59 protein-coding genes and 2 tRNA genes (2 of these 61 running past the window's edge) are annotated in these 55,182 nt (G+C 63.6%); 26 read left to right on the forward strand and 35 right to left on the reverse strand.

The window, feature by feature from the left end:
• Nucleotides 1-892: the 5' portion of an EamA family transporter RarD gene (gene rarD, locus I603_RS04790; protein ID WP_068862712.1), read on the reverse strand. It extends 11 nt beyond the left edge of the window; only the first 892 of its 903 coding nucleotides appear in the window; it begins with the start codon at nt 890-892; its stop codon lies beyond the left edge, outside the window.
• 318 nt (nt 893-1,210) lie between these two features.
• On the opposite strand from rarD, the gene I603_RS04795 reads away from it, so the two are divergent.
• Nucleotides 1,211-1,921, forward strand: coding sequence for a hypothetical protein (locus tag I603_RS04795; protein ID WP_068862714.1), 711 nt, complete (start codon nt 1,211-1,213; stop codon nt 1,919-1,921).
• Here I603_RS04795 and astD read toward each other — a convergent pair.
• Both astD and I603_RS04805 read right to left on the reverse strand, forming a co-directional pair.
• Nucleotides 1,918-3,330, reverse strand: coding sequence for a succinylglutamate-semialdehyde dehydrogenase (gene astD / locus I603_RS04800; RefSeq protein WP_068862716.1), 1,413 nt, complete (start codon nt 3,328-3,330; stop codon nt 1,918-1,920). The genes I603_RS04795 and astD overlap by 4 nt on opposite strands.
• 116 nt (nt 3,331-3,446) lie before the next feature.
• Nucleotides 3,447-4,859, reverse strand: coding sequence for a protein adenylyltransferase SelO (locus I603_RS04805; protein WP_068862718.1), 1,413 nt, complete (start codon nt 4,857-4,859; stop codon nt 3,447-3,449).
• Between the two features lie 90 nt (nt 4,860-4,949).
• On the opposite strand from I603_RS04805, the gene I603_RS04810 reads away from it, so the two are divergent.
• The 5 genes from I603_RS04810 to I603_RS04830 all read left to right on the forward strand — a co-directional run bounded on the left by I603_RS04810 (nt 4,950) and on the right by I603_RS04830 (nt 10,770).
• The gene (locus I603_RS04810) at nt 4,950-5,816 is read left to right on the forward strand and encodes an alpha/beta fold hydrolase (RefSeq protein ID WP_068862720.1); all 867 of its coding nucleotides are present in this window, start codon (nt 4,950-4,952) and stop codon (nt 5,814-5,816) included.
• A complete protein-coding gene (locus I603_RS04815) occupies nt 5,813-6,955 on the forward strand; it encodes a glycosyltransferase family 4 protein (protein WP_068862721.1) in 1,143 nt (380 codons plus the stop codon). Before I603_RS04810 ends, I603_RS04815 begins: the two co-directional genes overlap by 4 nt.
• 169 nt (nt 6,956-7,124) lie before the next feature.
• Nucleotides 7,125-7,904 carry a tetratricopeptide repeat protein gene (locus I603_RS04820; RefSeq protein ID WP_068862722.1) on the forward strand — a complete coding sequence of 260 codons (780 nt, stop codon included), beginning with the start codon at nt 7,125-7,127 and terminating at the stop codon, nt 7,902-7,904.
• Between the two features lie 25 nt (nt 7,905-7,929).
• Nucleotides 7,930-9,276, forward strand: a complete 1,347-nt coding sequence (locus I603_RS04825) for a PQQ-binding-like beta-propeller repeat protein (RefSeq protein ID WP_068863286.1) — start codon at nt 7,930-7,932, stop codon at nt 9,274-9,276.
• Between the two features lie 81 nt (nt 9,277-9,357).
• Nucleotides 9,358-10,770, forward strand: a complete 1,413-nt coding sequence (locus tag I603_RS04830; RefSeq protein WP_068862724.1) for a methyltransferase family protein — start codon at nt 9,358-9,360, stop codon at nt 10,768-10,770.
• 9 nt (nt 10,771-10,779) lie between these two features.
• Here the strand turns inward: I603_RS04830 and I603_RS04835 are convergent, their stop codons facing one another.
• Nucleotides 10,780-12,150, reverse strand: a complete 1,371-nt coding sequence (locus I603_RS04835) for a glutamate--cysteine ligase (protein WP_068862725.1) — start codon at nt 12,148-12,150, stop codon at nt 10,780-10,782.
• Between the two features lie 69 nt (nt 12,151-12,219).
• Complete coding sequence (locus tag I603_RS04840; protein WP_068862726.1) at nt 12,220-12,966, reverse strand: 16S rRNA (uracil(1498)-N(3))-methyltransferase; 747 nt, start codon at nt 12,964-12,966, stop codon at nt 12,220-12,222.
• Nucleotides 12,967-13,005: 39 nt separating this feature from the next.
• Between I603_RS04840 and ubiA the strand changes: the two genes are divergently transcribed.
• From ubiA to I603_RS04855, 3 genes are all read left to right on the forward strand, one after another.
• Nucleotides 13,006-13,914 carry a 4-hydroxybenzoate octaprenyltransferase gene (gene ubiA / locus I603_RS04845; protein WP_068862727.1) on the forward strand — a complete coding sequence of 303 codons (909 nt, stop codon included), beginning with the start codon at nt 13,006-13,008 and terminating at the stop codon, nt 13,912-13,914.
• Between the two features lie 6 nt (nt 13,915-13,920).
• A complete protein-coding gene (locus I603_RS04850; protein ID WP_068862728.1) occupies nt 13,921-14,538 on the forward strand; it encodes an SOS response-associated peptidase in 618 nt (205 codons plus the stop codon).
• 115 nt (nt 14,539-14,653) lie between these two features.
• Nucleotides 14,654-16,870 (forward strand): M3 family metallopeptidase, encoded by a 2,217-nt coding sequence (locus I603_RS04855; protein WP_084439853.1) that lies wholly within the window; start codon nt 14,654-14,656, stop codon nt 16,868-16,870.
• 25 nt (nt 16,871-16,895) lie between these two features.
• Here I603_RS04855 and I603_RS04860 read toward each other — a convergent pair whose 3' ends face one another.
• Both I603_RS04860 and I603_RS04865 read right to left on the reverse strand, forming a co-directional pair.
• Nucleotides 16,896-17,435: a SixA phosphatase family protein gene (locus I603_RS04860; RefSeq protein ID WP_068862729.1), complete on the reverse strand. Its 540-nt coding sequence runs from the start codon at nt 17,433-17,435 to the stop codon at nt 16,896-16,898.
• 10 nt (nt 17,436-17,445) lie between these two features.
• Nucleotides 17,446-20,184, reverse strand: a complete 2,739-nt coding sequence (locus I603_RS04865; RefSeq protein WP_068862730.1) for an ATP-dependent DNA helicase — start codon at nt 20,182-20,184, stop codon at nt 17,446-17,448.
• Nucleotides 20,185-20,449: 265 nt separating this feature from the next.
• On the opposite strand from I603_RS04865, the gene I603_RS04870 reads away from it, so the two are divergent.
• A complete protein-coding gene (locus tag I603_RS04870) occupies nt 20,450-22,066 on the forward strand; it encodes a lysine--tRNA ligase (protein ID WP_198157220.1) in 1,617 nt (538 codons plus the stop codon).
• 10 nt (nt 22,067-22,076) lie between these two features.
• Nucleotides 22,077-22,613: a DUF1003 domain-containing protein gene (locus tag I603_RS04875; protein WP_068862731.1), complete on the forward strand. Its 537-nt coding sequence runs from the start codon at nt 22,077-22,079 to the stop codon at nt 22,611-22,613.
• A 27-nt stretch (nt 22,614-22,640) separates the two neighbouring features.
• Here the strand turns inward: I603_RS04875 and I603_RS04880 are convergent, their stop codons facing one another.
• Together I603_RS04880 and I603_RS14235 are read right to left on the reverse strand one after the other, a co-directional pair.
• Entirely contained in the window at nt 22,641-23,309 is a 669-nt protein-coding gene (locus tag I603_RS04880; protein WP_068862733.1) for a prolyl hydroxylase family protein, read from the reverse strand.
• Between the two features lie 60 nt (nt 23,310-23,369).
• Nucleotides 23,370-24,431 (reverse strand): RcnB family protein, encoded by a 1,062-nt coding sequence (locus I603_RS14235; protein WP_232305251.1) that lies wholly within the window; start codon nt 24,429-24,431, stop codon nt 23,370-23,372.
• Nucleotides 24,432-24,616: 185 nt separating this feature from the next.
• Between I603_RS14235 and I603_RS04890 the strand changes: the two genes are divergently transcribed.
• Nucleotides 24,617-25,198, forward strand: coding sequence for a pyridoxamine 5'-phosphate oxidase family protein (locus tag I603_RS04890; RefSeq protein ID WP_068862735.1), 582 nt, complete (start codon nt 24,617-24,619; stop codon nt 25,196-25,198).
• Between the two features lie 19 nt (nt 25,199-25,217).
• Here I603_RS04890 and I603_RS04895 read toward each other — a convergent pair whose 3' ends face one another.
• Together I603_RS04895 and ettA are read right to left on the reverse strand one after the other, a co-directional pair.
• A complete protein-coding gene (locus I603_RS04895) occupies nt 25,218-25,868 on the reverse strand; it encodes a GGDEF domain-containing protein (RefSeq protein WP_084439855.1) in 651 nt (216 codons plus the stop codon).
• Nucleotides 25,869-25,983: 115 nt separating this feature from the next.
• Nucleotides 25,984-27,657 (reverse strand): energy-dependent translational throttle protein EttA, encoded by a 1,674-nt coding sequence (gene ettA / locus I603_RS04900; RefSeq protein ID WP_068862738.1) that lies wholly within the window; start codon nt 27,655-27,657, stop codon nt 25,984-25,986.
• A 121-nt stretch (nt 27,658-27,778) separates the two neighbouring features.
• Here ettA and I603_RS04905 point away from each other — a divergent pair, with 121 nt between their 5' ends.
• Nucleotides 27,779-29,191 carry a M20/M25/M40 family metallo-hydrolase gene (locus I603_RS04905; RefSeq protein WP_068862740.1) on the forward strand — a complete coding sequence of 471 codons (1,413 nt, stop codon included), beginning with the start codon at nt 27,779-27,781 and terminating at the stop codon, nt 29,189-29,191.
• Here the strand turns inward: I603_RS04905 and I603_RS04910 are convergent.
• Nucleotides 29,188-30,186 carry a protochlorophyllide reductase gene (locus I603_RS04910; protein ID WP_068863292.1) on the reverse strand — a complete coding sequence of 333 codons (999 nt, stop codon included), beginning with the start codon at nt 30,184-30,186 and terminating at the stop codon, nt 29,188-29,190. The two genes, I603_RS04905 and I603_RS04910, sit on opposite strands and share 4 nt — an antisense overlap.
• A gap of 311 nt (nt 30,187-30,497) precedes the next feature.
• Here I603_RS04910 and I603_RS04920 point away from each other — a divergent pair, with 311 nt between their 5' ends.
• From I603_RS04920 to I603_RS04935, 4 genes are all read left to right on the forward strand, one after another.
• The gene (locus I603_RS04920; protein ID WP_068862741.1) at nt 30,498-31,673 is read left to right on the forward strand and encodes a tyrosine-type recombinase/integrase; all 1,176 of its coding nucleotides are present in this window, start codon (nt 30,498-30,500) and stop codon (nt 31,671-31,673) included.
• A 354-nt stretch (nt 31,674-32,027) separates the two neighbouring features.
• The gene (locus I603_RS04925) at nt 32,028-32,579 is read left to right on the forward strand and encodes a hypothetical protein (RefSeq protein ID WP_157090854.1); all 552 of its coding nucleotides are present in this window, start codon (nt 32,028-32,030) and stop codon (nt 32,577-32,579) included.
• Between the two features lie 95 nt (nt 32,580-32,674).
• A complete protein-coding gene (locus I603_RS04930; protein ID WP_157090855.1) occupies nt 32,675-33,388 on the forward strand; it encodes a hypothetical protein in 714 nt (237 codons plus the stop codon).
• Between the two features lie 130 nt (nt 33,389-33,518).
• Entirely contained in the window at nt 33,519-34,292 is a 774-nt protein-coding gene (locus tag I603_RS04935; RefSeq protein ID WP_157090856.1) for a CPBP family intramembrane glutamic endopeptidase, read from the forward strand.
• A 27-nt stretch (nt 34,293-34,319) separates the two neighbouring features.
• On the opposite strand, the gene I603_RS04940 is transcribed toward I603_RS04935, so the two are convergent.
• Nucleotides 34,320-34,607 (reverse strand): hypothetical protein, encoded by a 288-nt coding sequence (locus tag I603_RS04940; RefSeq protein ID WP_068862748.1) that lies wholly within the window; start codon nt 34,605-34,607, stop codon nt 34,320-34,322.
• 299 nt (nt 34,608-34,906) lie between these two features.
• Between I603_RS04940 and I603_RS14450 the strand changes: the two genes are divergently transcribed.
• The 4 genes from I603_RS14450 (at nt 34,907) to I603_RS14455 (ending at nt 37,731) form a co-directional block, all read left to right on the forward strand.
• Complete coding sequence (locus I603_RS14450) at nt 34,907-35,317, forward strand: lysozyme inhibitor LprI family protein (protein WP_157090857.1); 411 nt, start codon at nt 34,907-34,909, stop codon at nt 35,315-35,317.
• A 265-nt stretch (nt 35,318-35,582) separates the two neighbouring features.
• A complete protein-coding gene (locus I603_RS04950; protein ID WP_068862751.1) occupies nt 35,583-36,362 on the forward strand; it encodes a hypothetical protein in 780 nt (259 codons plus the stop codon).
• A 5-nt stretch (nt 36,363-36,367) separates the two neighbouring features.
• Entirely contained in the window at nt 36,368-36,709 is a 342-nt protein-coding gene (locus I603_RS04955; RefSeq protein WP_068862753.1) for a hypothetical protein, read from the forward strand.
• Nucleotides 36,710-36,897: 188 nt separating this feature from the next.
• Complete coding sequence (locus I603_RS14455) at nt 36,898-37,731, forward strand: GIY-YIG nuclease family protein (RefSeq protein ID WP_157090858.1); 834 nt, start codon at nt 36,898-36,900, stop codon at nt 37,729-37,731.
• Nucleotides 37,732-37,854: 123 nt separating this feature from the next.
• On the opposite strand, the gene I603_RS04965 is transcribed toward I603_RS14455, so the two are convergent.
• On the reverse strand, nt 37,855-38,232 hold the full coding sequence (locus I603_RS04965) for a hypothetical protein (protein ID WP_157090859.1): 378 nt from the start codon (nt 38,230-38,232) through the stop codon (nt 37,855-37,857).
• A 200-nt stretch (nt 38,233-38,432) separates the two neighbouring features.
• On the opposite strand from I603_RS04965, the gene I603_RS14680 reads away from it, so the two are divergent.
• Together I603_RS14680 and I603_RS04975 are read left to right on the forward strand one after the other, a co-directional pair.
• Entirely contained in the window at nt 38,433-38,720 is a 288-nt protein-coding gene (locus tag I603_RS14680) for a phage tail tape measure protein (RefSeq protein WP_068862758.1), read from the forward strand.
• The gene (locus tag I603_RS04975) at nt 38,720-38,926 is read left to right on the forward strand and encodes a hypothetical protein (RefSeq protein WP_068862760.1); all 207 of its coding nucleotides are present in this window, start codon (nt 38,720-38,722) and stop codon (nt 38,924-38,926) included. The genes I603_RS14680 and I603_RS04975 overlap by 1 nt, the downstream gene beginning before the upstream one ends.
• Nucleotides 38,927-39,263: 337 nt before the next feature.
• Here the strand turns inward: I603_RS04975 and I603_RS04980 are convergent.
• From I603_RS04980 to I603_RS04995, 4 genes are all read right to left on the reverse strand, one after another.
• Nucleotides 39,264-39,340: transfer RNA gene (locus I603_RS04980), tRNA-Pro, on the reverse strand.
• Nucleotides 39,341-39,379: 39 nt separating this feature from the next.
• Nucleotides 39,380-39,452: transfer RNA gene (locus I603_RS04985), tRNA-Ile, on the reverse strand.
• A gap of 87 nt (nt 39,453-39,539) precedes the next feature.
• Entirely contained in the window at nt 39,540-40,541 is a 1,002-nt protein-coding gene (locus tag I603_RS04990; protein WP_068862761.1) for a polysaccharide deacetylase family protein, read from the reverse strand.
• Nucleotides 40,542-40,565: 24 nt separating this feature from the next.
• The gene (locus tag I603_RS04995) at nt 40,566-42,362 is read right to left on the reverse strand and encodes a histidine kinase dimerization/phospho-acceptor domain-containing protein (protein ID WP_068862763.1); all 1,797 of its coding nucleotides are present in this window, start codon (nt 42,360-42,362) and stop codon (nt 40,566-40,568) included.
• 291 nt (nt 42,363-42,653) lie between these two features.
• On the opposite strand from I603_RS04995, the gene I603_RS05000 reads away from it, so the two are divergent.
• Nucleotides 42,654-43,115 carry an Lrp/AsnC family transcriptional regulator gene (locus I603_RS05000; protein ID WP_068862764.1) on the forward strand — a complete coding sequence of 154 codons (462 nt, stop codon included), beginning with the start codon at nt 42,654-42,656 and terminating at the stop codon, nt 43,113-43,115.
• 17 nt (nt 43,116-43,132) lie between these two features.
• The gene (locus tag I603_RS05005; protein WP_068862765.1) at nt 43,133-43,516 is read left to right on the forward strand and encodes a hypothetical protein; all 384 of its coding nucleotides are present in this window, start codon (nt 43,133-43,135) and stop codon (nt 43,514-43,516) included.
• Between the two features lie 54 nt (nt 43,517-43,570).
• On the opposite strand, the gene I603_RS05010 is transcribed toward I603_RS05005, so the two are convergent.
• The 17 genes from I603_RS05010 to I603_RS05090 form a co-directional block, all read right to left on the reverse strand.
• Entirely contained in the window at nt 43,571-44,881 is a 1,311-nt protein-coding gene (locus tag I603_RS05010) for an NAD(P)/FAD-dependent oxidoreductase (protein WP_068862767.1), read from the reverse strand.
• A gap of 220 nt (nt 44,882-45,101) precedes the next feature.
• Nucleotides 45,102-46,451 carry an acetyl-CoA carboxylase biotin carboxylase subunit gene (gene accC, locus I603_RS05015; RefSeq protein ID WP_068862768.1) on the reverse strand — a complete coding sequence of 450 codons (1,350 nt, stop codon included), beginning with the start codon at nt 46,449-46,451 and terminating at the stop codon, nt 45,102-45,104.
• Nucleotides 46,452-46,455: 4 nt separating this feature from the next.
• Nucleotides 46,456-46,971: an acetyl-CoA carboxylase biotin carboxyl carrier protein gene (gene accB / locus I603_RS05020; RefSeq protein WP_068862770.1), complete on the reverse strand. Its 516-nt coding sequence runs from the start codon at nt 46,969-46,971 to the stop codon at nt 46,456-46,458.
• Nucleotides 46,972-47,077: 106 nt separating this feature from the next.
• Nucleotides 47,078-47,518 carry a type II 3-dehydroquinate dehydratase gene (locus I603_RS05025; RefSeq protein WP_068862772.1) on the reverse strand — a complete coding sequence of 147 codons (441 nt, stop codon included), beginning with the start codon at nt 47,516-47,518 and terminating at the stop codon, nt 47,078-47,080.
• 39 nt (nt 47,519-47,557) lie between these two features.
• Nucleotides 47,558-47,971, reverse strand: coding sequence for a holin family protein (locus I603_RS05030; protein WP_068862774.1), 414 nt, complete (start codon nt 47,969-47,971; stop codon nt 47,558-47,560).
• Nucleotides 47,972-48,040: 69 nt separating this feature from the next.
• Nucleotides 48,041-48,913, reverse strand: coding sequence for an HpcH/HpaI aldolase/citrate lyase family protein (locus I603_RS05035; protein ID WP_084439857.1), 873 nt, complete (start codon nt 48,911-48,913; stop codon nt 48,041-48,043).
• A 91-nt stretch (nt 48,914-49,004) separates the two neighbouring features.
• The gene (locus I603_RS05040) at nt 49,005-51,128 is read right to left on the reverse strand and encodes a TonB-dependent receptor plug domain-containing protein (protein ID WP_068862777.1); all 2,124 of its coding nucleotides are present in this window, start codon (nt 51,126-51,128) and stop codon (nt 49,005-49,007) included.
• 114 nt (nt 51,129-51,242) lie between these two features.
• Complete coding sequence (locus I603_RS05045) at nt 51,243-51,653, reverse strand: SufE family protein (protein WP_068862779.1); 411 nt, start codon at nt 51,651-51,653, stop codon at nt 51,243-51,245.
• A 58-nt stretch (nt 51,654-51,711) separates the two neighbouring features.
• Entirely contained in the window at nt 51,712-51,891 is a 180-nt protein-coding gene (locus tag I603_RS05050) for a hypothetical protein (protein WP_068862780.1), read from the reverse strand.
• Entirely contained in the window at nt 51,888-52,142 is a 255-nt protein-coding gene (locus I603_RS05055) for a hypothetical protein (protein ID WP_068862782.1), read from the reverse strand. The genes I603_RS05050 and I603_RS05055 overlap by 4 nt, the downstream gene beginning before the upstream one ends.
• Nucleotides 52,139-52,459 (reverse strand): hypothetical protein, encoded by a 321-nt coding sequence (locus I603_RS05060; RefSeq protein ID WP_068862785.1) that lies wholly within the window; start codon nt 52,457-52,459, stop codon nt 52,139-52,141. Before I603_RS05060 ends, I603_RS05055 begins: the two co-directional genes overlap by 4 nt.
• Nucleotides 52,459-52,797 carry a hypothetical protein gene (locus I603_RS05065; RefSeq protein WP_068862787.1) on the reverse strand — a complete coding sequence of 113 codons (339 nt, stop codon included), beginning with the start codon at nt 52,795-52,797 and terminating at the stop codon, nt 52,459-52,461. Before I603_RS05065 ends, I603_RS05060 begins: the two co-directional genes overlap by 1 nt.
• Entirely contained in the window at nt 52,794-53,105 is a 312-nt protein-coding gene (locus I603_RS05070) for a hypothetical protein (RefSeq protein ID WP_068862789.1), read from the reverse strand. The genes I603_RS05065 and I603_RS05070 overlap by 4 nt, the downstream gene beginning before the upstream one ends.
• A 32-nt stretch (nt 53,106-53,137) precedes the next feature.
• Nucleotides 53,138-53,515: an envelope stress response membrane protein PspC gene (pspC, locus tag I603_RS05075; RefSeq protein WP_068862792.1), complete on the reverse strand. Its 378-nt coding sequence runs from the start codon at nt 53,513-53,515 to the stop codon at nt 53,138-53,140.
• Nucleotides 53,512-53,814, reverse strand: coding sequence for an envelope stress response membrane protein PspB (pspB, locus tag I603_RS05080; RefSeq protein WP_068862794.1), 303 nt, complete (start codon nt 53,812-53,814; stop codon nt 53,512-53,514). The genes pspC and pspB overlap by 4 nt, the downstream gene beginning before the upstream one ends.
• Before the next feature lie 3 nt (nt 53,815-53,817).
• On the reverse strand, nt 53,818-54,783 hold the full coding sequence (gene pspA, locus I603_RS05085) for a phage shock protein PspA (protein ID WP_407643893.1): 966 nt from the start codon (nt 54,781-54,783) through the stop codon (nt 53,818-53,820).
• Between the two features lies 1 nt (nt 54,784).
• Nucleotides 54,785-54,970, reverse strand: a complete 186-nt coding sequence (locus I603_RS05090) for a hypothetical protein (protein ID WP_068862798.1) — start codon at nt 54,968-54,970, stop codon at nt 54,785-54,787.
• Nucleotides 54,971-55,129: 159 nt separating this feature from the next.
• On the opposite strand from I603_RS05090, the gene pspF reads away from it, so the two are divergent.
• Nucleotides 55,130-55,182, forward strand: partial view of a phage shock protein operon transcriptional activator gene (gene pspF / locus I603_RS05095; RefSeq protein WP_068862799.1) — the beginning only. The gene runs 997 nt beyond the window's last position; the window shows 53 of its 1,050 coding nt (coding positions 1-53); it begins with the start codon at nt 55,130-55,132; the stop codon falls past the right edge of the window.

A 55,182-nucleotide genomic window follows, 5' to 3' on the forward strand; every position in this document is an offset into this window, starting at 1 on the left:
GACGCGCGGCGCGGCGCTTGGAAAGAAGGTCGGTCACGAAGATCGCGACTGCGATCCAGATCAGCATGAAGCTTACAAGTTTCACCGGTTCAAGCGGTTGGCGGAATACCGTAAGACCGAGAATGAAGACGATAGTGGGCGCAAGATACTGGATGAAACCCAGCGACGAATAGTCCATCCGCCGCGCTGCGATGGCAAACAGCAGCAGCGGCACAGCCGTCACCACGCCCGAGAAGATGATGATCAGGCTGAGCCAGGCATCCTGTCCGAACGAGGATCCCTGAGGTCCGCTGGCATACCAGGCGGCGATGACGCTGGCAGGCAGCAGCAGGATTGCGCTCTCGATTGTCAGGCCGGGTAATGATCCGACTGAAACCTGTTTGCGGACAAGGCCGTAAAGTCCGAAGCTAAAGCCCAGTGTGAGGCTGATCCACAGGCTCGTGATCGCGCCTGCCGCCAGCAATGCGACCGCCGCGCCGGCCACGCCCACCGCCAGCCATTGACGCCGCGAGAGGCGCTCGCCCAGCAACAGCGTGCCGAGCAGGACATTGATCAGCGGGTTGAGGTAATAACCGATGCTGGCCGCGTAAACCTGCCCCTCCATGATCGCCCAGACATAGACCAGCCAGTTGACCGCAATCAGTATCGCACTGGCAAGCAACGCGACGAGCGCACGCGGGCTGCGCAGTGCGACCAGCAGTTCGGGAAGCTGGCGCCTGACCAGAACGATCAGGAGGCACAGCGGCAGCGTCCAGATGATGCGCCAGCCCACGAATTCGAACGGCGGAACGGTTTTCACCAGCAGCAGATAGAGCGGCAGGAAGCCCCAGATGACATAGGCTCCGATCGCCGGGACAAGGCCCGAAGGGGCGGGTGGTGCGGAGCTGGTCATGGAGTGCTGCCGTTAGGCCGGGGCGCCGGAGCGCGCAAGCCGGCAAGCCACGGGCTGCGCGATGAACGGGAGCTTTCATCCTTGCAGCCGATTCGTTCAGCTTGAGCATCCTATAGATGAACAACTTCGAGCGGGCGCACGCAACCCTCTCCCTCTGAGCGTGGTCCCGATCAACTTGCGGCCGTTCCCACCAAGCGGTCGCCTGCGCGGGCTGTCCGGTCCGCGGAAAGCGCCTCTCCCGGCCTTCGGGCCGGAGAGGCGCTTTCTACCAGAGGGTGGCAGAGCCAATCTTAACCATCTTGTGGCAGGACGTGCACGATGCGTCGCACCCTCGTCATTGTCCTGTCCCTGTGGCTTGCGGCCTGTTCCGGCGTACGCGAGGAGGATGGCACAAGCGATCCTCTCGCCACCGATCCGCTGGTCGCGCGTGCGCTTCACGATCCGCTCATGAGCGATCCCGATCTTTCGGCCCGCAACGAGGCCAATGCGCTGCTCGGCTTTGTGGCCGATTCGGGCCTGCCGCTGATCCCCGCCACACCCGAGGCCGCACAGGCGGCGCGCGAGGAAGGGCGGCTCGAATTGCTCGAGCAAGGCGAAATTCCGCCCCTTCCGGCGCCGGTCGCGGCCAGCGGCTCGATCCCCGGCGCCGAAGCGAACGCGGCTGATTTGCTCGCCGCGCTCGATGCGCCCGAAGCCTGTCTTCCGGACCTGAGCGATGATTTTGCCTGGGCCGCCGATCTGCCCGAAGTCGCGGCCATCATGCCGCACGGCATGGTGATGCGCGCTGCCGGAGCGCGCAGAGGTGGCTGCAATCTGCGGCTCATAAGTTACCGCACGCCGGCCGCCGCGCAGGATGTGTTGCAATATCACTTCACCCGGGCGGTCCGCGCCGGGCTCAGGCCCGAATACCATAGCGGGCCGGACAGTGCGATTGTCGCCCGGGGCAGGCAGGGCGCAGTTCTTGTCGTGGTGGCCCGTCCGTCAGCGACCGGCCATAACGCGGTCGATCTGCTTGTTCGCTTGCCTTAGGGTCTGAGACCAACCCCGATCGTCGCGCGCGGCTGGTCGACTTCGGTGCTGGCCACCGGGTAGGCGCAGTAGTCGGCGGCGTAATAGGCTGCCGGTCGGTGATTGCCCGACAGCCCGATCCCGCCGAACGGCGCTTTCGACGATGCCCCGTTGGTGGGGCTGTTCCAGTTGACGATACCAGCGCGGATATTGGCCCAGAACCGGCCGTATTCATCAGGCGTCCCGCCGATGAGCGAGGCAGACAGGCCGAAGCGGGTATTGTTGGCCTCGGTAATGCCGGCATCGAGATCGGGGACGCGGATGACCTGCAGGAGCGGGCCGAAAAGCTCGAGGTCCGGACGGTCGATCACGTCGGTGACGTCGATGATGCCGGGCGAGAGGAACGGCAGGTCGGGCACGTTGCGGCGCATGTGCAGCAGTGGCCGCCCGCCTGCGGTCATCAGCGTCACGAAGCTTTCCATCAGCCGGTCGGCGGTCTCGTTGTCGATCACCGGACCCATGAAGGGCTGGGGCTCGCCGACCGGATTGCCGACCATCAGCTTGCGTGTCAGCGGGACAAGCTCGGCCATCAGATCATCATAGACGCTGTCCTTGACGATCAGGCGGCGCGCGGCGGTGCAGCGCTGGCCGGCGCTGGTGAAAGCGCTCTGGACGATTAGCGTCGCGGCATCGGCAAGCTTGGGGGTGTCGATCACCACGATCGGATTGTTGCCGCCCATTTCCAGCGCGACGATCTTTCCAGGATTGCCGGCCAGCTTGCGGTTGATCGCAATGCCTGCATCGGCAGAGCCGGTGAACAGCACGCCATCGATACCCGGATGGGCGACCAGCGCCTTGCCTTCCTTCGGTCCGCCGATGACCAGCTGGATGACATCTTCCGGCACGCCCGCACGGTGGAAGCAGCCAACCAGCGCCTCGCCCACCGCCGGGGTCTTTTCCGAAGGCTTGAAGATCACCGCATTGCCCGCGATCAGCGCCGGGACGATGTGACCGTTCGGCAGGTGGGCGGGAAAATTGTAGGGGCCCAGCACCGCCATCACCCCGTGCGGCTTGTGTCGCACCGCAGCGCTGCCGTTGATCCCGCTGTCGAATTTCTTCTTGCCGGTGCGCTCGGCATAGGCCTGCACCGAAATATCGACCTTGTTCACGACCGCATCGACTTCGGTGCGGGCCTCCCACAAGGGCTTGCCCGCCTCGCGCGCGATAAGATCGGCAAGCCCTTCGCCTTCGCGCCGGACTTCGTTTGCGAAGGCGCGCAGGCTCTCGATCCGGTTGGTCAGGGGAAGTGCGGCCCAGGCCCCCCAGGCGCGCCGCGCGGTGCTGACCGCAGCATCGACATCGCCATGATTTCCCCGCCATATTTCCTCGCCGCTGGCGGGTTCGTAGGAAACGAGGATATTCTCGGTCACAGTGCCTCTCTTGCCCCCCTGCAAAGCATGTTCCGGTTCAATGAGCGGGCGTTAATGCGCCTGAAGGTGAAAAGATAGGGTGAACGCCGTCCCGGGTAATTGCTAGGCAACAACCCCTAGGCATGACCGGCAGGGACAGGCGCCGGCCCGTGAGCCTCTCCCATGCGCCGGAGCGCGGTGACCTTGGCATGGAGCGGTGCCCAGTCATCGCGCTCGTCGATCGCGGCCCAGATTGCCTCGACCTCCTCGATCAGCATCGACTGGGGCGCCGCGTCCGACCAGTATGCGTGGGCGACGGGCAGGGCGGTATAGTCCGCCAGTGCCTCACCCAGCGCGCCGTCAGCCTGTCCGCGCCCGCCGCGGTTGGCGAAGAAGAAGGCATCCGGCCCTGCGCCGCTTTCGCGCATGGCGTTCTCGCACAGGCTGACGAGCCGCGTGTCCTCCTCGGTCCCTCGCGTCTCAACACCAAGCCGCCAGCACCATCGCCGCGCAACGGCCTCCATGTAAAGCGGTCCGAAGCGTTCGAGCGCTGCGATCAAGGGCGGGCTGTCGGCAAGCAGCCGCAGTGCAACGGCGAACTGGCCGCAGTTCCAGTGCAGCGCCTCGGGCTGGCGACCGAAGGCGTAAAGCCCTGCGTGGTCGAAATAGGCGGCGGTAAAGCCGGGATCCCATTGCGGCAGCCAGCGCCATGGCCCGTAATCGAAACTCTCGCCGGTGATGTTCATGTTGTCGGTATTGAGCACCCCATGGACGAAGCCGGCGACCATGTAGCTGGCGGCAAGATCGGCCATCCGTTCGACCACCTGATGCATCAGGCGGATGGCCGGTTCCTCCCGCGCTGGCGCATCATCGGGCGGGGGCGGGCCGGGAAATTGCGTCAGGCAATAATCGACGAGGTCCGCCATCTCGTCTGCCTGCTCCAGCGCCAGCAGCCGCTGGAAGGTGCCGATGCGGATGTGCGAATGCGAGAGGCGCACCAGCACCGCCGAGCGGGTCGGCGAAGGCTCGTCATTGCGCCACAACCGCTCGCCCGTCTCGACCACGCTGAAGGTCTTCGAGGTGTTGACCCCCAATGCCTCCAGCATTTCGGTGGCGAGGATTTCGCGCACTGCGCCTTTCAGCGTCAGCCGCCCGTCGCCCGCGCGGCTGTAGGGGGTTTGGCCCGATCCCTTGGTCCCGAGGTCCATGAGCCGGCCGCGATCATCGCGCATCTGCGCGAACAGGAACCCGCGTCCGTCGCCGATTTCCGGATTGTACACGCGGAACTGGTGACCATGATACTTGAGCGCCAGCGGTTCGGGCAGATTGTCCGGCAGCGGTGCGAATCGCCCGAAATGTGCTGCCCATGCCGCATCGTCGAGACTTGCCAGCCCGACGCTTGCCGCAGCGCGATCATTGCGGAACCTTATCCGTGTCTCGGGAAAGGGCGCAGGTGCCACGCCATGTCCCAGCCACGGGGCCAGTGCGAGGATGGCAGGATCGCCGCGATAGCTTTGGGAAGATGTCGGGTGTTGCACAGCATCGCTCATGCCGCGATAGTGGGGACAAGCGCGCCGCCGCGCAAGCCGCTGTCGCGGCCGTGTGCCGTGCCGCACCGGATTGAGGGAATATCGCCGTTCATGGCCGCACATTACGAAGATCGCTCCTGGACCAGCAGCGACGGATTGAATCTGCACTATCGCAACTATCCCGGCCCGGAGGGCGGCACCGCGCTGCCGGTGCTGTGCCTGCACGGCCTCACCCGCAACGCCCGCGACTTTGCCGGGCTGGCCGAGGAACTGAGCCAGGGGCGGCGGGTGATCGTGCCCGAGATGCGCGGTAGGGGCCTGTCCGACTATGCGCCGGTCTCCGATACCTATTCGCCTGCGACCTATGTCGAGGATGTCGAAAAGCTGCTGGCTGAACAGGGCATCACCCGCTTCATTGCGATCGGCACCTCGATGGGCGGGCTGATGACCATGCTGCTCGCGCAAGCCCGGCCGGGGCGGATCGCGGCGGTCGTGATGAACGACATCGGCCCCGTGATCGATGCCGAGGGACTATCGCGTATCTCCGGCTATGTCGGGCAGGGACGCAGTTATCCGACGTGGGTCCATGCCGCGCGCGGGCTGGAGGCCGTGCATGCGCCCGCCTTTCCCGATTACGATCTCGACCAGTGGCTCGAGATGGCCAAGCGCACCATGGTGGTAAGCCAGAACGGGCGGATCACGTTCGATTACGACATGGCAATTGCAGAGCCCTTCGCAAAGCCCGGCAATGCCGCGCCGCCCAACCTGTGGCTCGCCTTCGAGGCGCTGGCGGGCGTGCCGATGCTGCTGGTGCGCGGAGAGCTGTCCGACCTGCTCAGCCCCGAGACGGTCAAGCAGATGGGGGTGCGCAATCCGGCGATGCGGTCGATCACCGTGCCGCGCGTGGGCCATGCGCCGACCCTCGACGAGCCCGAGGTGCGCGCTGCCATCAGCGCGCTGCTGGACGGGATCGAATGAGCCAGCCCGCCCGCGCGCCGTTGCGGGTGCTGCATTGCCACTCCACCTTCTCCGCCGGCGGCAAGGAAGTGCGCAGCGTCGGGCTGATGAATGCATTCGGAGCGGCACTGGAACATAGCATCGTATCGGCCGAGCCCGAGGCGATGGGCGCCCGCGCGCTGATCGATCGCGGGGTGAAAGTGCGATTTCCCGAGAATTTCCCCTCGCTCAAGGGGTTGCCTACTCCGGGCCGGCTGGTGAAGCTGGCCGGGGCGCTCAAGGGTTATGACCTGATCTGCACCTACAACTGGGGCGCGATCGACGTGGCGATGGCACACACGGTTTTTGGTCGCAGCTTCGGCCTGCCGCCACTGGTACACCACGAAGACGGCTTTAACGAGGACGAGGCCGCCGGCCTGTTGACCCGCCGCAACCTCTACCGGCAGGCGGCGCTGAGGGGTGCGGCGCGGGTCATCGTGCCTTCGGCAGGGCTGGAGAACATCGCGCGCGGCGCCTGGGCGCAGCCGGCCGACAAGGTTCTGCGCATCGCCAACGGGATCGATACCGCCGCCTTCGCCGCGCCGCCCGATCCGGGCGCGCTGCGGCTGATCAAGCGCGAGGGCGAGCGCTGGATCGGCACGCTCGCAGGGCTGCGGCCGGTCAAGCAGCTGCCGATGCTGGTCGAGGCCATGGCCGGCCTGCCGGAGGAATGGCATCTTGTCATTTGCGGGGACGGTCCCGAGCGCGAGGCGATAGCCGCTGCCGCCGAGGCGCTGGATGTGAGCCACCGCGTGCATCTGCCCGGCGCGATCAGCAACCCGGCGCAGGTGACGGGCCTGTTCGATATCTTCGCGCTGTCCTCGGCCTCCGAGCAGTTTCCGCTCTCGGTGGTCGAGGCGATGGCGGCCGGCCTGCCGGTTGCCGCGCCCGATGTGGGCGATGTGCGGGAAATGGTCGCCGAACCCAACCGGGCCTATATCGCGGTGCCGGGGGATCCGCAGGCGCTCGGCGTGATGCTGGCCGATCTTGCCGGTGATGCGGCCCTGCGCCAACGGCTGGGAGAGGCCAATCGCGCGCGTGCGCGGGCGCTTTACGATGCAGCCGACATGATCGCGCGTTACCGTGCTGCTTATGGGCAGGCCATGGGATGCGACTTCTGAGCGCGGCTGCTTCATCAGGGGTTCAAACGCGCTGGCGCACAAGTCTTCGCAGATCGGAAGGCTCGGACCTGCCCGGCATTGCGGAAGCGGGCACACCCGCCTAAAGAGCGCGGCGCGCATGCTTGCCGCTGCGCAATGCAGAATCTGGTTACAAGGATAACAGGGCCGAATGGCGCGCACTCCTACCCCTTCTTCCACGACCCCGGCGGTGCCTGCCGAGGACGATATCCTGATCCGCGAGATCGACGAGGCGGTGCGTCAGGACGATGCGCTCGAATTCCTGCGCAATCACGGGGTCAAGCTGCTGTCGGCGATCCTCGTGCTGATTGCGGGGCTGGGCGGCTATCTGCTGTGGGACAATTTCCGCGAACAGCAGCTGGAGGAACAGTCGGAAACGCTGATTGCCGCGCTTGATTACACCGATCAGAACGATTTCAAGACCGCGGCCGAAAAGGTCGCGCCGCTGCTGGACGAGGCTTCGCCCGGCGCGCGGACCGCTGCGCGGCTGTTGCAGGCCGGAGCAGCGATCGAAGCAGGCGACACCGACAAGGCGGCGGGGCTCTACCAGCAGGTTGCCGACGATCCGGAGGCTCCCCCGGCGATGCGCGACCTTGCCCGCATCCGCGACGTGGCGGTGCGCTTCGACAACATGAAGCCGGCCGATGTCATCGCCCGCCTGGGCAGTCTCGCCAAGCCCGGCACGCCCTATTTCGGCAGCGCCGGCGAACTGGTGGCGATGGCCCATCTTGAGGCAGGCAACAAGGCCGAGGCCGGACGCCTGTTCGGAGAGATTGCCAAGGACGAGGATCAGCCCGAAACCCTGCGCTCGCGCGCGCGTCAGATGGCGGGGCTGCTGGGCGTCGATGCGATTGTCGATGTTGACAAGCTGCTGGAAGCCCAGGGGGTGGGCACGTCCGGCAACAATGGCGATGCTGCCGTCGCTGATTGAGGAAGCTGGTTTGAAACGGACGGGTATGACGAATTTCGGAAAGACACGCGCGGCCTTGCTGGCCGGCATGATGGCAATGGCCCTGACCGGCTGCAAGGGCGGCCTGTTCGGCGGCGGCGACGACAAGACGACGCCGACGGTCGGCAACCGCACGCCGATCCTCTCGCGCATCGAAAGCGGGGCGGAAGTCGATCCCGCGCTTGCCGCCATCACCGTTGTGCTCCCGCCCCAGCGCAATAATACCGAGTGGTCGCAGGTCGGCGGCTCGGCCAGCAAGTCCTACGGCCATCTCGCATTGGCCGAGAATCCGGCCAAGGTCTGGACCGCGAGGATCGCCGGATCGACCAACCGCGTGCGGCTGGCGGCAGCGCCCGTCATCGGCGACAACAAGCTGTTCGCCGAAGGCACGGACGGCACAATCCACGCCTTCGACAAGAAGACCGGGGCCGAGCTGTGGCGCCGCGCCGAAAGCGAGATGGACAAGGACATGCGCGCTTCGGCCTTCGGCGGCGGGGTGAGCTATGACAACGGCATCATCTACGCCACGAACGGAGCCGGCTATGTGAAGGCCAAGCGTGCCGACACCGGCGAATTGCTCTGGCGCGTCAAGCCGGCTGGCCCGCTGCGCGGCTCGCCGACCATCGCTTTCGGCGAATTGTTCGTGATGACCCAGGACAACCAGATCATCGCGCTCAAGACCGAAGACGGGTCGCTGATGTGGGACGAATCGGGTTCCACCACACAGTCCGGCGTGTTCGGGGTTGCGGCTCCGGCTGCAGGACAGGGGACGATCGTCGCCGGATATTCGAGCGGCGAGCTGTCCGCCTATCGTTACGAGAACGGCCGCGTGCTGTGGTCGGACGCGCTCGCGCGCACCAATATCTCGACCACAGTCGGCACGATTACCGATATCGACGCCGATCCGATCATCGATTCCGGCCGCGTCTATGCGCTCGGGCAGGGTGGCCGCATGGCCGCTTATGAACTGGTGACCGGGCAGCGCATCTGGGAACTCAACCTTGCGGGTATCTCTACCCCGGCGATTGCGGGCGAGTGGATTTTCACGCTCACCGATGACGCGCGGCTGCTGGCAATCGCCCGGTCGAGCGGCCGGGTGCGCTGGATTTCCCAGCTTCAGCGCTACCGTGACGAGAAGGACAGGGAAGGTCCGATCTTCTGGACCGGTCCGGTGCTGGCGGGCGGAAATCTGTGGGTGGCAAGTTCGCGCGGGGAAGTGTGGAAGGTGAGCGCGGGCGAAGGCTCCGCGCAGCTCTTTGCCGAGCTGGACCAACCGGTGAGCCTGCCGCCCGTGGTTGCGGATGGTTACCTCTACATTCTCGATGACGGCGGCACGGTTCACGCCTGGCGGTAAAGCGCCGGGGCCGCGCCTCGCGCTGAGGGCGGCGGCGGTTCGCAAGGGCTGTTAACCCTTTTGCGCTATCACGGGCGCGTGATGAGCGCGCCACCTTCATCAAGGGCCACCACCCGGTCCGCCCCGCCCCCCAGCGACGTGTCGGCGGGCGTCGGTCTGGCCGGTCTGGCCGGATTGCTCGGCTGGATCGCCTTCTGCCGCGCCTTTCCCGATATTGCCGATGCTTTGGGCTTCCGGGGCTCCTTGGCAGCGGCACGCGGTGTCCTGTCCGGCCCTTATGCCGCGCTTGCCGCAATGGTTTTCACCGCCCTGCCGATGGCGCTGTGGTCGGTGCTGGTCGACAAGGTTCACCTGCGCCCTTCAACCGGGATCGACTGGAGCCGCAAACGCCCGCTGGCCGAAAGCCTGCCGGTCTCGGTGGTCAAGCTGTCGGGCCTGTGGGCGACCTGGGCTCTGCTCGCGGCTTTCTATGGGCTGGCGCGCTGGTACTGGGAGGGCTCCTATCTGTTCGCCATGGAGGTGCTCGCATTTGCGGCGGCTCCGCTGGTTGCTGCGTCGATCCCCTACGTCATCTGGCTCGACCGGCACATGGTGGAGCCGCGTGACGGGACATGGCATTTCGGTGCGTGCGTGCTTGGATTCGGGCTGGTCGGGCGCGAGACGTGGGACGGGTCGCAGATCGCCAAGCACTGGCGAGCCTGGGCGATCAAGGGCTTTTTCGGGGCTTTCATGATCTCGATCCTGCCACCCGGCTTTGCCCTGGTGGTGGAGGCTGATCCGGCCCGTTTGATCGAGAATCCTGTCAACCTGGCGATGAGCCTGGTGACCTTGATGTTCGTGATCGATGTGCAGATTGGCACCGTCGGCTATCTGCTCACCCTGCGACCGCTCGACGCGCATATCCGTTCGGGCAACCCCCTGCTTGCCGGGTGGCTGGCGGCATTGCTGTGCTATCCGCCCTTTGCCTGGGCCGTCCTGGGCGGCAATGGCCAGATCCTGAACTACGAGGTGGGCGGAGCAAAGTGGGACTACTGGCTTGCTGGCCATCAAGCCGCATTGTGGCTATGGGGCAGCTGGCTCGTCGTCCTGACGGCGCTCTATTGCTGGGCCACGGTGATTTTCGGCATCCGCTTTTCCAACCTTACCTATCGCGGGGTCATTACCAACGGTCCTTACCGCTTCACCCGCCACCCGGCCTATCTGTCAAAGAACCTCTACTGGTGGTTCCTGCACATCCCCTTCCTCGTCACCACGGGATCACCGCTGGAGGCGGTGCGCAACACGCTGTTCCTGCTGGCGGTCAATGCCATCTATTACTGGCGCGCGCGCACCGAAGAGGCGCATCTGCTGGCCGAGGATCCGAAGTATCGCGAATATCACGCATGGATGGAGAGCCACGGCCTTGTCACCGCTCCGCTGGCGCGGCTGAAGCGCGTGGTGACGGGGCGCGCGGCAGGCGCCGTGCCGGAGGCTCAGACCTTTCCGGCCGAATAGCGCGGCGGCTCAGAACGACTGTTCGTAGACCCGGCTGATGTCGCCGTTCCACTCGCCATGATAGGCATCCAGCAGCCGCTGGGCCGGAACCTTCCCGCTCGCCACGATCTCGTCGAGCGTATCGAGGAAGCCGGTTTCATTGTCCCCCGACGAATTCAGCCGCGCCCGCGCCGCCAGCCCCTTGTGCGCAATCGCCAGCGCCTCGCGGGCGATGTCGCGCAGATTGTGGCCGCCCGGGACGGGCGCATCAAGTGCCAGCCGGGGCGCGGCCGAGCGCAGGGCCTCGCGTTCCTCCATCGTCCAGCCCTTGACCAGATCCCATGCGGCATCGAGCGCCGACTGGTCATACAGCAGCCCGACCCAGAAGGCGGGCAGGGCGCAGATGCGGCTCCACGGGCCGCCGTCCGCACCGCGCATTTCGAGGAAGCTCTTGAGGCGCACTTCGGGAAAGGCGGTGGAAAGGTGATCCCACCAGTCGCTGGCGCGCGGACGCTCGCCTGGAAGGACTGACAGCTTGCCATCGAGGAAATCGCGGAAACTGAGGCCTGCCGCGTCGATATACTTCCCGTCGCGGAAGACGAAATACATCGGCACGTCGAGCATGTATTCGGCCCAGCGCCCGTAGCCGAAGCCGTCCTCGAACACGAAGGGCAGCATGCCCGTGCGCGCGGGATCGGTGTCCGACCAGATGTGCGAGCGATAGGAGAGGTAGCCGTTGGGCTTGCCTTCGGTGAAGGGCGAATTGGCGAACAGCGCGGTCGCCAGCGGTTGCAGCGCGAGGCTGGTGCGGAACTTCTGCACCATGTCCGCTTCCGACGAATAGTCGAGATTGACCTGGATTGTGCAGGTGCGCAGCATCATGTCGAGGCCGAGATTACCGACGCGCGGCATGTGCCGCAGCATGATGTCGTAGCGGCCCTTGGGCATGACCGGCAGCTCTTCGCGGGTCTTGTCGGGCCACATGCCGAGGCCGAGATAGCCCACGCCGCATTTCTCGCCGACCGCCTTCACCTGTTCCAGATGCCGCCCGGTTTCGGCGCAGGTCTGGTGCAGGTTTTCCAGCGGCGCGCCCGACAGTTCGAGCTGGCCGGCCGGTTCGAGGCTGATCGCTCCGTCCGCGCCCTTCAGCGCGATGACGTTCCCGCCTTCCTCGACCGGGCTCCAGCCGAATTGTTCAAGACCTTTCAGAAGGTCGCGGATGCCGCAGGGCTCGTCATAGGACGGCGCGCGGTGATCATCGCGCTTGTAGACCAGCTTTTCGTGCTCGGTGCCGATGCGCCAGTCGGCGGCGGGCTTTTCGCCCCTGATCATCGGCGCGACCAGCTGATCGAAACTTTCGATGATCGGATCGTCGGCAGTGGAAGCTTCGCGTGTGCTCATCGCAAGGGGGCCCTTCTCTGGCCGGTTGCCTTAGAAAACCCACTTGCCGGTGGGAAGCGGGAAAACGCGCTACCAGTCGCCCGCGCCTGCCATCCACACCGCGAGCGCGGCGATGGCGGCGGTTTCTCCCCGCAGGATGCGCGGGCCGAGGCTGACCGGGCGCGCCAGCGGGTGGGCGCGAATGGCCGCGCGCTCGGCATCGTCGAAGCCGCCTTCGGGGCCGGTGAGGATCGCGGCGGGTGAGCCCATGCCGGCTGTGAAGGCGGCTGCGGCAGGTTCGCCGCCGTTTTCATCGGCAAAGAACAGGATGCGGTCTTCGGGCCAGCCGGCGAGCAGCGCGTCGAGCTTCACCGGCTCGGCCAGCGCTGGCAGGGCGGTGCGCGCGCATTGCTCGGCGGCCTCGATCGTGATCGCGCGGGCGCGCTCGGCGTTGAGCTTGTCCGCAACACAGCGGCGGGTGAGCATCGGCTGGATGCGCGCAGCGCCCAGCTCGGTCGCCTTTTCGAGCACGAGGTCGAACCGGTCTTTCTTGAGCAGCGCAGGGCAGAGCCACAGATCGGGCACCGCCTCGCGGGGGCGGAGCCGTTCCGCAACCTCCAGCACCACATCGCGCTTGCCCGCCTGTGTGACCCGCGCGGCCCATTCTCCGGTCACGTCATCGCACAGGATCACGACATCGCCCTCGCGCACCCGCATGACCTTGCCGAGGTAATGCGCCTGCGGGCCGTCGAGCGCGACCGAGCGCCCTTCGCCGAGCGCTTCGGCGACGAACAGGCGCGGCGCGCTCTTCGGAGGCCAGGCAGGGGTAGCGGGCATGGCTTTGCACTAGGCGCGCGGGACGCTAGAGCGCAAGCGATGAACGATCAGGTCGTCCCCGACAGCGAACACCGTGGTCTGGTGGCCCGTCTGCCGCAGCTTCCGCGCGATCTGGCGCTGCTCGCCCGCTTTGACCGGCCGATCGGCTGGTGGCTGCTGTTCTGGCCCTGTGTCTTTGGCGTCTGGCTGGCCGGGGCGGGGCCGCAATTCGCGCTGCTCGGCTGGCTGCTGATCGGGAGCATCGCGATGCGCGGGGCGGGCTGCGTCTATAACGACATTGTCGATGCCGATCTCGACGCCAACGTAGCGCGCACGGCCCTGCGTCCGGTGGCGAGCGGACGGGTGTCGAAAAAGCTCGCCTGGGGCTGGCTTGTCGCGTTGTGTCTCGTGGGGCTGGTGGTGCTGCTGCAACTCAGGCTTGAGGCCCAGCTGGTCGCGCTTGCCAGCCTCGCGCTGGTTGCCGCCTATCCCTTCATGAAGCGCATCACCTGGTGGCCGCAGGCATGGCTCGGCATGGTGTTCAACTGGGGGTTGCTGGTCGGCTGGAGTGAAATCCGGCTCGACAACTGGGATGGGCTGGCGGCGGTCTATGCGGGGTGCATCTGCTGGGTCATCGGCTACGACACGATCTATGCCCTGCAGGACCGCGAGGATGATGCAATGGTCGGCATCCGGAGCTCGGCGCTGGCGATGGGCGCACGGGTCAGGGCGGGAATCGCGGGCTTCTATGCGGGTGCCGTCGGCCTGTGGGCGCTGGGCTTCTGGCTCTATCGTCCCGATCCGCTCGCGCTTCTCGCGCTCCTGCCGGTGGGGGGGCATCTGGTCTGGCAGGTGGCGACGCTTGCTGCAGATGATCCCGCAAACCCGCTCGAACGCTTCCGTTCGAACCGCTGGGCCGGGGCGCTGATGGCGGCGGCGTGCTTCGTCGTGGGCAATGCAGGAGCGTAAGGGACGATGTGCAACCTCTATCGCATGACGAAAAATGCGAGCGAGGTCGCCGATTGGTTCGAGGCGCTGGACGCGGCGGGCGGGGCCAATTTCGGGCAAGAGGTCTATCCCGGCTATCCCGGCCTCGTGGTTGCCGCTGGCGAAGTGCGGACGATGGTCTGGGGCTTTCCGCTGGTGCTGAAAGGCAAGCAGGGCCAGAAACTGAAGCCCAAGCCGGTGAATAATGCCCGCACCGACAAGCTGGGCACCTTCTTCTGGCGTCATGCCTTCGAAGAGCGCCGCTGCCTGATCCCGCTGACCGGATGGGCCGAGGCCGAGGGGCCGAAGGGACGGATGACCCGCACGTGGTTGTCCTTAGCGGGGCTGAGCCTGCCCGATAGCCCGCTGTTCGCGGCAGCGGGCGTGTGGCGGCACAGCGAGGAATGGGGTGCGTGCTATTCCATGGTGATGACCGACAGCGCCGGATCGCAGGCCGCGAGCGTGCATGGCCGGATGCCGGTGCTGCTCGCGCCGCAGGATTACCGGCGCTGGACGGGCGGCACCCCCGACGAGGCGCTGGCGCTGTGCCGTCCATGGCAGGGCGGGATTGCGATTGACCGCACCGCCGAAAGCTGGCGGCGCTGAGCAAGCGGTCTTGCAATCCCCGCTCATTGCCTGTTCAAGAACGCCCATCCATGAGACCGGCGAAACGTTGCAGCTATGCAGCGATGCGCAAATGACCCGAGAGAGACCTTTCCTTATGACCACCCGCAATTTCGTTACTGCCCTGTCGACCGTTTCGGCCGCCGCGCTGGTGATCGGCCTTGGCGCTGTGTCGCAGGCGGCGCTGGCCCAGACCGCGCCCGCCGCGACCCCGGCAATCCCCGAAGGCACGGGCTATTTCGCTTCCGACAGCACGCTGCCTTTCCTCGCGCCGGATTTCACCAGGATCACCGAGGATGATTACATCCCCGCCTTCGAGCAGGGCATGGCAATCCAGAAGGCCGAAGTCGCCGCGATTATCGCCAATCCGCAAGCGCCGACCTTCGAGAACACCATCGTCGCGCTGGAAAAGTCGGGCCGGATGCTGGGCCGCGTTTCGCGGGTCTTCTTCGCGCTGACCGGTGCCAACACCACTGACCAGCTTGATGCGATCGACACCGAAATCAGCCCCCGGCTTTCGGCCCATTCGGATTCGATCACGCTCAACCCCGAACTCTTTGCCCGGGTGAAGGCAGTCTATGACGCGCGCGAGGGGCTTGGCCTTTCGCTGGAGGAAGGACGCTTGCTGGAGGAGACCTACAAGAACATGGTCCACGCCGGCGCGCTCCTGACCGAGACCGAGCGCGAGGAGGTCAAGGCGATCAATGGCGAGCTCTCCACGCTCACGACCGAATTCAGCCAGAAGGTGCGCGCCGCAACCAACGGCCAGCCGCTGATTGTCGACACCGCCGAGCAGCTGGCGGGTCTTTCGGAGGCCGATATCAAGGCGGCTGCCGATCTTGCGACCGAAAAGGGCTTCCCCGGCAAATATGCCATCGCGCTGCAGAACACGACCCAGCAGCCGCTGCTGCCTGCCCTTGAAAACCGTGCGACCCGCGAGGCGTTGTTCCGTCTGAGCTACAACCGTGCCGACGGGGCCGAAGAAGAGCATGATACCCGCGTGCTGCTGGCGAAGATCGCGACCTTGCGCGCGCGCAAGGCTGCCCTGTTCGGCGAGGCCGACTGGGCGAGCTACACCATGTATGACCGCATGGCGAAGAAGCCTGCCACCGCGCTCGGCTTCATGGAGCAGATGGTGCCCGCGCTCGCCGCGACCCAGCGCCGCGAGGCCGCGCTGCTGACGCAGGCGATTGCCGCGGACGGCGGGGATTACACGGTCAAGCCGTGGGACTGGTACCGCTATGCGGGCCGCATCAAGGCCGAACGCTACGACCTCGATGAAGACGCGGTGATGCAGTATTTCCAGCTCGACAAGGTGCTGGAAGACGGCGTGTTCTATGCCGCGAACAAGCTCTATGGCCTCACCTTCGAGCGCCGCACCGATATTCCCGTCTATCACCCCGATGTCTGGGTCTACACCGTGTTCGATGCCGACGGGTCGGAGCTGGGCCTGTTCTACTTCGATCCCTTCCAGCGCCCCTCGAAGCGCGGCGGTGCGTGGATGAGCAACTTCGTCGAACAGAGCTATCTGTGGGGCACCAAGCCGGTGATCTACAACGTGCTCAACATCCCCAAGGCTGCACCGGGCGAAGTGCAGCTCGTCAGCTTCGACGATGTCAGCACCACCTTCCACGAATTCGGCCATGCGCTGCACGGGTTGTTCGCCGACCAGAAGTTCGAAAGCCTGTCGGGCACGGCAACGGCGCGCGACTTCGTCGAATATCCCAGCCAGGTCAACGAGATGTGGGCGACCTGGCCGGAAGTGCTGCAAAACTATGCCAAGCACTACAAGACCGGCGAGACGATCCCGATGGAAATGGTCGAGAAGATCGAGGCCGCCTCCAAGTTCAACCAGGGCTATGATTTCGGCGAGGTGGTGGCCGCGGCCCTGCTCGACATGAAGTGGGCCGCGCTCACCCCCGAGCAGGCTGCCGCGATCGACACGCCGCAAGAAGTCGACGCCTTCGAAAGGAAGGCGCTCGAGGAACTCGGGCTGGAGATCGACCTTGTGCCGCCGCGCTACCGTTCGACCTATTTCAACCACATCTTCAGCGATCCGGCGGGCTATTCGGCAGGCTATTACAGCTACCTGTGGACCGAAATGCTCGACCGCGACAGCCGCAAGTGGTTCCGCGAGAACGGCGGGCTGACCCGGGCCAATGGCGATCACTACCGCCAGACGGTGCTGAGCCGCGGCGGGACGATGGACTATTTCGACATGTTCGAAAAATTCGCCGGTCGCCAGCCCGATGTGCAGCCGATGCTGGAAGCGCGCGGTCTGGCCGGAGGCGAAGGCGAGAACGGGGGCGAGTAAGGCCCGCAAGCGCGGGGCCGGGGGACTAGTTCTCCGGCCCCAGCGCCGGGTCCAGATCGCGCGGCCGCGCGAAATGCACCAGCCCTGCGCAGTAACGCTTCAATTGCGACCAGTGCTCGATATCGCATTCGAGCACGGCATAGGCTGCGGTCGGAAACTTCACCACCGCCTCGCGGAACAGGTCGTTCTCCCTGCCCGGTGCGACCAGTTCCAGCAGCACGTCCTGCAATCCCGGATTGTGGCCTGAAATCAGGATCATATCGGCTTCTTCATCGCCGGTTCCGGCGTGGGCCTCGATCGTCTCCATGATGGTGTCGGCGCTGGCGAGATAGAGCTTGTCGTCATATTCGGGGACCATTTCGGGCAGTGCGCCTTCCAGCGTCATCTTTACCCGCACCGCAGGGCTCGCGATCAGCTTGTCCCACTTGATGCCATGGTCACGGATATGCTGGCCGATCAACTCGGCACCCTTGCGTCCGCGCGCGTTCAATCCGCGGTCGAAATCGCGCTGGCTCATGTCGTCCCAGTCGGACTTGGCATGGCGCAGGAGACCGAGGATCTTCATGCCAGAATCGTCATGGCTGCAGGGCTCCTTGCGCCGGATGGGACCGGGTGCCTCCAACACCAGCCGCGATGCGTTGTAAAGCCTCATCGAGCGTCACCCGCGCAACCGGCGTTCCGTCGGGGAAGGCGGACAGCAGACGGCTGGGGAAGGCAGGCGATAGGACGACGAAATGGCCTGCATCCTGCTTGCTGCGGATCAGCCGCCCGAAAGCCTGCGCCAGCCGCGCGCGGATGATGCGGTCATCATAGGCGCTGCCTCCGCCTGCGGCGCGGCGGGCCTTGTGCAGGATGTCGGGCCGCGGCCAGGGCACCTGTTCCATCACCACGCAGCGCAGGGAGTGGCCGGGAACGTCCACCCCGTCCCGCAGCGCATCGGTCCCGATCAGGCTTGCGCGCGGATCGTCGCGGAAGATGTCGACCAGCGTGCCGGTGTCGATCGGATCGACGTGCTGAGCATAGACCGGCAGGCCCGCCCGCGCGAGCCGGTCGGCAATCCGGCCATAGACCGCGCGCAAGCGCCGGATCGCGGTGAACAGGCCAAGCACGCCGCCGCCGCTTGCCTCGATAATCCGGGCATAGGCACCGGCGAGCGCCGGCAGATCGCCTTTCGCGATATCGGTGACGATCAGCACTTCGGCCCGTGATGCGTAATCGAAGGGACTCTCCGCCGCCGAAAGCAGCGGCGCGCTTTCGACATGGGCGGCGCCGGAACGGGCGATGGCGGAGGCCCACCTGTCATCATCCTGAACTCGGTCGGTGAGAGTCGCGCTTGTCAGCAGCACGCCGTGGGCAGGTTCCAGCACCACGCGGGCAAAGGGCTTCATCGGATCGAGCCAGCGGCGGTGGATCGCAACATCGAACTCGCGTGCCTCGGAACGGTCGACCGCCAGCCAGTCGACGAATTCGGGATCGGCCGGGCCGCCCAGCCGGTCGAGCAGAGCCTCCCATGCCGCAATCAGGTCGATTCTCCATGCCAGGGCGAAGCGCGCGCCTTCGATCCGCGCGCGGCCTTGGGCGTCGAGCCAGTCGGGCGGTTCGGCCAGAATCGCCTCCAGCCGCCCGCCCAGCCGGATCAGCGGCACGCGGATTTGCCCAAGCGCCTCGGCAGCATTGCTGGCGGCCTCGATCACTTCGCCTGGCAAGCCTGCGGCCTCGGTCTCGATACCATAGCCCGCATCCACCCCGCCGCTCTCGTCGCGGGCATAGGTCGCGGTGCGCACGGCGGCGAGCAGGGCTTCGAGAGGGCCGAACGGGCTGTTTTCCGCGAGGCGTTGCAGCCAGCCGTCCGAGGGGAGCAATTGCCCTGCCTTGCAGGCATCGGCGATAGCTTCGGCACCGGCTTCATCGTAACTGGCCACGTCCGCCAGCCGTGCGGCAAGGCCGCGACGGCGACCGCGCGCCTCGCGCTCGGGGCCGATGATCCAGCGCCTGAGTTCGATGGTCTCCTGTCCGCTCAGCGTTGCGGCAAAGGTGGAGTCGGCGGCGTCAAAGACGTGGTGGCCTTCGTCGAAGATCAACCGGGTCGGGCGCTGGTTTGGATCGCGGGCGCGCGCGGCGTTGACCATCACCAGCGCGTGGTTGGCGATCACCAGATCGGCCTGCGCGCTGTCCCGCGCGGCACGCTCGATGAAGCATTTGCGGTAATGCGGGCACCCGGCATAGATGCACTCGCCGCGCTGGTCGGTCAGCGCCGCGATCCCGCGCTTTCTGAACAGCGTGCCGAGCCAGCCCGGCAGATCGCCGCCGATCATGTCGCCGTCGCGGGTATAGGCTCCCCAGCGCGCCACCAGTTGTGCCAGCACTGCCGGACGGCCCGCGAATCCGCCTTGTAGCGCGTCTTCGAGATTGAGCAGGCACAGGTAATTCTCGCGACCCTTGCGCACCACCACCGGCGGGGTGCCATCGGCGCGCCTTACCGGCCAGGCGCGTCGGCTTTCGGCGCGCAACTGGCGTTGCAGGTTCTTGGTGAAAGTGGACACCCACACCGTGCCGCCGGCCTGCTCCGCCCAGAGCGAGGCGGGGGCGAGATAGCCCAGCGTCTTGCCGATCCCGGTTCCTGCCTGCGCCAGCGCCAGATGCGGGCGGCCGGGTGCGGAACGCGGGGCGAAGATGCGCGCGACATCGGCAGCATAGGCACGCTGGCCCTCGCGGCTTTCGGCGCCTTCCCCGGTGAGGCGCGCAAGCTGGGCCTGCACGGCCTCGGGCGTGAGTTCGATCTGGCGCGGGGCAGGGCGCTCGCCCGCTTCTTCCCATTCGGGCAGGCGCGCGAACAGCCAGCGTTCGGCGCGTTCCGGCTTGGCGATGTGCGGCTTGAGCACTTGGGCCCAGGGCCAGCGCAGACGCTCGAGCGATTGCAAGCTGGCCCACGCGCCCTCGCGCTCGGGCCAGTCGGGGCTCTGCACCGCCGCGATCAGCGCACCTGCCGCCAGCTGGAGCAGTTCCGGCACCGCCTCGTCGCCCTGCGGCAGCGGCAGGTCCAGCGCCTCGGCCAGCCCGCGGGGGGTCGGCACGCAGAAGCGCGCGGGGTGGACGAAGGCGAAGGCTTCCAGAATATCGAGCCCCGAAAGGTCGGGATAGCCCAGCCGGCTTGCCACCAGCGGAGCGTTGATCAGCAGCACCGGCGTATCGGCTGCGGCCATGATCGCATCGCCCTTGGACACGGCCTGCGTCGCGCCCGAAGCGGCGCGCAACCAATGCCCGCCATGGCTGGCATGAAGTGCGGGGAGCGGAAGAGGGGCAGGGGGAGTCACGGGCCGCAGGATGCTGCGTGGCCTGCGCAATGTAAACGGCAGGCGGCAATCGGGCGGGGAATAGCCTGCCGCGCCATGATCGCCGCCAGCCCGGTCTTGCCCACCCTTCGCGCGCTTCCAGACCCACCTTTGCCCTGTCTTGACCCCTGTCAGACTGCCCCTTGCAGCGCGGTTTCACGTGAAACAGTCGGGCATGAGCGGCGATGCGCGCGCCGGCGCCATTGTGCTTGCAAGCCTGCTGCGCATGCCTAAAAGCCGCCTCGCCATGACCATCAGCCAAGACGCCCTCATCGCCGCCGCACAATCCTCAAAGGCCTGGCCGTTCCAGGAGGCGCAGCGCCTCGCCAAGCGGCTGCCGCAAGGAAAGCCGGGCGGGGTGCTGTTCGAGACCGGCTATGGCCCCTCGGGCTTGCCGCATATCGGGACTTTTCAAGAGGTTTTGCGAACCTCGCTGGTGCGCCGCGCCTACGAGACGCTGACCGGCGGTGCGCCGACGCGGCTGGTGGCCTTCTCGGACGATCTCGACGGCCTGCGCAAGGTGCCGGACAATGTTCCCAACCAGGCGATGCTGGCCGGGCACCTTGGCAAGCCGCTCTCGCGCATCCCTGATCCGTTTGAAAAGTTTGAAAGTTTCGCCGCGCACAACAATGCGATGCTGCGTGACTTTCTCGACCGCTTTGGCTTCGAGTATGAATTCGTCAGCTCATCCGATTGCTACAATTCGGGCCGCTTCGACGAAGCGCTGAAGGGTGTTCTGGCGAACTTTGGTGCGATCATGGACATCATGCTCCCGACGCTCGGAGAGGAACGGCGCAAGACCTATTCCCCGGTCATGCCGATCAGCCCCACCACTGGTGCGGTGTTGCAGGTGCCGGTCGAGGTGGTGGATGCTGCTCGGGGAATCATCCGCTTCACCGACGAGGACGGCTCGGTGGTCGAACAATCGGCATTGGGCGGCATGGCCAAGTGCCAGTGGAAGGTCGACTGGGCGATGCGCTGGGTGGCGTTGGGGGTCGATTACGAGATGTACGGCAAGGATCTGACCGACAGCGGCATCCAGTCGGGCAAGATCGCCCGCGTGCTCGGCGGTCACAAGCCGGAAGGCCTGATCTACGAGCTGTTCCTTGATGCGCGAGGTGAGAAGATCTCAAAGTCCAAGGGCAACGGCCTGTCGATCGAGCAATGGCTCGAATATGGCAGCGAGGAGAGCCTGGGCTATTACATCTTCGCCAATCCCAAGAGCGCCAAGCAGCTTCACGTCGGCGTGATCCCCAAGGCGATTGACGATTACTGGCAGTTCCGCGCCGCCTTGCCGGGTCAGGATATCGACAAGCAGCTGGGCAACCCGGTGTGGCACCTGCTGCGCGCCAATCAGCACCATGAAGGCGCCGAGGCTCCGGGGGCGGGCGATACGCTGCCGGTGCCGTTCAGCCTGCTGCTCAATCTGGTCGGCGTGCTGGGCGCAGGCGCGACCCATGAAGCGGTGTGGTCATACCTTGGCAATTATGTCGCCGATGCCGATCCGGCGGCGCACCCGGCACTTGATGTGCTGGTGATGAAGGCGCTCGCCTATAACCGGCACTTCGTCGCCCCCACGCTCGCCAAGCGCGCACCGGTGGATGGCGAAGTAGCGGCGCTGTGGGCGCTGGATGCGGCGCTCGCCGGGGTGCCAGCGGATATGAGCGCGGAGGACTTGCAGACTATCGTCTATGAAATCGGCAAGCAGGCAGAGTTCGGCTTCGAGAATCTGCGCGACTGGTTCAAAGCGCTCTACGAGACGCTGCTCGGCTCCGAGCAAGGCCCGCGCATGGGCAGCTTCATCGCGCTCTATGGCATAGCCCCCACCCGCCAGCTGATTGCCGAGGCGCTGGCCAAGGCGTAAAACAGAAGGGATGACCCGGCAGACCGATCCTCACAAGCTGGCGCGCGACCTGCTCGGTCGCGACTTCGATGATCTTGAGGCTGACGAACAGCGCGTGCTGAGACGGGTTGCAGCGGGCACCTTCACCGGACGCGATGCCGAGGAACTGGCGCAGTCGCATGAAACGCCCGGCGATCGTCTGGCTGACAAGGTCGCGGCGGTGGGCGGGAGCTGGGGGTTCATCCTTGCCTTTGGCGTGGTCCTGGTGGTGTGGGTGGCGCTGAATACCGGAGCACTGGACCTGTTGGGGCTGGGCCCGTTCGATGCCTATCCCTTTGTTTTTCTCAATCTGATGCTCTCGATGCTTGCCGCGGTCCAGGCACCGGTGATCCTGATGAGCCAGAACCGTCAGGCAATGAAGGACCGCATCACCGCCCGGCATGATTACGAGGTTAATCTGCGCACCCAGCTGGAGATTCTGAGGCTGGCACACCGGATTGACCGGCTGTCGAAGGATGTGCGGGCTCTGACGACAGACGAAGATCCGCCGGGCGCGTCCGAGAAGTGACGGCGCCGCGAGCCCTGCGGCGCTTTCCTAACGCCACTGGCGGGTGCGATACCACTTGGTGATGACGTATTTCGCGCCCTTCAACACCGGCATACCGGCGTGCATGGTGCCTTCATTGGGGCGGCCATCGGGCAGGGCGTTGTTCCAGATCAGCAGCACGCCGGGCTTGGGCTCGATCTCGATCCCGATCCTGGTGAAGTGCGTACCGCCGCCGGCTTCGACCTCGTTGAGGTAGGCCATGGCGGTCCAGCTGCGCTGCCCGCCGCGTGCTTTTTCAAGCTGCCAGTATTTCTCGGAGGTGTAGAACCAGTCATTATGCGGCTGGAATTGTTGGCCAGGGAGGTAACGCTGTCCCTGCACCGCCTCTCCGATGGCGGAATCGAGCCCGAGCAGATCGTCGATCCGTCGCGAAATGCCTTTCACGAAGCTCTCGTGCGGATCAAGGTCGCCCGAATAGGACGTACGAAAGCCGCTGGCGTAATCGAGTTCGTGCAGCGAGGAGGGGCGGGCCACCTCATCGATCATGGCACACAATTTCGTGCACTCGACAGGGCTCAGAAAGTTGCCGATCGCGAAGAGCTCGCAGTGGCTGTTCTCGATCGGATAAACTCCGGGATCAGCCGCCAGCCGCTTGCGCACCTTCTCACCGATAAGCGCAAGGGCCTGCTGGTCGGGGACAGTCTCGGCGGCGGTCATGACCCGCTGTTAGCAATCCCGGCGCGCGGCGCAATCCCGCTCCGCGCGCCGGACGCCGGCTCACCAGAAGAAATCGTGGATCACGTCCACCACCTCGCCGGTGTAGATATCGACCAGCAACACATCGTCGTAATAGCGGACCCACTGGTACGGACCGTAGACCGGCGGCAGGTGATAGGCCCAGGGATCGTTGATGAAGAAGCGCGGCTGGAAGAACAGGCTGTCGAGAAAGAAGCCTGTCTGCAAGCGGCTGTAGCGGTGCGAACGGAAGGGCGCGAAATAGGGGCCGGGGCGGAACAGGAACTGGTTGCCGCGGCGGAAATCGAACCAGTTATAGGTCCGGTTGCCGCGCCACCCGCGGTCCCACCGCCGGAAGTCGCGCCGGTCCCAGCCGGGGCGGCCGTTCCAGCCCCAGCGCCAGTCGTCTCGCCGCCAGTTCCGCCGGTCGCGACGGAAGTCGCGGCGATCGTCGCGCCAGTTGCCGCGCCGACCATCGCGCCAGTCCGACCGACGCGCGTCGCGTGCGATGTCATTGACCTGGCCGGCAAAGCCGTCTCGACGGCCATCGCGCCAGTTGTCGATCCGACCGGCGCGGCGGTCGCCTCGCTGTTCGACACGGATTGCCCGGCGCTCGCCGCGGTTCTCGATGGCGCCGGCACGTCTCTCGCTCCGCTGGTCTACCCTTCGGGCCGCACGGTCGCGACCCTGCCATCCGAGACGCTCGGCACGCCGATCACCGCGTGCTTCGACTGCTCCGGCCCTGCGTTCGCCGCGGCGATCGATTCGCTCGGCGCGGCGTTCCGGCCGATCCTGGCGGACCGTTGCGGCTCTCCGTGCATCGGGTGTTCCCGCGCGCTCGGCGCGGCGCCTGACCTCAGCTCCGAAGCCTCGACGATCGGGACTGCTCTGAGCGCGCTCGCGGCGGGACTCACGGCGCTCGCTGCGGCGTTCCACGCGCTGCATCCGCTGCGGTCCGCCGCGGTTCTCGGCGCGCAATTGCGGGCGCTCGGCGAGGGTCTCGGTGCGGCTCTGGGCCTGGACCGGCGCGACAGGAGCGCAGAGGGCAATAACGAGGGCGAGAGCCGAAAGCGCACCGCCCCTGGCAATCAGGGTCTTGGTCATGGATGCCTCCAGTGTCGCCCGCCCACCACAAGCGGCTAGTTGATGAACCACCTCTAGACCCGTCAGACTGTCGCGGGGATGAACCGCTCCGTTGATGTTCAGAAAAATATCTTCCTTGATGAACGAAGCGAGTCTGGCCCGGCTGCGGCTTGACGCGCCAGTGATTGCCCCGGAAAGGCGTAGGCATGTTCGAACAGCTTGATGAAATCCGCCAGGATTGCGCCAATCGCCTGATCCGCGCCGCACGCGACCGCAAGTCGCCGATGCACACTCCTGTCATTGTCACCGCCGATGTCGATGCACGGGTCATGGTGCTGCGCGCTTTCGACATGGCCCTGTGGCGGCTGCGGCTTCACACCGATACCCGCGCGCCCAAGGCCCGGGCGATTGCTGCCGACCCGCGGGTTGCGGCGGTGTTCTACGACAAAGGGGCCAAGATCCAGCTCCGCGTGCGCGGAACGGCCCGGATCGAATCTGAGGGAGTGGAAGCGGATGCGGCCTGGGCGGCGAGCACCAATTTCGCGCGCCGCTGCTATCTCGGCGATGGTCCGGGGGCGCTATCGCAGAAGGCAACCTCTGGCTTGCCGCCCGAATTCGAGGGTGTGGAGCCGGATGATGCGCAACTGCTGCCCGCGCGCGAGAACTTTGCCGTTCTGCTTATCGACATCGTCGAGCTGGACTGGCTCTATCTTGCCCATACCGGCCACCTGCGGGCGCAGTTTTCGCGCGCGGGCGAGGATTGGGAGGGACGCTGGGTCGCTCCTTGAGGCGCCGCTCAGACCCCGGTCAAGCAGCGTCTGCGGGGCGCTCCGGCGCCGGCAGGAACACCACGTCCTCGATCTCGGTGGCGCTGACCACATGATTGCTGCCAGCCCGCTGCGCCGCATCCAGTGCCGCCCGCGCGCGGGCTACGAGATTGTCGCGGCTGTCATCGATCCGCCCGGAAGCGACCCCGAAGCTGGCGGTGAACGGATTGTCCAAGCCGAATTGCGGCAGGCGCACCTGAGCCAGCGCACGGCGCAAGCGTTCGGCAACACCCAGCGCCGCGCGTTCATCCGCGCCGGGCATGATGATGGTGAATCCGTCGCCCTTGATCCGCGCGAAGCTGTCATCGCGGCGGATGCCTGCCTTCATCACTCCGGCGATCTGGCCAAGCACCTGCTCGCGGGTCTCGGTGTCCCAGCTGGTGCGCAGCATCGCGGTTTGGTCGATGCGCCCGCGCAGGACGGCCTGAGCCGCGATCTCGCCGCGTAACCGCTGGTTCGCCTGGTCCACGGCGGGCCGGAGAGTTGCGGGAGAAAACAGGCCGGAGAGCGGATCGGCCACCGGCGCTCGCTTGCGCCGCGCCCATGCCTGTCCGGCCAGAAAGCCCAGCGACAGCGCAGCCAGCCAAGCCGCCACCGCCGCCGCCAGCGGCACTGAGTTTCCGGTGATCACGCCCCTCTAGCCCCTTTGCGACCCTTGTTATCGCCAGGGAGAGTGACGTAGCTCTGGTTAAGAGTTGGTAAAGCACGCGGCGGGCGCCGATAAAAACGCCCGCCGTTTTCGCGATTTAGCGCGTCAGCTTCTTGTAGGCGAGGCGCGTCGGGCGATCCGCCGCATCGCCCAGACGGCGGCGCTTGTCTTCTTCATAGGCCTCGAAGTTGCCCTCGAACCATTCGACATGGCTGTTGCCTTCGAAGGCGAGGATGTGGGTGGCAAGACGATCGAGGAAGAAGCGGTCGTGGCTGATGACCACCGCGCAGCCTGCGAAGTTCTCGATCGCGTCTTCGAGCGCGGCCAGCGTCTCGACATCGAGGTCGTTGGTCGGCTCGTCCAGCAGCAGCACGTTGCCGCCCTGCTTCAGCATCTTGGCCATGTGCACGCGGTTGCGCTCACCGCCCGACAGCTTGCCGACGTTCTTCTGCTGGTCTGCACCCTTGAAGTTGAACGCGCCCACGTAAGCGCGGGTCGACATGTCCTGCCCGTTGACCTTCATGTAATCGAGCCCGTCGGAAATCTCCTCCCAGACGTTCTTGGACGGATCGAGATGGTCGCGGCTCTGGTCGACATAGCCCAGCCGCACGGTCGATCCGATCTCGATCGTGCCGCTGTCGGGCTGTTCCTTCCCGGTGAGGATCTTGAACAAGGTCGACTTGCCCGCGCCGTTCGGCCCGATCACGCCGACGATGCCGCCCGGCGGCAGGGTGAACGACAGGTTCTCGAACAGCAGTTTGTCGCCATAGGCCTTGGAGATGTTCTTGGCTTCGATCACCTTGCCCCCGAGGCGCTCGGGCACCTGGATGACGATCTGCGCCTTGCCGACCTGGCGGTTTTCCTGACTGTTCTGAAGTTCCTCGAACTTGCGGATACGCGCCTTCGACTTGGTCTGCCTTGCAGCAGGCGTCTGCCGGATCCACTCGAGTTCGCGTTGCAGCGCCTTCTGCTTGCCGCTTTCCTCGCGGCTTTCCTGCTCCATGCGCTTGGCCTTCTTCTCGAGATAGGTCGAGTAGTTGCCTTCGTAGGGGTAGTAGGAGCCGCGATCGAGTTCGAGGATCCATTCGACCACGTTATCTAGGAAGTAGCGGTCGTGGGTGATCATCAGCACCGCGCCGGCATATTCCTTCAAGTGGTTTTCGAGCCACTGGACGCTTTCGGCGTCAAGGTGGTTGGTCGGCTCGTCGAGCAGCAGGATCGAAGGCTTCTGGATCAGCAGGCGGGTCAGCGCGACGCGGCGCTTCTCGCCGCCCGAAAGATCGGTCACCGGCCAGTCTCCCGGCGGACAGCGCAGGGCCTCCATCGCCACCTCGAGCTGGTTGTCGAGCGTCCAGCCGTCGACGGCGTCGATCTTGTCCTGCAATTCGCCCATTTCCGCACCGAGCGCATCGAAATCGGCATCGGGTTCGCACATCAGCGCCGACACTTCATTGAAGCGCGCGACCAGATCGGCGGTTTCCTTCGCACCCTCGCGCACGTTCTCGAGCACGGTCTTGGTCGGATCGAGCTCCGGCTCCTGCTCGAGATAGCCAACGGTGATGTTCTCTCCCGGCCATGCCTCGCCGGTGAAGTCCTTGTCGATCCCGGCCATGATCTTGATCAGGGTCGATTTGCCCGCACCATTCGGGCCGACGATGCCGATCTTCGCGCCCTGATAGAACTGAATGTTGATGTTGTTCAGCACCGGCTTCTGGGCGCCGGGGAAGGTTTTGGTCATGCCCTTCATGACATAGGCGTATTGCGCGGCCATCGGTTCAGTCCTTCGGGATCGAATTATCGGGTGGGGAGGTTTCGCAGGCGCAAATAGGGAAGGGGAGAGCCAAGGGCAAGCGGCTAGACTTCGCTCGTGGCGAGCGATAGCACCGCAACCCATGCACAAAACACTTACCGCGCTGATCGCGCTTTCGCTCGCTTCCATGTCGACCACGGCCACAGCGGACACACCCGCGCTCGAGGCCCAGGCGGTAAGGGCGCTGGAAAACGACACTCATGCCTGGCATTTCGTCGAGGGGCTGACCACCGAAGTCGGCCCGCGTCAGGCCGGGACCGAGGCCGAGGCGCGCGCTCGGGCGTGGTCGATGGCGTGGCTGAAGGACAAGGGTTTCGCCAATGTCGCCGACGAGCCCTTCACTATGGACACATGGGTGCCCGGTGACATCGCCCGCGCCCGCGTCACCGCGCCGTTTGCGCAAGATCTGGTGGTGCTGCCGCTCGGCAATTCCGCCGCAACGCCTGCGGGCGGATTCGAGGCCGAGGTGGTGTTCTTCCGCACGGTCGATGATCTGCGCGCCGCGCCGGAAGGCAGCCTCAAGGGCAAGATTGCCTATATCAGTCACCAGATGCGCCCTGCGCAGGACGGATCACATTATGGCTTTGCCGGGCCGGTGCGCTGGGTCGGACCGGGGATCGCGGCCAGCAAAGGCGCAATCGGTGCGGTCATCAAGTCGGTCGGCACCGACCACCATCGCAATCCGCACACCGGCGGCACCAGCTTCCCCGCAGGTGTCACTCCGATCCCGGCTGGTGCGCTGAGCCTGCCCGATGCCGAGAACCTCGAACGCATGTTCGAACGCGCGGGCGGCAAGCCGGTGATGCTCAAGCTGGAGATGAACCCGCGCCAGATCGGCGCGACGCGCAGCGGCAATGTGGTCGGCGAGATCGTCGGTCGCAATCCCTCGCTGCCGCCAGTCCTGCTTGCTTGCCATATCGACAGCTGGTGGAATGCGCCCGGCGCGTTTGATGACGGCGCGGGCTGTGCGATCATTTCTGCTGCCGCGCTGCATGTGAAGCAGGCTGGCCAGCCTTTGCGTACCATCCGCGTACTGCTAGCAGGTGCAGAGGAAACCGGGCTCTGGGGCAGCAGGGCCTATAGCGACGCCCATATCGACGAGGCGATTGCAGTCGGCATCGAGAGCGACTTCGGCGCGGACCGGATCTGGCGCTTCGAAAGCAATTTCCGCGAGAGCAATCCCGCCCTGCACAAACGCATCGCGGCGGCCGTGGCGCGCTTTGGCGTCTCGAACGGTAATGATGCTGCTACGGGCGGTGCCGATCTCAATATTGTGCGCGACCAGAAGGGCGCGTTGATCGACCTTCAACAGGATGGTCTGCGCTACTTCGACCTCCACCACACCCCTGACGACACGCTCGACAAGATCGACCCGGTGCAGTTGCGCCAGAACGTCGCGGTGTGGACGATGGTGGTCGGCATTCTCGCGAACGAGGCCAGTTCGATCCTCACCGGCGGCCCGATCCCGAGCGCACCGGCCATCATGCAGGACTAGGCCGGTTCCCCGATCCGCGCGTCCTCAAGCCCGACCAGCTTGGCGCTCAGATCCCACAGGCGTGCGGCGCGATGGGCGTTCTCGGCCTTGCTTGACAAGGGTTGGGCAAAGGCCTGTGCGCCCGGCTTCTGGCGGTTGCCCCAGCTCCAGTGGACGCCCGAGCGGGTGAAGTCCGGATCGGCCACGACCTGCGCCACCCGCTCGCCCGAGAGCGGCTGCGAGACATAGCCCTTGGTGATGTTCTTCTGAAACCACGGGAAAATGGTCTGGAATGCCTTGGGCGCATGGCGGAACAGTGGTGTGTCGGCAACGCAGCCGGGGTAAAGTGTAGCGAAGATGATCCCCGTCTTGTCGTGAAACCGCGCGTGCAGCTCGCGGCTCATGATCATCAGTGCAAGCTTTGAGTCCTTGTAGGCCTTGCCGGGCTTGAAAGGCTTGCCGTCGATCATCGCGACCGGGTCCCTGAAACCGGCTTCAAGGCCTTCGAGGTCGCCCAGATCGGCAGGAGCGGGGATCGGGATCTTGCCTCCGAATTCCTCGGAATTGGCTGTTACCGTTCCGAGCGTGACCAGCCGCGGAGCGGGGGCGGCCTCGAGGTCGGGCAGGAGCAGGTTGGCGAGCAGGAAATGGCCGAGATAGTTGGTCGCCACCGAAATTTCGTAACCATCGGCATTGCGTTGCGGTGCCTCGGCGCGCGGCAGGTAGACGGCAGCGTTGAGAACGAGTGCATCAAGCGCGCCGCCGCCTGCGCGCACTGTCTCCCGCGCCGCTTCGGCCAGCGCGCGCACGCTGGCGAAATCGGCGAGATCGACATGCAGCAAGGTACGGTTTGCAGGAGCGATCCCCGCCTCCCTGGCGGCGGATTCTGCCTTGGCGAGGTCGCGGCAGGCCATGATGACATGCCAGCCGCGATCGGCGAGCGCCTTTGCGCTCCACAAGCCCACGCCCGAGGATGCTCCGGTAACGAGGGCTGTCTTTTTCGGAAGGTCGGTCATGGGCAAGATCATTGCCGCAAGCCGAACGAGGCTTCAAGAGGGCGGCTCGCCAACTGGCATTTTGGAAGACTTGGCGTCCCTGTGGCAAGAAGTGGTCGGGGAGACAGGATTCGAACCTGCGACCCTCTGCTCCCAAAGCACAAAGTCACCGTCCTCCTCAATCATGCCCATTCATTCTTAATTCGCAAAAACCCTAGTCAAACAGGGGTTTTTCAGGGATACCATCTGTCTTAGGTCCAAAGGATTCATGGCGCGCCATGACAATTCTCGCTTAAGATTCGCTTAAAGATGGTTAAAGACAAAGGACAGGCATGGCACGGCTAACGGATGAGGCGGTCGCAAGCGCGAAGCCGCCCAAGAGCGGTTTCGCGTATCTATGGGATGATACCAAGGAGGGGCTAGGCGGCTTTGGCGCCCGCATCAATGCCAAGGGCGGCCGCTCTTGGGTTGCTCGCTATCGGGTTGGAGGCAAGCAGCGCATCCAAACCTTTGCGCCAGTCGCGGGACTATCGGTGACGAAGGCGCGCAAGAAGGCTGGTGAGCTTATTGCAGCAGCAATGGTCGGGGTAGATGGTGTTGCCGAGGTCAGGCGCCTCAAGGCGCAGGCTGGAGCCCTAACCATTGCCGATCTTGTCGCGCAATGGCTCGACCATCAGCAAGGGCGGCTGGCGCGTAGTGCAATCAGGTCCGCAACCTACGCGGCGATGCAATGCTCAACCTCAACGCTCGACGCGAAGGTTGCGCGTCTGCCTGCGGGCGAGCTGACACGCTCAGCGGCGGCTGATTGGAAAGACAAGGTTGCAGGCAAGCGCGGACCAAGAGTTGCCGATGTCGCTGCTGCCCACCTTGCCAGCGCGTTCGACCACGCTCTCTTGCGCGGCAAGGTCGATGGAGCCAACCCGTTTCGCGGCCTGCCCAAGGCCGGCGAGACTCGCCCCCGCGAGCGCGTGCTCGATGATGATGAACTGAGGGCAATCTGGGGCGCCGCGAAACCTGAAACCGATTATGGTTCGATCATTCGCCTGCTGATCTTGACTGGGGCGCGGCGCAACGAAATTGCCCAGATGCGATCGGGCGAGGTTGCGGGGCGCTGGTTCACGTTACCTGCGGCGCGCTCGAAAAACAGGCGCCCCCATGCGATCTACCTTGCACCGCCAGCGCTGGCACGCGTGCGCCAGCGGCTGGGCCGCGCGGTGCTATTTGGCGAGGCCGACAACGGTTTCAGCGGCTGGTCGCGTTCAAAACAGCGCCTCGATGATGCAAGCGCAACAAGCGATTGGACAATCCATGACCTACGTCGAACTGTAGCCACGCGGATGCACGGCATTGGCATAGCGCCGCACATTGTCGAAGCCTGCCTGAATCATGTTAGCGGCGCCCGCGCTGGTGTGGCTGGCATTTACAACCGGCATCGTTACGAGGCCGAGACGCGCGAGGCGTGGATCAAATGGGCATGGCATTTGCGCCAGATTGTGAGGGGGGCATGACGCCCGAGGAGGCACGGCTGGAGATCGCTCGTCTGCGGGCGCGTAGTCCCCTCGAACGGGTCGGGGGGGATGTCTTATTGCTCCACCGACTGCGTTCGAGCGATTAGGCAACCTTTCGCCTAGTCCGAATGTGCTGAAAAACACCCTCAGGGCTGCCTTGCACCATCGCGCCCTCGCCCCAATCCCGTAAAACACCGGCACTAAAGCTCGCTCAACCACGCTGGCACCTTCACCATCCGCGCAGACATCGTCGATCACCTCGCCCCTCCTCGACCGTAAGCATCCGGTCGAAACCGTTGTCGGCAATGGCCGGTTTCGGGGTGCGGGCCGCGGCACCGGAATGACCGGTGATGGGTGGAAAGCGGAATTTCCGGATCCAGTTTCGAGCGGGTGAAGTCCCCGAAGGGAAAGTTTTCCCACATTGATTGCAATCAAATCATTTTCAGGAAGAAGTTGGATATGCCTTCTATCAAGAAGTATTCCCTCGTACCAATAAAGGTAATCCAAATGACAAAGAAGAAGTTAGTTATTGCCAGCGCATTCGCTCTTGGCCTTGCTGCCTGCGGCTCCGGCACAGACGGCGTTGATGAAGCTGCTGAAATGGCGACTGCTGATAGTGGGTCGACGGAAGCGGCCCCCGCTGACGTGGCTGAAACGCAAGAAGCCGCACCCGCACAAGTTGCCTCCGATCCGATCCGGGGGCCTGGCGGTCTTGAGGAGAAATGCCTCGAACGCGTCGCTTCCACCACTGGCGCTGGCGTAAGCACCAACAGTATTGATGAAGCAGAATCCGGTGTCGTGATACTCGTGAATGTGGACGGTGCAACAGCCCCGTGGCGTTGCTTTGGCTACACAGACGGCACAATTGAAGAGGTGATGTTCACCGGCGACGAGGGTAGCCTTTGACGGACTTCCTATCGCAATAGTTTTCGCATTGATCCGCCAGCTTGCGGCTTGTCCGCAGGCTGGTGGATCAAGATCCCTTTTGGAGGTTTGAAGTGATGAGGAAGTTCTCTCTTGTTTTCGGGGCCATCGCCTTGGCGACGTCGATGCCGGTCATCGCGCAGCATGTGGAACAGATTCACTTTGCGCGCGGTGCGACCGGAACCACTATCGATGGGACGATAGTTGGTCGAGAGTACGTCGACTATCAAGTTGGTCTGAGCGCAGGTCAGATGTTTGCTGTCTCGCTTCAGGAACGCGGCGGATCACCATATTTCAATATCATTGAGCCGGGTGCTGGCGATGTCGCGATCTATAACAGCTCAGTAAACGGGCAGCAGTTCGAGGCGCGGACCACACAGGGCGGCACCTATACGATTCGCGTATATCAGATGCGGGCGCAGGGAAGACGCGGTGAGCGGGCAAGTTACCGCCTCACTGTTTCTGCAACTGGTCGCGGCGCGTCGCACAGCTCGGATGCGCTCGTGTCAGGTACGCCCTACCACGCGACGGCGATGATCCGTTGCGTCGCTGAACCGGACAGGCCGATGGCAAACTGCAACGCGGGCGTCGTTCGCCGCGGTTCCAGTGCAACCGTTCATATCGATACACCAGACGGTGGTGAGCGGACGATCCTGTTCCGGGGCGGTCGGGCCGTTTCGAGTGATTCCGAAGCGGGCATCTATGTTGAGCGTCGTGGCGATAGCAGCGTCGTCAACATTGGCACGGTAGAGGTCTACGAGATTCCAGACGCATTTGTCATGGGCGGCTAGGCACTTTGCCAAACTTGCATTCTGAAGTTGCAGAAATGGCGGGCGCTGCCGCGGCTCGATAGGACTCAGCAGCGCCCTGCATTTTGATGCATCTGGCATAACCCGGCGAGAACATGTGAGGAGCAGTGAGATGAGATTGCAGCCTGCGTGGTGGATCGGGCTTTGTGTTTGGATCGCCTACAACGCGATCATATTCGGCACTTGGGCTCTTGTCGGAGCTGATTATACGAACCTTGCAGGCCGGGACGCAATTCTTGAGCGGCTGATACTTCCCGAACTTCTGGGTGCGGCCCTGGTTTTGGGTGTCGTCACTTGGTTGGGTTGGTGGCGGCCGGTTCTACGGGAACAGAAATATGGAGGCCCACAATGGGCCTTATGGGTGCTTCTGCTCTTTATCGCTCCCTTTGTTGCGGTGCTACTATCGGTCACGCAATGGTCGGAAATTGCCTTGTCGCATCTTGCGACCCTCGTCGTTGCCTGCTTGCTGATTGGTATCAACGAAGAGATATTAACGCGCGGAATTGTCTTGGTCGGATTGCGCGGGTCAACAAAAAATGAGGTTCTCGTTTGGCTCGGTTCGACCGCTCTGTTCGGGTTGATGCATGTCCCCAATGGACTTTTCGGCATCGGTCTCTCAGGTGGCCTCGTACAAGCCGTTTTTACCTTCCTTCTAGGCTCTGGCCTTTACCTGCTAAGGCGGATCAGTGGCACGATCCTCTTACCCGTCGCGATCCATGCACTGTGGGATTTTTCATCCTTCAGCCACCAGGTAACCAGTGAAGGGACCGTATTGCTGGCGACTTTCTTCCAGTTCCTGACCTATCTTGTGGCGATGATCCTCGTCGTAGTGTTGTTCAGACATGACCGGAAAAGTCGTGACAGTGCCGAACCCCTCGCTGGCTAAGAGCCTGAAACTGTGTGGCGTCAGCCGTCAAGGGCGAAGCCGAGATTTGATAAGCCTTCCCACGCTTATAAGTAACAAGCCTGCCATAGCGGCTGAAGCGAGGTTTCCTTCAGCACTTCGAGCGCCAATCCCATTCATGGGCAGCAATATCGAAGCAATTAGTGCGCCGATGAAGCCGAGCAAGCAGTCCTGGATAAATTGCCCCAGAGTTCCGCCAAAGATAATCCTGACCGCCAGACCAAGACTGCAGCCGACGGCGAGGACTATCAGGATCATGCCCACCACGGTGAGCGATACAGGCTGTTCGGCAATCATTTCGCTTATAGGTGGTAGCCAATCTGGTGAGGCATTAGCCAACCTTTCCTGAGGTTGGGCAAATATTGATGATGCGGGAGACTGGGGTCAGTGCTAGCCCAAGAAGCATGCGGATCTCCAAAATGCTCACTGGACTGCTTCTGGCATTCGCCTCTTTAGTACACCCGACTGGTGATACTGTGCTTGCGCAGGCCGTGCCGCCACCTACAGAGCAGGTCGGTGCAAATTGCAGCCGCGCTGAGTATGCCACAGACCAATTGGTATGTCAGACAACCAGTCTCCTGAATCTCGATCGGGCTATGATCCATCTCTTGGAAATTGTCATCATGCCTGATGATCTCACTTGGCTTGAACCGCAAGAATTATGGCTAAGGCGGCGCAGCATGTGTGCCTTCAACGAAAGGCATGCTGAGTGTGTGGAGCAAGCTTATGAAGAGCGGATCGGTATACTGCATGCAATGCTAGAAGGGCCTGCACTAGAGACGCGCCCAGCCGAGTGCCTCAACACGCAAGTTTTGCAAGCTGCTCGGTTCGAGAACTTCATCCTGCTGTATGACGATGAAGATGTGCTGGTAACGATTGCAACACTGCAGCGGGACCAAGACAGCATTTGGGAGAGCTATGCCGTCGGCAACGAGATCGACGGTGGTCTCTCGCTCGCTTTCGCTGACGGACGCTCGCTCAATTGTACAGTTATGGCTTCTGCGTAAGGTCTCCATCTCAGACAAGGCGTAGGCTTTCTTTGGCGCGCTTCTCAAGGTCCGCTATTGGGTCGCTTGCCGAATGTCGCGTTCTGGCGGGAAAGCGCAGATAGCTGCCATTGGCGCAATGGCCCTCAGGCGACGTTGTTGTCACTTGATTGAGCCGCCTTCCACTCCCACGGCAGCAGCTCGTCGATGCGAGTGATGGGATGGCCTCAACCCACCCGCAAGCATCTGTTGATTGAACCAATCGCAGGCAAATATCCTGCGGCGCATGAGCAGCTATCACAAGAACACCGGCCCTGCTGGGCGCAAAGATCTCTCGACCTCGCTGGCATCCCATGCGCAGCGCCTCGAGAACGCACATGAGCTGGGCCATACCTTCGCAATCATGGACACGCTGGCCTTTGACGGGCAGGTGGCACTTCGCAATGAGGAAAGCGCTCTAAGCGTTTGGTCGCGGCAGGGGTTTGGCTCTGACGTTGAACGGCTGGGCGTCACCTGCGCTGGCCCCTTGGTCGATATGCTGGGCAAGGGCATTCTGGTTGCAAACATGGAGCCGGTCGAGATCGAGGCGGCCCTACGTCAATTCCTCGCGGCGGCAGCCGATGGCGGCACCGTTGATGATAGCGCCTGTTACGAGCGCGTAGCAGCGCGGTTGTCGCCAGCGGGCGTGACAATCGCCATAGGGCGAGGACTTGAGGCGGCGGCGAAGGCGCTGACGCTGGCAGGACGTCACCCTGCCTTCATTACGTGGCTCGGCGAGGCGATTGATCGGACGCCCAGCGATCAATGCCTGACTTTCGACAAACAGGCCTGCGCGATCTTGCTTGATGCCACCAGCGCCGAGGGGCGCGGCCTAGATCACGAGGCGCTCATTGTCCGGCGCGAGTGGTTTAACAATTGGCTGGCGGCTGGCGACACCAAGACGCTGGAGGCGGAATTGCTGGACGACACGCTCGCCGTTCTCGCCCAGATGGAGGCCCGCGGGGAAATCGTGGACGGGCGCCTGACACCCGCAGGCCTTGCGCGGCTGGATGCGAACGGGGGGTAACACCAATGGTCGCCCTTTCCCTCAAGTTTGAACTGACGGGGACATTCGATCCGGCTGCGACCTATGAGCGGATGTATAACCGGCGCGTGCTGCCCGATCTTGAACCGCTGAAAGAGGCGAAGGGCATCGGCGTCGGGATTGACGGCAACTTCACGACCCCTACGCGGGCGATCGAGCGATTGGAAAAGGCGCCTCAACGCGAAGGCCTCCAAATCCCTGCGAAACTCGAAGTTCGGGGCGTTGCGAGCGACGTGGCCTTTGACATGAAGAAGGCACTTGATGCGTCGCTGGCGACGTTGAAGGCGAACGTGCCTCGTAAGACCGGCGCCCCACGCCTCGCCCATTAAGGTGCTTACACGCGGGCGCGTGTTTGTCGCGGCGGCGCTCGCAGTCGCGAGAAAGGCCACGAAACCATACCGGGACCGGGCAGGCTGCTATCTGGGTCTGTTAGATTGAGCCAACAACCCGCTATGGCCCCTTTGATGACGACAAATAAGGTGGTAACCGCTCCTAGTCTATTTGTGTCGGATGCCCGGTGAATTTCGTCGAACTTCAAGACAAATCCGACAACCTCCTAGCGGGGGGCTTGGCATGCCTTTTGGGAGCTGAACCCCATTCATGTCTGAACATCAAGTTCACTGGTTCAGTGAACTACTTGCTGAGCTTGAATGGGGAAGCGCGATACATCGGCGAAGCAAAGAACGCCAAGTTTCGATTATACAGCCAACTCAGAGAGAAGACGTCGACATTTTATCGAAATTACCTGAGGACTTCTCCGGTTCCTGTCTCGCCTATTTCAGATTTCGAGCTTCGGATTCTTCCAGTCGCCTTTGCGCGCAAAGAGCTTGAAGAGTTCGGAATTGTGAATGCGCGGTGCGATTTGAACCGTTTCCACTTGGGCAAACGACAGCTTTTCGACGCGGAGGCGGCGATCGCTCATTGGGAAGAAGTGCAAGCTACCGCCCGAAAGCTAGTTTGCGAAGGGGCGGAGAGGTGCGTTGAACAGAGCTCGAAACCATGGATTGACGCTGCGGGTCCCAACGCTCCAGGTATTTACGTCATTCGTCGTGGCGGCCAGATAATCTATGCCGGCGAAAGCTCCGACATTGGCATTAGACATGAAACTCACGGCGGGCAGACTTACTTTTCGGCTGTTCGGCGCAACGTCGGAAGATCGCTACTCGGGTTTGAGCTTAAGGTTCGGAACGGAAAGAGGAAATACTTCACCGAAGACGAAGACGAGGCGGTGACCGCGTTTCTCGGAGAATGCGAGATATCTTTCACGGAGATTAGCGTTGGTCGCCTTGAGATTGAGGAATATCTCATCATGCGTCACCAACCCATTTTGAACCGCAAGTCGAAGTCCTGAATCAACACGCGCATGCTTGGTTTGATCACGAGCACGATGGCCGTTTTGGCCCTTTGCCGACTTCAGCGACCTGATCCAAGCAGCACGGTCTCAGGTTTCGACCAGAGCCGCTTGAGCTTCACATCAGATACATGCTGCAATGAACTCCGGCGTCAGGTCATCGCTCGATCTGTTCTCGCCTCGAGTTGTCAGGACGGTGCGGTCGCAATACCTGCGGTGTTCCTCGAAGGCTTCAAAGGTGATGCCGTCGCGCAGCGCCTGCAATAGTTCACGCTGCCACCTGTTGCGCTGGACATAATGGGCGCGCTCAACGCCAGATTTGTTTGTCTTGAGGCCGTTCGCCACAAATGCTGCGACGGCCGCTGGCGTGATATGCGTCACAACCCAGCTATCGGGCAGTACCTTGACGGCGCGGTCAAAGACGCAGCGCGCCATTTCATCCGACATGTCAGTTTGGGTTACTGCAAAACGCAGCACCTCATATAGAGCGCGGGCGGTCATTCTGGCTCCTTTGTCAAAAAACAAGGCCAGTACGCGCCACCGGTTGACCCCTAGCTTAACGGGGGCAAATGGTTATCATCTTAACCACTCCTACGGAGGAGACGCAGGCGAGGTTTCGTAGGCGGGAAGACTTTCAACTTAGGAGCGAAATTCCAGCGTCCGCCAGCGGCGGGGTCGTCTCCTCGCCAACTCTCTTCCCAATGCGTTCGGGCGTCGGCCTGATGGGCGAGGCTGGTCCCGAGGCCGTGCTGCCTTTGAAGCGCATCCGCAACGGCGATCTTGGAGTGAAGGCCGAGCGTCCCAGCATCACGATCATCAATAACAACAACTCGCAGATCGACACGCGAGAGACCCCCAACGGTCTCGAGATCGAACTGCGAGCCGTGAGCATGGCAAAGCGGGCCATTGTTGACGATATCATGCGAGGCGGCTCGCCTGTGTCGAAAGCGATTGAATGCACCTACTTGGTGAGGCGCAACGGGCGATAATGCGCCTGACCCTGCATCACGCAATCGAGGCGCTGGAGGCACTAACCGGCAGCGACGAGGCGCTGGATGATCTTATCGCCCTAGAGGCTGAGCGGATGCGGGCGTACCTTGAAGAATATCCCAGCGTCGGAGAGTGGCGCGAGGCGATACACCACAATATCGCCATCGGCCTTTTATGGCCGCCTGCATCGCAGGCATTGCACTAGGGGCGATAGCGATCCCGCAGGAAGTGGGGAGCGGTAGTGTCCTGCGGCTTTACCCACTTCGCATGGATGGGCCTTCCATCTGCCATGCAGTCAATGAACCTGTGTTGCCCCCGCTTTAGCCTGACGGCCTGCGCTTGGCCTTCGCGGGCCTCGTCGTTGAATTGGCGTTCTCGTTTTCCAGGCCGGTTGTATGGCATCGCTAACGTCCCTCGTTGCTGTTGGGGCGACGATACGGTGGCTCAGCGCAGGCGGGCAACGGGTTGCTTAAAGATCGCTTAAAGGCGCCGGTCGCTTTAAGCGACTGTGAAACAAGTTCGAACGTAAAGCATTGAAAAAGTGGTCGGGGAGACAGGATTCGAACCTGCGACCCTCTGCTCCCAAAGCAGATGCGCTACCAGGCTGCGCTACTCCCCGACGCTGATCTTCCTCCCCTCGGCTCCTGCCCCGCCCCGGTGGGCCCGGCAGGATTCGAACCCGCGACCTAGCCGTTATGAGCGGCCAGCTCTAACCGCTGAGCTACAGGCCCTTCGACAGGAACCGGAGCCAAGGCGAGATTCAGCCCCTACTCCGGGCCTTGGCGGGAAACAAGCGGGGAAGCTAGACAGTCCGGCGTTCAGGGAGTGCTCGCCGTCAGGATTTCGGTGACGGTGCAAGTTCGGACACCGCGCCGGTCGAGCGCAGCATAGATTGCCTCAAACCAGTGATAGAGCGCTTCGACACCGGCCTCGGTCGGCGTATAGCGGGTATTGCCGGCAGCCAGGGTCGGGCTGTGGAAGGAGAGTACCAGCACCGGCAGCCCGCCTTCCAGCGCCACATCGACGCCGCGCAGCGCCTCATCGACCGAAACCCCTTCCGGCGTAAGCGCGATGCGTTCGAGCAGGCCGAGCTTTGAAAATGCACCCATGGCCCGCGGGATCCGTTGTCCCCATCGTTGAACCTTGCGTCCTGCATGGCGTAGAAGACCGCTGTGTACGCTCGTTACCGGCAGTTCGAGCAGAGTGCGCTCGTCATCGGCCCAATAGGGTGCAAGCGGATGGTCGCTATAGTCCGGCCCGCCCTTGGCACTGTAATCGAACAGCGAACGCACCGATGTGTCGATCCTGATCCCTGCGGTCTTGAGCAGGTCTGCGGTATGCGGCCCTAACCCGTAACGCCCGGCCCGGTAGATCAGCGCAGGCGCACCGAAAGCTTCGGCAATTGCATCGCGAAGCGCCATCAACTTTGCTGCCTCAAGCTCGCGCGGGAGGTTGCCGGCAAAGGAATTGTAGTCGTTGACATCTTCGGTGAAGGGCGGGTTGACCCAGGGGTGCAGCTGCAGACCTACATCTGCCTTTCCCCGTGCGACCGCATCGCCGATGATCGCGACGGCGGCCTGGTCGGTGACGATCGGCCAGTCGACCAGATACACGGGATGCGCGCCGATCGCTTCGCAGAAGCGCTGGAAGCGAGGGATGGCGGCGACGTGGGAAAGGCCGTAGCGATCGCGCCTGAACGGTGCATCCCAGTAGAATTCCTCTTCGGTGTCGACCGTCAAAAGTACCCGCTGGCCGAAGCCGGAGGCCAGTTGCGCCGCAGAACCCGGCGGTGGCGGCTCCAGCATTGAGCCCGTTGCCATTGGCCTGTCTCCCCGCGCGGCGCGTCAGCCTGCGTTCCCGCCCGCACCCTGTGCATGGTGGCTAGGCAGCGGTTCCTCACTGGTCAAGAGCGGCAGGGTGAGCACCATGTCCGTGCCTTCGCGATCAAGAGTGCCGCCTGCAGCCCGGGCCTCGGCGCGTGCCAAGCGGAAGGCAAACCCGGCACCGAACAGACCGGGATTGATTGCGCTATCGGTAGGTCTGACGGTCGCTGCGAAGATATTTTCTTCGCGTGCCAGATCAGCGGGAAGGCTGCACGTCAGCCGCGCCATGGCGGTGCCGTTGCCGATGATCGGATCGAGCCTCGCATGGATCGTTTCGCCTTCTGCGCAGGCAATTGCGATGCTTGCAAGCAAGCGCCACAACAGTCCCTCCATGTCGTCGGTGTCGTACGGCACCAGCAGGCAGGCCTCGGGCGCGAGGGCGAGTCTGACAGCAGCTCTGCGGGTTTCGAGCACCGGCGCGATCTGATCCAGAATACGCTGCGCCAGCCTTGCAAGATCAGCTTCCCCCGTGTCGATCGCAAGGGCTCCGGTTTCCAGTCGTGCGAGCCGGTCGAGCTCGTCGAAGCCGGCGAGTATGCGCGCTGCATCGGCGGCGATGGCAGCGGCGAGCGCTCGGTATTCATTGGGCGCCGGGCCAAACAGCTGCTGCTGGATGACCTCGGCATAACCCTGAACGGCCGTCACTGGCGTACGGAGTTCGTGCAGCAGCTGGCGGATGCGGTCGGCCTCGCGATTGTCGTGCGTGCCCGGCACATCCGTTTGCGGGACTGGCCGCCGAAAGCGCCCTATGTATCCGGTGAAGTGGCCCTCGAAATTGAATGCCGGCTGGGCATCGAGCGTCCATGATCCGGCAATTGCAGGCGCCCCGGAAAGCATGAAAGCAAGCCCGGTGATCGGCTGACGGCGATTTACGGAGCGCACAATCGCGCTGGTGCGGATATCCGTCTCGCCAGCCCCGTCCGGAGCCGTCAGTCGCATGCCTACCACCATCGGACCCACATCGCCCGACGCCCAGATGATGCGCCCTGACGTATCGGTTGCAAAGCCGAAATCGGCAATCGTGCGATCAGGCAGTTCCGGCAGCTCGCCCAGCGGCAGGCGAGGGGCGATATCGGGTTCGAAGGCAGCCTCGCGACGTTCACGCCGGAACTGGGCTATACGTTCGACCAGCGCCGAGATTTCACTGCGGCCCGTATCCTCCCGGTCAGGCATGCGGCGACGGTCATTTTCCGGGCGGGGGATGGACCCTGCCGCGTGCTCCGGCTTACCGCGCATCGATGGGGAATGGGCCGCTGGCCCTGATGGCACTGAAGGCGGGGCCGCGGCGGAGGCAGGCTGCTCGGATGGCGGCGGCAGTCCGCGGTCATGAATTCCAAGCCGGTCGAGCAGTATCTCGATATCAAGCGGCAGATCGCGGCGCAGGCGCAGAAAGCCGCGGGCGCGCACCGGAAGGCGGGGGATGAGTGAAGACCAATCCTCGACCGAAAGATCCGCGCGGGCGAGCGCCGCCGCGGCAACCGACGGCTCCTGATCAGCGAGATGTGCAGCAAGATCGGCGCTGCGAAAGCGCCAGCCGGGCTCTCGTATCATTCGCGCGCGAGCATCGGCATCGATCTGCTCGGCCAGCGCATCCATACGCAGCCATGCTGCCGCGATCAGGCTCTGGTGCTGCCGTCCGGCCTGGCGTACACGGTTCTTGCCGAGCAGGTCGAGCAGTTGCCTGTACTGGGTTCGCAATCCCGCATCGCCGGTAACGCGCTGGCGCAGCACGGTGGCAAGGCGGTCATCGAAGAACAAGCTGGCACTCCCATGCTGCGGCCCCGAAAAAGCACCGGCACATCACGAATCGCGGCTGGCACAGACTGTTGCCGGTCTGCAAACAATCCTTCTGCCGCATCCTCTTCTATCAGGATGATGCAATTGTCACACTCTGGCGCGCAAGGTGCGTTGCAAAGCGGGACAATTGCTGGCAGACCTAATAATATTAGCGAAGTGGCCCGTTGAGCGCGCCTCTTCTTACCTCGATGAAGATAGGGCACGGGGCGTTGCCGTCTGGTGAACGGCGCGTGCCAAGGGAGTTCTAGCCGAGTGGCCAATCTGGACGATATTGACCGGCGTCTGCTGGCGGAACTGCAGGCGGAAGGCCGGGTGACCAATGTCGAGCTTGCCCAACGTGTCGGGCTGACTGCACCACCATGTCTGCGGCGGGTGCGAGGCCTCGAGGAAGACGGCGTGATTCGCGGCTATCACGCCGACCTTGATCCATCCAAGCTCGGCTTTGCGATAACCGTGTTCGCGATGGTCAGCCTTAAGAGCCAGGCCGAATCTTCCCTGCGCGAATTCGAAGAGCACATGCGCGCTCTGCCCGAGGTGCGCGAATGCCATATGCTCAATGGCGAAATCGACTTCATTCTCAAGATCGTAAGCAAGGATCTTCAGAGTTTCCAGGAATTCCTGACCGGCAAGCTGACCCCTGCCCCCAACGTGGAAAGCGTCAAGACCTCGCTCACAATCCGGACCGCGAAGCAGGAGCCGGGCGTCCCGCTGTAAGCGGATGCAGGGCGGATATGGCCGATACCCCACCGCTCCCGCCCGATACCATCGCCGTTCCCGACCATGCCCAGGTACGGGCTGGAGCCCTGCCGACGGAGATGCGGGCGGATGGAACGCTGGTAATCGACCTGCTCCCGCTTGCCCCACCGCCGCCGCGCGAGTGCATTGCCGAGGAGCCCGATCCGCTCAATCCCGAGATAATCGTCTGCCGCCAGACTGCGCCCTCACCGCGCATCGGCCCCGATGTTCTTCCCGATGTCGATGATTTCGGGATCGGTATACCGCGTGCGCGGTTCCGCCTGTCCGACACGGCTGCCGTCGAACTCAACGGGACCAACCCGAATGTCGGCGGCTTCAATGCCCAGGGCGGCGAGGTGCGGCTCAAGATCGACTTCTAGAGCGATTTAGAGCGCGCCAGGAATGCCGCGCGGCGCGGAAATCACGCCATGTCGTCAATGCAGCTTGAGTCGGGGGCGAACAATCCGGTTCACCCGCCCGATCAGCATCAGGAATGTTCCCTTCACCCAGCCGTGAATGCCCCACAGGTGCAAGCGGTAGAGCGAGGTGTAGATGAACCGCGCCAGCCGCCCCTCGATCGCAAGGCTTCCTCCGACCAGATTGCCCATCAGGCTGCCTACGGTCGAGAAGCGGCTAAGCGAAATCAGCGAGCCCTTGTCATGATAGACGAAGTGCTTGAGCGGGCGGCTTTTCTGCATCCGGCAGATATTGTCGAACACGGTGTTCGCCATCTGGTGCGCGGCCTGGGCGCGCGGCGGGATCGGGCGATCCTCGCCTGGCGGAACATAGCTTGCGCAGTCGCCCAAAGCGAAGATGTTGTCGTCGGTAACCGTTTGGAGCGTATCGCGCACGAGGAACTGGTTGCGGTTGTTGGTTTCGAGGCCAAGGCTTGACAGGAACTCGGCGCCCTTCACCCCGGCAGCCCATACCATCAGGTCGGCCTCGATGGTCTGGCCGTCCTTGGTCACGAGCGCGCGTGGGAGCGCCTCGGTCACCTGGGTGGCTTCCATCACCCTGACGCCCAACTCGGTCAATTCGTGATGCGCGGCGGCGGACAGACGTTCAGGCAGCAGCGGCAGGATGCGCGGCCCGGCTTCGATCAGCGTGACCTTGAGGCGGCTTTCGTCGAACACCTCAAGCCCGTAATGGCTGAGCGCGCCTGCGGCGTTGTAAAGCTCGGCCGCCAGTTCCACCCCGGTTGCGCCCGCGCCGACAATCGACACCCGCACCTGTTCGTCGGCATCGGGGTTCTTCATCATCGCCCGGCTGACCCGCAGACAGTGGTTGAGCAGCCGCGTGCGGAAGCGTTCCGCCTGTTCGCGGGAATCGAGATAGAGGCAATGCTCCTTCACCCCGGGCACGCCGAAATCGTTGGAGATCGATCCCACCGCCAGCACCAGGATATCGTAGCGGATGGTGTGCTGGCCGATAAGTTCGCGTCCGTCCTCGTCATGGACCGGGGCGAGACTGATGGTCTTGGCTTCCCGGTCGATCCCGTCGAGGCTGCCCTGAAAGAACCGATAGCCCCAGCGGTAGCAATGCCCGCGATAGCCGACCTCATCGAGATTGGCGTCAAGCGATCCGGCCGCAACCTCGTGCAGCAGCGGTTTCCAGATGTGCGAAAGATTCTTGTCGACGAGGATGATGTCGTGCCGCTTCCGGCCGAACTTGGCCCCTAGCCGGCGCACCAGTTCCAGCCCTCCGGCACCACCGCCGACGACGACGATCTGGGTCTTGCGGCTCATCGAACACTCCTTCGCGCAGGTGCGCAACGCAATCCCGGCATCACGATAGCCGGATAGCAAAACAAAATCGCGTCAAATCATAACCGTGGAACCGATCTTCCACGCTTCTCGAAGGGGAGGGAGGGTCCACATAAGCAAAGGGGCGGAAAGGTCCAACCTTCCCGCCCGCAGCTCATGTCGATTTGTGCTGCAGTGCAGCATTATTGCACCGGATAGCGGGTCAGACCTCAGGCTCCTCCAGCCACTTTTCCAGCCACTTGATCGAGTAGTCGCCGTTGAGCACGTCGGTCTGCCGCAGCAGTTCCTGGTGCAACGGAATGTTGGTCTTGACCCCTTCTACAACCATTTCCTCCAGCGCCCTGCGCAGGCGCATGATGCAGCCCTCCCGGGTGCGACCGTAGACGATGAGCTTGGCAATCATGGAGTCGTAATAGGGCGGGATCTTGTATCCTGCATAAAGCCCTGAATCGACGCGCACATGCATGCCCCCTGCGGCGTGATAATAGGTCACGAGGCCGGGCGAGGGCGCAAAGGTGAATGGGTCTTCGGCGTTAATCCGGCATTCGATCGCGTGGCCGTGGAATTCGAGCTCTTCCTGTTTCACCGACAATGGCTTGCCTTCGGCAATGCGGATTTGCTCGCGCACCAGATCGACGCCCGTTATCGCCTCGGTGACGGGGTGTTCGACCTGCAGGCGGGTATTCATCTCGATGAAGTAAAACTCACCGTTTTCCCACAGGAATTCGATCGTGCCCGCACCGCGATAGCCCATGTCGCGCATCGCCTGGGCGCAGACTTCGCCCATGCGCATCCGTTCATCGGTGGAGATGACGGGGGAGGGGGCTTCTTCCAGCACCTTCTGGTGGCGGCGCTGGAGCGAGCAGTCGCGTTCGCCCAGATGGATCGCGCCGCCAATGCCGTCGCCGAACACCTGGAATTCGATGTGGCGCGGGTTGCCGAGATATTTCTCGATATAGACCGTGGCATCGCCGAAAGCGGCTTTCGCCTCGCTGCCGGCCTGCTGCATTAGGGTTTCAAGCTTGTCTTCGCTTTCGCACACCTTCATGCCGCGCCCGCCGCCGCCCGAAGCGGCCTTGATGATCACGGGATAGCCGATCTCCTTGGCGATCCTGCGCGCCTCGTCGAAGTCGGACACCGCGCCGTCCGAACCCGGCACCAGCGGTAGACCCAGCACGCCCGCGGTGCGCTTGGCCTCGACCTTGTCGCCCATGGTGCGGATATGTTCGGGCTTCGGGCCGATCCAGATGATATCATGCGCTTCGACGATATCGGCGAACTTGGCGTTTTCCGACAGGAAGCCGTAGCCTGGATGGATGGCGTCGCATTGGGCGATTTCGGCGGCCGAGATGATGTTGGCAATGTTGAGATAGCTCTCGCCGGCGGACGGCGGGCCGATGCATACCGCATGATCGGCAAGCCGCACATGCATCGCGTCGGCATCGGCGGTGGAATGCACCGCGACCGTCTCGATCCCCATTTCATGCGCCGCGCGATGGATGCGCAGCGCGATTTCGCCGCGATTGGCGATCAGGATGCGTTTGATGCCCATGATCTTACGAGATCACCACCAGCGGCTGGTCGAATTCGACCGGCTGGGCGTTCTCGATCAGGATGGCGCTGACTGTGCCCGACTTGGGTGCGGTAATGGGGTTCATGACCTTCATCGCCTCGACAATCAGCAGCGTGTCGCCTTCCTTCACGGGTTTGCCGACCGCTATGAAGTTTGCCGCTCCCGGTTCGGGTGCGAGATAGCAGGTCCCGACCATCGGCGACTTGACCGCATTGGTCATGTCCGGGCCAGCAGGCGCGGCGGCTTCCGCTGCGGCAGGCGCAGCAGCGGCAGGGGCCGGAGCGGCGGCCGCCGGTGCGGGCGCTGCGGCATAGACCGGCGCGGCGGCGGCCACGGCCCCGCGCGAGACGCGGATCTTGCGATCATCATCCTCGACCTCGATTTCGGTGAGGCCGGTCTCGTTGAGCAGTTCGGCCAGCTCGCGCACCAGCGCGGTGTCGATATTCATACCCGACTTGCGCCCGTTTGCCTTGCCTGATTGGCCAGCGTCGTTTGCCATGTAAGCCCCTTGTTATGTGGTACGCCCGTAGAGCGCGAGGGACTATTGCCGCGAATTGCGGCTGGCAAGTGGCAAGGACGGGAAATTGTGAAAGTCCGGTGACTGATCAGACCTGACCCGACGCTACGGCTTCCAGTGCGATACGGTAGGAATCCGCCCCGTGCCCTTCCACGGTCATCGCCGCACCCATGCCGACATAAGAGATGTGGCGGAAGCTCTCGCGGGTCTTGGGGTCGGACAGGTGCACCTCGATCACCGGCGTGCGGATCGCCTTGATCGCATCGAGCAGGGCGATCGAGGTATGGGTATAGGCCGCCGCATTGAGCAGCACGGCCCGCGCACCCTCGGCCTGCGCCTCGTGCAGCCAGTCGACCAGCATCCCTTCGTGATTGGTCTGGCGCATCTCGATCTCGAGCCCGAGTTCGCGGGCGCGGTCTTCGAGCATCCCGGCAATGTCGTCGAGCGTGGTTGTGCCGTAAATCTCCGGCTCGCGCGTGCCGAGAAGATTGAGGTTGGGGCCGTTGAGGACGTAGACGAGGTTGCTCATGCAGGCGGGGATAGCGGGAAGGTAGAGGGTCGGGAAGGCCTACCGATCCACCCCTTTGACCTTACCCCATTGCCGCGCGGCGGTGTAGCCGAGGTAGCCGGTGCCAAAGAGCGCGTAGAGCGGCTCGGGGAGACCGGCGAGATAAGCGTTCATCCCGGCAGCGATTTCGCGCGCGGCGGCGGGGTTGAAGGCGCTCAGCACGCCCATTGGCAGCGCGGTGAGCAGCAGGATGTACATGACGTAGAGAAAGCTCGGGCGCGCGCGGCTGGTCCAGGGGTCGGCGGAATTGGCTTCGGCGACGATGGCCTGCAACTGCGCCTCGATCATTTTCATTTCCTGCGTGCCTTCGAGCGCGATCAGTTCGAGCTTGGCCTTGGCTCTGGCTTCCTTGTCGGGAATGATCTTGTCGATGATCGAGGCGATGGGGCCGATGAGGACGTCGATGAGGGCCATGTGATGCGCTCCTTAGCTGCGAGTCGCACAAAAATGACCAAATCGGTTCTAGTAGGAAAATGATTTAACCTATTCCGCGTCCGCTTCGGCCAATAATCGCTGCGCCAGCGCCAGATGTGGCCGGTCGAGCATCGCACCGTCGAGCGCCACGACACCTGCGCCGGGGTGATCCGCAAAGGCCTGCACCACCGCGCGGGCGTGCGCCAGTTCCTCGGCACTCGGGGTGAAGGCGGCGTTGATCGGTTCGATCTGCGCCGGGTGGATCGCCAGCATCCCGCGAAAGCCTTGCGCACGTACCGACCTGGCGCGGCGCTCCAGCGTTTCGAGGTCGCGGAATTCGGGCTGCACCGTCTCGATCGCTGCCACTCCTGCGGCAGAAGCGCCGATCAGGCACAGGCTGCGCGCCATTTCGTAGGTGTGCGAATATTCCCCGTCCGGCCCGCGCTGCTCGCTGGCTCCGAGCGCTGCGGACAAGTCTTCTGCCCCCCAGCTCATTGCTACCAACCGTTCGCGGCCCGGATAGTCCTGTGCATATTCGCCTGTGCGGAACATTGCCGCTGCCGTTTCGGTCACCAGCGCGGCAACCAGGGTGCGCCCGAGCGGGATGCCGTTCGCGGCTTCGAGCGCGGTAAGATAGTGGTGCAGCCGCGTGATGTCGCTCGCGCCTTCGGCCTTGGGCAGAAACACCCCGCCGGGGCGCGAAGGGATGATCGCGGCAAGATCGGCGATGCAGTCAACCGTGGCGATCGGATTGATCCGCACCCAGAGTCGCGCGCGACTGTCGCTCCCGAAGATTTGTTCGGCGACCATTGCTCGGGCTGCGGGCTTGTTTTCAGGCGCGACCGAGTCTTCCAGATCGAACAGCGCGATATCGGCGGCGCTGCCTTGCGCCTTGCCCATCTTCTTTGCGCTGTCGCCTGGCGCGAAAAGCCATGACCGCATGCGAGGCGGGACAGGATGGGCGGCGGGCTCTTGCTTCATCGGTTTCGTCCTCTCCGCTTCCGCTTACGGAGCGCTCCGCCTGCCGACAAGTCTAGAACGAGCCTTCCACATCGACTGTGAAGATCGTGCCGAACTTCCGGTCGCGCGCTTCGGAAAAGGCTACGAGGCCTGCGGCCCGGTCCGTAAACACGGTACGCGAGAAACGGTCGCGCTGGCCCAGCAAGTTGCCCATGGTCGCGCGTAGTGTCATCCCCGCCACGTCCTTGTTCTCCACAAAGGCCGAAACAAATGCAAAGCCGGGATTATTCAGCGATATCTCGTCAAGGCGGACGGCCGCAGCATTGTCGCGCCAGTCTCCCGCTGCACCGAAGGCCCATGCCGTGCCTGTGACATCATGGCGCAGGTTCATGCTGAGGTCGATCAGCCTGTTGCCCGACAATTCGCGTACAAAGCCGAGCAGCGGATCACTGACCTCGCTTCCTGCCAGCGCGAGACCCAGATCGAGCCGGGTGCCTTTCCAGCCGAACCGGTCCGAAAGCAGGGTTGCGTTGCCGTTGACCCCGTAGCGCTTGGCCGAGGGGATATTGCCGGGCGCTTGTCCTCCGCCCGGGATCGGGATCTGGTCGACGATATCGGTGATGTCTTCGTAAAAGCCGCGCAGGTTGAGATTACCAAGTGCGCCGAGCCGCCAGCTTGCTTCGAGTTCGTAAACCCAGCTCTGCTGCGGCACGAGATTGGCGTTGGTCACATCCTCGCGATCCTGATCGAGATCCACCGTCGCGATGAAATCGAAGAAATCGAGCTGGCCCACCACCCGTTCGATCCGGCCAGCAAGATTAAGCGCCTTGCCTGCCTTCCAATCGATTGCTGCGAAGCCCTTGGGCCGCCAGAACCGGCGTGTCAGTCCGAGCGGCCCTGCCTGGCTGATACGCGAATATTCGCCGCCGGCGGAGATCTGCAACTGTAGCTGCGGACCCAGTGCACGGCTATATGTCAGTCCTGCATCCGCGCGGTCCTCCTCGACCCGGTCACTCGCCCCTGGCAGCAAGACCGGCTGCAAGACACCGTTTCCGTCGCGCACGGCCAGTGTGGAGTCGATCTCGAGAAAGTTGCGTACAGCCTCTAGCGCTGCGACGATGTTTCCTCCGGCAGCGGCAAAGGTGTATTCGGAACGAAGAATGGTCTCTGCCTCGTCGGCGTCGCGCACGAATACCGAGCCTTGTGCCGGTGATCCATCTGCGAAGGTGGTGATGACCGTGCTCGTAGTGGGGCTGTCCTCGTAGCGATGATAGGCAATCAGTTTGAGCTGCCCCGGCCCGAGCGCGAACTGGTAATCCGCGCCGAGTTCGAAATTGAATTCGTCCTCGGTGCGCCGCAGGTTGCGCACCCGATCCACGGGCGCACCGTGGAGGCTCTGGCGTGACACCTCGGTTTCGCGGAACAGGAAGCCCTGGACCTGCCCTGAAAGATTGAGAATGTTGGCGTTCTGGGCGGTACGCGTGAATGACCCAGAAATGCTTGGCCTGTCGGAATTGAAATTGGCTTTTTCATCGCGCGTCGCGACCAGCGCGCCGGTAGCGTCGAAGACCTGCTCCAGCCCCTCATTGCCGCGTCGCTGCGAATCATTTTCCAGCGCCAGCGTCCAGTCGGTATTCGGTCCGCCGCCTGCAAGTGCGATTGAGCCGTTGAGCAGCCGTGCGGGCGTTCCGAAACTGCGGACCTGTGGCGAATAACGGAACTGCCCCGAGATCCTGCCGCTTGATTCAGTGACGACATTGAGCACCTGCCCGGTCAACCCGCCGATGTCGAGGCTGGCACCGTCAACGAGCTCGAGACGCACCACATCCTCGAAGGGGATGCGACCCAGCGCTTCGAGAGGGCCATTGGATTTGCCCGAAATGCGTCGGCCATTGATCAACACATTGATATCTGCCTGCCCGAGCCCGCGCGCACCGTCGCCCTCGCGGATGGCGAAACCGGGAACCTGACGCGCCATGTCGAGCGCGCTGCGCGGGGCGAAACGGACGAAATCTTCCGGAACGAAAGTGCTTCGCGTGCTGGCCGGTGCTGTTCCGGCCGAAACGTCCAGAGACGTCGGTTCGTCAGCCCCGCCAAGCTCGTCCTGGGCGGCAAGCGGAACCGTAAGGCCGAACAGAATTACGCTTGGGACGAGCGATAGTCTCGCGGATCGCGGAAAGGGGCTGCGCGGTTTCATGCTGGACGCAATTCCGCAATCGTCATTGAATGTCGACAGTTAGAGCCCTTGGCATCGTTCAAGCGATTTCGCCGGTCGACCAATGGAAACGACCAGAAGCTTTCTTGCGACTGTTCAGTCCACTGCCAGCCGTGCGGCGTGCTCTTTCACCAAAGCGATCATGTTGGGGACGCCCTGCGTGCGGTTGCTCGACAGCTGGTTCTTGAGATCGAACGGGGCGAGCGCGCCCATCACGTCCATCTGTGCGACTTCCTCCGCAGGCTTGTCCTGCACTGCGGCAATCACCAGCGCGACGATCCCCTTGGTGATCGCGGCATTGCTGTCGGCGAGGAAGTGCAGCCGATCCGCGTCGGTGCCGGCCGGATAGACCCACACCGCTGCCGAGCAGCCGCGCACCAGGGTCGCATCGGTCTTCAGCGCGTTGGGCATGGGCTCGAGCGCACGACCCAGTTCGATCAGCAGGCCGTAGCGTTCGTCGCCTTCGAGGAATTCATATTCTTCGAGAATGTCGGATAGGCTGCGCATCAGCGCCCCTTAGGCAGGCGCAGCGCGAAACGCAAAGGGGTCTTAGCCTTGTGTCAGCCTATCCCATCAATCCACCAGGGCGGGTGAAGGCATAGTAGATCACGTAGAACCAGCCGAAGAAGCCATGGATGATCGCCCACAAAATCGATTTGTTGACGCTCCAGCTGATCGCGATCGCGAGCGCGCTGCCGAAGCCGATCCCGGCTTGCGCCGCGGCGGTGCTGCGCGGCCCGCTCACAGTTCCACTCCGCTCGCGATCGCCTCAAGCTTGCGGATGCGTTCCCTCAGATCGGCCAGTTCGATCCGAGCGGTGCCGAGGCCCGGATTGTCCTCGCTTTGGGCATTGCCAGCGCCGGCGCGCTCAAGTTCGAGTCGCTTGAGTTCAAGCCAGCCCTGCCACCCGCGCAGCAAGGCGGCGGCGATTACGACAAGGCCGATCAGGCTACCGCCGGTCATGATCAGTGTCGGGTCGAGCAAGACATCGATCATTCGCTTTTCTCCTCTCTACCGGCGGGCAGCGCCCGCAAGGCTTCGATCTCGGCGGCTATGCGGGCACGTTCGCGCGCATCGCTGGTATTTCCATCCGTGGCGATGCGTTCGAGCACTTTCACCCGCTCGCGCAGATCATCGAGTTCGCGCCGCGCCGTATCCAGTTCGGCGGCGCTGCGACTGTCGTCACGCGGGGCGAAGACCGGGTTGCCGTCCTCGTCGCGGGTCACGCCCAGTTCGCGGTCGTGGCGACGGGTGTAGATCTGGACGAGACCCCAGATGGCAACGATGATGACCGCGGCGGTCCAGAAGCTCATTATGCCTCGCCCTTGTCCTTGAGGTTCGAAAGCGCACGGTCCCTGAGCGCGTCGATCTCGGCGCCAAGGTTATAGCCGCGATCGGTGACGATGCGTTCGACATTGGCAAGCCGGTCCTTCATCGACCCGAGTTCAGCGCGCAATTCGGCGTTTTCCTGAGTCAGCAGGGTGACGCGGTGCTTGGCCTCGTTGTCGGTGACCGGCTTGAGCGTCTGTCCCCACGAGCCTTCGAGCGGGTAGCCATGCCGGACCCTCAGCCAGGTGGTGAAGACCCATCCGGCGACACCTGCAACGCCGACGACCATCAGCAATTCGGTGGTGAGCAGCGATTCGATCATGCCTTTTCCCTTTCGATCTGGCCGAGCGGCACGCCGCTGCCCTGATCATCCACCCGGCGCTGGTCGCGCAGTGCTTCGATCTGTGTTGCGATGTCGTAGCCGCGGTCGGTGACGATGCGTTCGAGCACCTGCACCCGGTCTTCAAGCCGCTGGATATGCGAGGCATATTGCGCGGCCTTTTCGGCGGTTTCGGTAGCGACCGCCTTGCTCTGCAGCTTGGCGACCTTTTCCTTGTGGTTGGTCCAGACCCCGAAGAAGCCGAGCAGAATGCCCAGGATCGGGATCATCAACGCCATTTCACCTGTCATTGTATTCTTCCCCTGTCAGGTAATGCGGGCGCTCAGCGCAGCCGCTCGATTTCGGCGGTCAGGCGCGGATTGCTGCTGACGTAGTGCGTTTCCACTGCGGCCAGGCGACGATCGACATCGCGGAAGGCGGCGCGGATCTCGCGGGCGGTGCGCTTCGGGTTCTGCCGCACGCCCTGCCAGTACTTCTGCTCGCTTTCGTCGCGGTAGAGATAGGGCGGCTTCTTGTTGAGCAGGAAGCCGGCGATGAAATAGGCGACGACCGAAGGCCCGCCGGTGATGAAGATCGAGGCGATCGCCGCGAGCCGCACCCAGAATACGTTGATCCCGGTATAGTCGGCGATCCCGGCGCAGACGCCCATCAGCTTGCCATTGTGCTTGTCGCGGTAAAGCGTGGTGCGGGGGCTGTTCACGAGCGGGTTCCTTTCTTCTCGGCAATCAGCTGTTCGAGTTCGCGCAGCTGCTGGTTGTCCTTCTCCTGGTCGGCGATCAGGCGGCGGGCGGGGGTGAATTCCGGATCATCAGCGGCCACGAGGCGCTCGACCGTATCCATCCGCTGATCGAGCCGCTTGGCGAGGTTGTAGAGCTCCTCCAGCAGCACCTCGTCATCGGCGGTGATGGTCGGGGCCGTCTTCCACTTGGTGACGTAGTGGAGGATCACCCAGATCGTGCACATCAGGAAGAGCGGGATGAAGAATACGGCGGCGTCCATGGCTTATTCCCCTTTGCTTTCTTCGCTCTTGCCGAGCGCCTTCTTCATGGCGGCCAGTTCGTCGTCGATCGCGTCCGAACCGGCGAGGGCTGCAATTTCATCGGCGAGCGACGGGGTCTTGTCTTCTGCAATCTGCAAGGCGTCGGCGCGGCCCTCGGCATAGTCGACGCGGCGTTCGAGCTGGTCGAAGCGGGCCAGCGCTTCGTCGGTGCGCTCGGTGCTCATCAGGGTGCGCAGCTTGACCCGGTTCTCGGCGCTTTCGAGGCGCGCGGCGATCGCGGTCTGGCGGCTGCGCGCCTCGCGCAGGCGGTGCTGCAACTTCTGGATGTCGTCCTCATAGGCGCGCAGCGCATCGTCGAGCACGGCGATCTCGGTCTTGAGCTGGTCGGCCATGTCACCGGCCTTCTTCTTTTCGACCAGCGCGGCGCGGGCGAGATCCTCGCGATCCTTCGACAGGGCAAGCTGCGCCTTCTCGGCCCAGTCGGCCTGAAGCTTGTCGAGCTTCACGCAGTGGCGGTGCATTTCTTTCTGGTCGGCGATGGTGCGTGCCGCGCTGGCCCGGACTTCGACCAGGGTTTCCTCCATTTCGAGGATGATCATCCGGATCATCTTGGCCGGATCATCGGCCTTGTCGAGCATGTCGTTGAAATTGGCGGCAATGATGTCGCGGGTGCGGCTGAAAATGCCCATGAAGGCTACTCCATCGAGAAAGGCGGTGACGCGGTCCCGGTCGGCGACTCGGGGGCCATCGGCACCATTGGTGCGGGCGCGAGACTGCGTCGGGGTGGGGCTGCGGCGCAAGGCTTCGATTTCCTCGTCGAGCCGCGACAGCCGCCCTGTGGCAGTCGTACGGGAGGGTTGGGCCGGAGCGTCGCTGCTCAGGTCGACGCGGGTGGGGCGTGCGTCACCGGCAGCATCTGCGGGGGGGACACTACGCTCCGGCCCAAGGGGATCACGGGGGCTGCCCATATCAGGCGATCTCGATCATTGCGCCGCTTTCGGCAGCGGGGTGAGAGAGCGGGGCCGCGCTGGCGGGGCCGGGCTGGATCTGCGACGACAGAGCGATCATCATCACCATCGCGGCGATACTGGCCATCGCGGCCTGCCCGAGCTTGGTGCTCCAGAAGGTGCCTTCGGCGGTTTTGCGGTTGATCATTTTGGGCCTCCCCAAGTGGTCTGAGTGGTGTTGTCCCTCAAGATGCAATCACTGTGCCAAATTCGGAAATAACAAGTAAATCAATATTTTAAGATATTTTCATGTAAGCTCCATTGGCCTCTATTGCCAAGCATTGGGAAATTTCCCTATAGATTGGTCATGGAGCGCGAGAGTCAGTTCATCGGCCAGTCGGGGGCCTTTCTTGATGCCGT

The sequence above is a fragment of the Erythrobacter dokdonensis DSW-74 genome, assembly GCF_001677335.1.
Lineage (GTDB): Bacteria > Pseudomonadota > Alphaproteobacteria > Sphingomonadales > Sphingomonadaceae > Erythrobacter > Erythrobacter dokdonensis.

Coding starts and splice junctions, on each gene's coding strand:
- I603_RS04795 (WP_068862714.1), top strand. CDS start 1,211: ATGCGTCGCACCCTCGTCATTGTCCTGTCCCTGTGGCTTGCGGCCTGT.
- I603_RS04805 (WP_068862718.1), bottom strand. CDS start 4,859: ATGAGCGATGCTGTGCAACACCCGACATCTTCCCAAAGCTATCGCGGC.
- I603_RS04810 (WP_068862720.1), top strand. CDS start 4,950: ATGGCCGCACATTACGAAGATCGCTCCTGGACCAGCAGCGACGGATTG.
- I603_RS04815 (WP_068862721.1), top strand. CDS start 5,813: ATGAGCCAGCCCGCCCGCGCGCCGTTGCGGGTGCTGCATTGCCACTCC.
- I603_RS04820 (WP_068862722.1), top strand. CDS start 7,125: ATGGCGCGCACTCCTACCCCTTCTTCCACGACCCCGGCGGTGCCTGCC.
- I603_RS04825 (WP_068863286.1), top strand. CDS start 7,930: ATGACGAATTTCGGAAAGACACGCGCGGCCTTGCTGGCCGGCATGATG.
- I603_RS04830 (WP_068862724.1), top strand. CDS start 9,358: ATGAGCGCGCCACCTTCATCAAGGGCCACCACCCGGTCCGCCCCGCCC.
- I603_RS04835 (WP_068862725.1), bottom strand. CDS start 12,150: ATGAGCACACGCGAAGCTTCCACTGCCGACGATCCGATCATCGAAAGT.
- I603_RS04840 (WP_068862726.1), bottom strand. CDS start 12,966: ATGCCCGCTACCCCTGCCTGGCCTCCGAAGAGCGCGCCGCGCCTGTTC.
- ubiA (WP_068862727.1), top strand. CDS start 13,006: ATGAACGATCAGGTCGTCCCCGACAGCGAACACCGTGGTCTGGTGGCC.
- I603_RS04850 (WP_068862728.1), top strand. CDS start 13,921: ATGTGCAACCTCTATCGCATGACGAAAAATGCGAGCGAGGTCGCCGAT.
- I603_RS04855 (WP_084439853.1), top strand. CDS start 14,654: ATGACCACCCGCAATTTCGTTACTGCCCTGTCGACCGTTTCGGCCGCC.
- I603_RS04860 (WP_068862729.1), bottom strand. CDS start 17,435: ATGAAGATCCTCGGTCTCCTGCGCCATGCCAAGTCCGACTGGGACGAC.
- I603_RS04870 (WP_198157220.1), top strand. CDS start 20,450: ATGACCATCAGCCAAGACGCCCTCATCGCCGCCGCACAATCCTCAAAG.
- I603_RS04875 (WP_068862731.1), top strand. CDS start 22,077: ATGACCCGGCAGACCGATCCTCACAAGCTGGCGCGCGACCTGCTCGGT.
- I603_RS04880 (WP_068862733.1), bottom strand. CDS start 23,309: ATGACCGCCGCCGAGACTGTCCCCGACCAGCAGGCCCTTGCGCTTATC.
- I603_RS14235 (WP_232305251.1), bottom strand. CDS start 24,431: ATGACCAAGACCCTGATTGCCAGGGGCGGTGCGCTTTCGGCTCTCGCC.
- I603_RS04890 (WP_068862735.1), top strand. CDS start 24,617: ATGTTCGAACAGCTTGATGAAATCCGCCAGGATTGCGCCAATCGCCTG.
- ettA (WP_068862738.1), bottom strand. CDS start 27,657: ATGGCCGCGCAATACGCCTATGTCATGAAGGGCATGACCAAAACCTTC.
- I603_RS04905 (WP_068862740.1), top strand. CDS start 27,779: ATGCACAAAACACTTACCGCGCTGATCGCGCTTTCGCTCGCTTCCATG.
- I603_RS04910 (WP_068863292.1), bottom strand. CDS start 30,186: ATGACCGACCTTCCGAAAAAGACAGCCCTCGTTACCGGAGCATCCTCG.
- I603_RS04920 (WP_068862741.1), top strand. CDS start 30,498: ATGGCACGGCTAACGGATGAGGCGGTCGCAAGCGCGAAGCCGCCCAAG.
- I603_RS04930 (WP_157090855.1), top strand. CDS start 32,675: ATGAGGAAGTTCTCTCTTGTTTTCGGGGCCATCGCCTTGGCGACGTCG.
- I603_RS04935 (WP_157090856.1), top strand. CDS start 33,519: ATGAGATTGCAGCCTGCGTGGTGGATCGGGCTTTGTGTTTGGATCGCC.
- I603_RS04940 (WP_068862748.1), bottom strand. CDS start 34,607: ATGATTGCCGAACAGCCTGTATCGCTCACCGTGGTGGGCATGATCCTG.
- I603_RS14450 (WP_157090857.1), top strand. CDS start 34,907: ATGATCCATCTCTTGGAAATTGTCATCATGCCTGATGATCTCACTTGG.
- I603_RS04950 (WP_068862751.1), top strand. CDS start 35,583: ATGAGCAGCTATCACAAGAACACCGGCCCTGCTGGGCGCAAAGATCTC.
- I603_RS04955 (WP_068862753.1), top strand. CDS start 36,368: ATGGTCGCCCTTTCCCTCAAGTTTGAACTGACGGGGACATTCGATCCG.
- I603_RS04965 (WP_157090859.1), bottom strand. CDS start 38,232: ATGACCGCCCGCGCTCTATATGAGGTGCTGCGTTTTGCAGTAACCCAA.
- I603_RS14680 (WP_068862758.1), top strand. CDS start 38,433: ATGCGTTCGGGCGTCGGCCTGATGGGCGAGGCTGGTCCCGAGGCCGTG.
- I603_RS04975 (WP_068862760.1), top strand. CDS start 38,720: ATGCGCCTGACCCTGCATCACGCAATCGAGGCGCTGGAGGCACTAACC.
- I603_RS04990 (WP_068862761.1), bottom strand. CDS start 40,541: ATGGCAACGGGCTCAATGCTGGAGCCGCCACCGCCGGGTTCTGCGGCG.
- I603_RS05005 (WP_068862765.1), top strand. CDS start 43,133: ATGGCCGATACCCCACCGCTCCCGCCCGATACCATCGCCGTTCCCGAC.
- I603_RS05010 (WP_068862767.1), bottom strand. CDS start 44,881: ATGAGCCGCAAGACCCAGATCGTCGTCGTCGGCGGTGGTGCCGGAGGG.
- accC (WP_068862768.1), bottom strand. CDS start 46,451: ATGGGCATCAAACGCATCCTGATCGCCAATCGCGGCGAAATCGCGCTG.
- accB (WP_068862770.1), bottom strand. CDS start 46,971: ATGGCAAACGACGCTGGCCAATCAGGCAAGGCAAACGGGCGCAAGTCG.
- I603_RS05025 (WP_068862772.1), bottom strand. CDS start 47,518: ATGAGCAACCTCGTCTACGTCCTCAACGGCCCCAACCTCAATCTTCTC.
- I603_RS05030 (WP_068862774.1), bottom strand. CDS start 47,971: ATGGCCCTCATCGACGTCCTCATCGGCCCCATCGCCTCGATCATCGAC.
- I603_RS05035 (WP_084439857.1), bottom strand. CDS start 48,913: ATGCGGTCATGGCTTTTCGCGCCAGGCGACAGCGCAAAGAAGATGGGC.
- I603_RS05040 (WP_068862777.1), bottom strand. CDS start 51,128: ATGAAACCGCGCAGCCCCTTTCCGCGATCCGCGAGACTATCGCTCGTC.
- I603_RS05045 (WP_068862779.1), bottom strand. CDS start 51,653: ATGCGCAGCCTATCCGACATTCTCGAAGAATATGAATTCCTCGAAGGC.
- I603_RS05055 (WP_068862782.1), bottom strand. CDS start 52,142: ATGATCGATGTCTTGCTCGACCCGACACTGATCATGACCGGCGGTAGC.
- I603_RS05060 (WP_068862785.1), bottom strand. CDS start 52,459: ATGAGCTTCTGGACCGCCGCGGTCATCATCGTTGCCATCTGGGGTCTC.
- I603_RS05065 (WP_068862787.1), bottom strand. CDS start 52,797: ATGATCGAATCGCTGCTCACCACCGAATTGCTGATGGTCGTCGGCGTT.
- I603_RS05070 (WP_068862789.1), bottom strand. CDS start 53,105: ATGACAGGTGAAATGGCGTTGATGATCCCGATCCTGGGCATTCTGCTC.
- pspB (WP_068862794.1), bottom strand. CDS start 53,814: ATGGACGCCGCCGTATTCTTCATCCCGCTCTTCCTGATGTGCACGATC.
- pspA (WP_407643893.1), bottom strand. CDS start 54,783: ATGGGCAGCCCCCGTGATCCCCTTGGGCCGGAGCGTAGTGTCCCCCCC.
- I603_RS05090 (WP_068862798.1), bottom strand. CDS start 54,970: ATGATCAACCGCAAAACCGCCGAAGGCACCTTCTGGAGCACCAAGCTC.